Origin of the sequence: Micromonospora sp. NBC_01392, assembly GCF_045040125.1 — a bacterium.
In the GTDB taxonomy this organism is placed as follows: Bacteria; Actinomycetota; Actinomycetes; order Mycobacteriales; family Micromonosporaceae; genus Micromonospora.
Map to the genome: position 1 here is coordinate 2056336 of NZ_CP109549.1, position 56263 is coordinate 2112598.

The following is a 56263-nucleotide window of genomic DNA, read 5'->3' on the forward strand; positions in this document are numbered from 1 at the left end:
ACCTGACCGGCGGCTGGTACGACGCCGGCGACCACGTGAAGTTCGGCTTCCCGATGGCGTTCAGCGCCACCATGCTGGCCTGGGGCGCGGTCGAGTACCGGGACGGTTACGTCGCCTCCGGCCAACTCAGCTATCTGCTCAACAACCTGCGCTTCGTCAACGACTACTTCGTCAAGGCGCACCCCGCGCCGAACGTCCTCTACGGCCAGGTCGGCAAGGGCGACGACGACCACAAGTGGTGGGGTCCGGCCGAGGTGCTGCCGATGGCGCGGCCCGCGTACAAGATCGACGCGAGCTGTGGCGGTGCGGACCTGGCCGGCGAGACGGCGGCGGCGATGGCCGCGTCGTCGATGGTGTTCCGCCCCACCGACGCCGCCTACGCGGACAAGCTGCTGGGCCACGCCAAGCAGCTCTACACGTTCGCCGACACGGTGCGGAAGTCGTACAGCGAGTGCATCACCGACGCGGCGTCGTTCTACAAGTCCTGGAGCGGCTACCAGGACGAGCTGGTCTGGGGCGCGACCTGGCTGTACCGGGCCACCGGTGACGCGGCCTACCTGGCCAAGGCGGAGAGCGAGTACGACAAGCTCGGCACCGAGCCGCAGTCCACCACCCGCTCCTACAAGTGGACGCTGGCCTGGGACAACAAGCAGTTCGGCGCGTACGTGCTGCTGGCCAACCTGACCGGGAAGCAGAAGTACGTCGACGACGCGAACCGCTGGCTGGACTACTGGACGGTGGGCGTCAACGGGCAGAAGGTGCCCTACTCGCCGGGCGGGATGGCGGTGCTCGACTCGTGGGGCGCGCTGCGCTACGCCGCCAACACGTCGTTCGCCGCGCTCGTCTACAGCGACAAGACCACCGACGCGACCCGTAAGGCGCGCTACCACGACTTCGCCGTCCGGCAGGTCAACTACGCGCTCGGCGACAACCCGCGCAACTCCAGCTACCTGATCGGGTTCGGGACCAACTCCCCGAAGAACCCGCACCACCGCACCGCGCACGGTTCCTGGTGGGACAGCCAGACCGTGCCGGTCGAGACCCGGCACGTGCTCTACGGCGCGCTGGTCGGCGGCCCGTCGGCGGCCAACGACGCGTACACCGACAGCCGGTCCGACTACGTGATGAACGAGGTGGCCACCGACTACAACGCCGGCTTCACCTCCGCGCTGGCCCGGCTGACCGGCGAGTACGGCGGCAGCCCGCGCGCCGGCTTCCCGGCCGCCGAGACGCCGGACATGGACGAGCTGACCGTGGAGACCACGGTGATGCAGGCCGAACCGCGGGCCACCGGGCTCAAGGCGATCATCTACAACAAGTCGGCGTTCCCGGCCCGGGCGCTGACCACCGGAAAGTTCCGGTACTACTTCCGGCCCGACGGCACCGGCCCGGTGACGGTCACGCCCGGCTACACCCAGGGCTGCCCGTCGCCGTCGACGGCGAAGCAGTTCTCCGGCGACATCTGGTACGTCGAGGTCGACTGCACCGGCTACACCATCGCGCCAGCCGGGCAGTCGCAGCACCGGATGGAGGTGCAGTTCAAGATCGGCGTGCCGGAGGGCGGCACCTGGGACCCGACGAACGACCCGTCGTACCAGGCCACCGCCGGGCCGAACCGCAAGGTGCCGCTCTACTCCGGTGGCGTGCGGGTGTGGGGCGACGAGCCCGGCCCGACCACCCCGGACACCACCGCGCCGACCGCTCCCGGCACCCCGGTCGCCTCGGGCGTCACGGCCACCGGCCTGACGCTGACCTGGGCCGCCGCCACCGACACCGGCGGCAGCGGCCTGGCCGGCTACGAGGTGACCCAGGCGCAGACCGGCAGCGACGCGCTGGTGCTGCGCCCGGCCACCACGAACACGCTCGCGGTGACCGGGTTGACGCCGGAGCGGACGTACCAGTTCACCGTGCGCGCGGTCGACGGCGCCGGCAACCGGTCGGCGGCCTCGGCGGCGCTGGCCGTCACCACGCCGGCCGCCCCGGCGCCGGACACCACGCCGCCGACCGCGCCCGGCACGCCCACCGCGTCGGCGGTCGGCCCGACCGGGCTCACCCTGACCTGGGGTCCGGCCACCGACGCGGTCGGGGTGACCGGGTACCGCGTCTACCGGGGCGGGACCGTGCTGGTCGGCTCCACCACCGGCACCACGTTGGCGGTGACCGGGCTGACCGCCTCCACCGCGTACACGTTCACCGTGGTCGCGGTGGACGCGGCCGGCAACGTCTCGCCGGCCTCGCCCGGCGTCACGGTCACCACCACGGCCGCGCCGACCGGCGGCGGCTGCGCGGTGACCTGGACGGCGAACACCTGGGACACCGGGTTCACCGCGAACGTCACGGTCACCAACACCGGCACCAGCGCGATCAACGGTTGGACGCTCGCCTTCACGTTCCCGAGCGCCGGGCAGAAGGTCGGGCAGGGCTGGTCGGCGAACGTCACCCAGACCGGCACGGCGGTGACCGCCTCGAACCTCGCCTACAACGGGACGCTGGCGGCGGGGGCGTCGACGAGCTTCGGCTTCAACGGCACCCACACCGGCACGAACCCGAGGCCGACCGGCTTCACGCTCAACGGCTCGGCCTGCACCATCTCCTGACCGTCGCGTGCGGCGGGCGTGGCCGGTCACCGGATGCGGGTGACCGGCCACGCCGGGTAACCGGATGGGGAAATTAACTTCCGAAACTTTTCCGAAACTTGTTGTCCGGACGAACGGTCGATGAAAGCATCGATGTCGTTAAATCCCTCAACAGAGACGTCCGGTCGTCCCCGCCCAGACGACCCGGGTGTTGGCCCACCAAGGAGGCCAAGGTGACAGTGAGTCCATCCGTTCATCGTGGCGGGCACTCGCGGCGGCGATCGCCCGCCGTCCGAGCGTTGCTCGCCGGCGCGGTCAGCGTCGTGACAGTGGCCGCGGTCGCGGTGATGATGCCGTCGGCGAACGCCGCGGCGAGCACGCTGGGCGCGGCGGCCGCGCAGTCGGGCCGCTACTTCGGCACCGCCATCGCGGCGAGCCGGTTGAACGACTCGACGTACAGCACGATCGCGGCGCGTGAGTTCAACATGATCACGGCCGAGAACGAGATGAAGCCGGACGCCACCGAGCCGAACCAGAACCAGTTCAACTTCAACTCCGGTGACCAGATCTACAACTGGGCGACCCAGCGTGGCCTGAAGGTGCGCGGTCACACGCTGGCCTGGCACGCCCAGCAGCCCGGCTGGATGCAGAACATGCAGGGCAGCACGCTGCGTAACGCGATGATCAACCACATCAACGGTGTGATGGCCCACTACAAGGGCAAGCTCGCCGCGTGGGACGTGGTGAACGAGGCGTTCAACGAGGACGGCAGCCGCCGTAACTCGAACCTCCAGGGCACCGGCAACGACTGGATCGAGGTGGCGTTCCGCACCGCGCGGGCGGCCGACCCGTCGGTCAAGCTCTGCTACAACGACTACAACATCGAGAACTGGTCGTACGGCAAGACGCAGGGTGTCTACCGGATGATCCAGGACTTCAAGTCCCGGGGCGTGCCGATCGACTGCGTCGGTCTGCAGACCCACTTCACCGGCGGCAGCTCGCTGCCGAGCAACTTCCAGACCACGCTGTCCAGCTTCGCCGCGCTCGGCGTCGACGTGGCGCTCACCGAGGCCGACGTCACCAACGCCTCCACCAGCCAGTACGCCGGCCTGACCCAGGCCTGCATGAACGTGCCGCGCTGCATCGGCATCACCGTGTGGGGCGTGCGCGACAGCGACTCCTGGCGCTCCGGCGAGAACCCGCTGCTGTTCGACGGCGGCGGCAACAAGAAGGCCGCGTACACCTCGGTCCTCAACGCGCTCAACGCCGCCGCCCCGACCACCTCGCCGACCGCGACGCCGACCACCCCGCCGCCGTCCGGCGGCAGCGGCCGGATCGTCGGCGTGCAGTCGGGCCGGTGCGTCGACGTGCCCAACGCCACGCAGACCAACGGCACCCGGGTCCAGCTCTGGGACTGCAACGGCCAGTCGAACCAGCAGTGGACGTACACCAGCAACAAGCAGTTGATGGTGTACGGCAGCAAGTGCCTCGACGCGAACGGCGGGGGCACCGCCAACGGCACCGGCGTCATCATCTACGACTGCAACGGTCAGTCGAACCAGCAGTGGAACCTCAACTCCAACGGCACCATCAGCGGCGTGCAGTCCGGCCGGTGCCTGGACGTCTGGGGCACCGGCAACGGCCAGCAGATCCAGCTGTACGACTGCCACGGGCAGACCAACCAGCAGTGGCGGACCGACTTCGGCACCACCACGCCGCCGCCCACCACGCCGCCGCCCACGACCACGCCGCCGCCGAGCGGCTGCGCGCTGCCGTCGACCTACCGCTGGTCGTCGACCGGCGCGCTGACGAACCCGGCGAACGGCTGGGTCTCGGTCAAGGACTTCACCAACGTGGTCTACAACGGCAAGCACCTGGTCTACGCGTCGAACGTGAACAGCAGCGGACAGTACGGCTCGATGAACTTCGGCCTGTTCACGAACTGGTCCGACATGGCCTCGGCCAGCCAGACCGGGATGAGTCAGGGCACCGTGGCGCCCACGCTGCTGTACTTCGCCCCGAAGAACATCTGGGTGCTGGCGTACCAGTGGGGGCCGACGTCGTTCAGCTACAAGACGTCAAGTGACCCGACCAACGCCAACGGCTGGTCCGCGGCGCAGACGCTCTCCACCGCGACCCTCCCCGACGCCCCGTACGGCGTCATCGACCAGACGCTCATCGGCGACGACCAGAACATGTACCTCTTCTTCGCCGGGGACAACGGCAAGATCTACCGGTCGAGCATGCCGCTCGGGAACTTCCCGGGCAGCTTCGGCTCGAGCTACACGACGATCATGACCGACTCGACGAACAACCTGTTCGAGGGCGTCGAGGTCTACAAGGTGCAGGGCCAGAACCAGTACCTCATGCTCGTCGAGGCGATCGGGAGCCAGGGGCGGTACTTCCGCTCCTTCACCGCCACCAGCCTGGGCGGCACCTGGACCCCGAACGCGGCCACCGAGAGCAACCCCTTCGCGGGCAAGGCCAACAGCGGCGCGACGTGGACCAACGACATCAGCCATGGTGACCTGGTCCGCAACAACCCCGACCAGACCAAGACCGTCGACGCCTGCAACCTCCAGTTGCTGTACCAGGGCAAGAACCCCAGCGCGAGCGGTGACTACAACCTGCTGCCGTGGCGGCCGGGTGTGCTGACCCTGCAACGCTGACGGATCGCTGACCACCGGGGCGTGCCCGGCACCGTACGGTGCCGGGCACGCCCGTCGGTGTGGCGCCGCCGGCTCAGTCGGCCAGGTCGTCGGCGAGCAGGTCCATCAGCAGGGCGTCGTGCCAGCGCCCGTCGGCGCCCCGCTCGTAGCGCCGCATGATGCCCACCGGCCGGAAACCCACCTTCGCGTACGCCCGGATCGCGGCCGTGTTCGCCGCCGCCGGGTCGATGGTGAAGCGGTGGTGGCCGTACTCGTCGGCCAGGTGCCGGGCCAGCGTCCGGATCGCGTCCCCGCCCAGCCCGGCGCCGCGTACCTCCGGGTCGAGGAAGAGGTCCAGGCTGGCGTGGCGGTAGTCGGGGTCGGTCTCCGCGTACCACTGGATCGCGCCGACCAGCCGGCCCTCGTGCTCGATCACGAAGACGGCCAGCGAGTCGTCGGCCAGGTCGGCACGGACCGCCTCGGCCAGGTCGTCGCCGCCCCGCCACCAGCGGCGCACCTCCGGGGTGGCGCGGATCGCGGCCAGCGCGGCCACATCCGCGTCCGTCGCCGGCCGCAGCGTCACCGTCCGCCCGCGCAGCATCGCGTCAGCCCCGCCGCTCGCCGTGCTCGACACAGACCGCCGACCATCCGGCCGGCACGACCTGCACCTTCATCCGTCGGCGGCAGGACGCGCACCAGCGCGGCGGCTCCCACGCCCGCGCCGCCGCGCAGGCGGGGTGCGGGCCGGCGGCCACCGACTCGCCGCACCTGTCGCACCAGCGCGTCACCGCGCCGGCGTCGTCGGCCGTGCCGGCGCGGTGGGCCGCGTCGGCGGCACCGGCCGGCGCGTCGGGTCGGACCAGCTTCGTCACCGTCGCCTCACAGGGTCGCCGAGAGCGCCTTCACCGGCATCTTCAGGTCGGTCAGGAGTTGCAGGTCGTCGGTGGCCGGCCGACCCAGCGTGGTCAGGTAGTTGCCGACGATGACCGCGTTGATGCCGCCGAGCAGACCGTCGCGGGTGCCGAGGTCCCCCAGGGTGAGCTCGCGACCGCCCGCGTACCGGAGGATGGTGCGCGGCATGGCCAGCCGGAACGCGGCGATGGCCCGCAGCGCGTCCTTGCCCTCGACCACCGGCCGGTCACCCAGCGGCGTCCCGGGACGCGGGTTGAGGAAGTTCAGCGGCACCTCGTGCGGGTCCAGCTCGGCGAGCTGCGCGGCGAACTCGGCCCGCTGCTCCACCGTCTCGCCGAGCCCGAGGATGCCGCCGCAGCAGACCTCCATGCCGGACTCGCGGACCATCCGCAGCGTCTCCCAGCGCTCCTCCCAGGAGTGCGTGGTGACCACGTTCGGGAAGTAGGAGCGGCAGGTCTCCAGGTTGTGGTTGTACCGGTGCACGCCCATCGCGGCCAGCTCGTCGACCTGCTCCTGGGTGAGCATGCCGAGCGAGGCGGCGACCTGGATGTCGACCGCTTCGCGGATGGCGGCCACGCCGGCGCGCATCTGCGCCATCAGCCGGGCGTCCGGGCCGCGGACGGCGGCCACGATGCAGAACTCGGTGGCCCCGGTCGCGGCGGTCTGCTTCGCGGCCTCGACAAGCGCCGGGATGTCCAGCCAGACCGACCGGACCGGCGAGGTGAACAGGCCGGACTGGGAGCAGAAGTGGCAGTCCTCCGGGCAGCCGCCGGTCTTCAGCGAGACGATGCCCTCGACCTCGACCTCCGGACCGCACCACCGCATCCGGACCTCGTGGGCGAGTTGGAGCGCGGCCGGCAGGTGCTCGTCGGGCAGGTTCAGCACGGCGAGGATGCCGGCCTCGTCGAGGCCGACGCCGTTCTCCAGCACCCGGGTCCGGGCCTGGTCGAGGATCTCTGGCATGGCTCGTAACCTAACAGGCCGCCGGAAGCGCGGGAAACCGTCGTGAGCGGCCCGGCGAGCCGGGACCACGCCACGCCGGGGTCGCCCGCCCGGGTGGTAACTTCGCCCGGCGGAAGCGCCCGGCGGGGCGGGCGGTCGGCGGGAGGGGACGGTGCGGTGGCGGACTGGCTGGCGGCTCTCGACCGCGGCGCCGAACAGCGGGCCGCTGCGGGCCTGACCCGCACGCTGCGTCCACGCGCGGCCGACGACGACGTCGTCGACCTGGCCGGCAACGACTACCTCGGCCTGGCCACCCACCCGGAGGTCACCGCCGCCGCCGCGACGGCCCTCTCCCGGTACGGGCTGGGCGCCACCGGGTCACGACTGGTGCGCGGCTCCACCGACCTGCACCACGCGCTCGAGGACGACCTGGCCGCCTGGCTCGGCGTCGACCGGGCGCTTGTCTTCTCCTCCGGCTACCTGGCCAACCTCGCCGCCGTCCGGGGCCTGACCCAGCCGCGTACGCTGCTGGTCTCCGACGCGCACAACCACGCCTCGCTGATCGACGGCTGTCGGATCTCCCGCGCCGAGACGCTGGTGACGCCGCACCGGGACGTGGCCGCGGTGGCCGCCGCGCTGGCCGCCGCGCCGGGCCGGCCGGCCGTGGTGGTGACCGAGTCGGTCTTCTCCGTGGACGGCGACGTGGCGCCGCTCGCGGAGCTGCACGCGGTGGCCCGCCGGCACGGCGCGTTGCTGCTCGTCGACGACGCGCACGCGCTCGGCGTCACCGGCCCGGCCGGCGCCGGCGGGGTGGCCGCGGCCGGGCTGGCCGGCGCGCCCGACGTGGTGGTCACCGCGACCCTGTCCAAGGCGCTCGGTGGGGCCGGCGGCGTGGTCGCCGGGCCGGCGGAGTTCGTCCGCCACCTGGTGGAGACCGGCCGCACGTTCATCTTCGACACCGCGCCGCCACCGGCGGTGGTGGCCGGGGTGCGGGCCGCGGTGCGGCTGGCCCGGGACGGCGACGCGCTCCGCGCCGAGCTGACCGACCGGGTCGCGCTGGCGGTGCGCCGGCTGGGCGCGGCGGGGCTGCCGGTGTCCGCCCCCGACGCGGCGGTGGTCTCGGTGACCGCGCCCGGCCCGGAGGCGGCGACCGCCTGGGCGGCGGCCTGCCGTGACCGGGGTGTGGCGGTCGGCTGCTTCCGTCCGCCGTCCACGCCGGACAGCCGCTCCCGGCTGCGCCTGACCATCGGCGCCGGGGTGGACCGGGCGGACTTCGAACGGGCCCTGGACGTGATCGTGGCGTGCGCCCCGCAGTCGCGAACGGAGGACTCATGAGCGACGGCTGGACCGGCGCGGTGCTGGTGACCGGCACCGACACCGGGATCGGCAAGACCGTGGTGACCGCGGCCGTCACCGCCGCCGCCCAGGCGGCCGGGCTGCGGGTGGCGGTGGTCAAGCCCGGTCAGACCGGCACCGCCACCGGCGAGCCCGGCGACGTCGACTCGGTGACCCGGCTGGCCGCCCCGCTCACCGGCCGGACGCTGGCCAGCTACCCGGACCCGCTCGCCCCGCTGGCCGCGGCCCGGGTCGCCGAGCTGCCGCCACTGGAGCTGTACAACGCGGTCGACGCGGTCCGCGAGGAGGTCGACAAGCACGACCTGGTGCTGATCGAGGGAGCCGGCGGGCTGCTCGTACCGATGGGGGTGCGGCCGTCCGGCGAGCCCTGGACGGTGGCCGACCTTGCGGTGTCGCTGGGCGCGCCGGCGGTGGTGGTGGCGCGGGCCGGGCTCGGCACGCTCAACCACACCGCGCTGACGCTGGAGGCGTTGGAGCGGCGGGCCGTGCCGGCCGGCGTGGTGATCGGCGCCTGGCCGACCGAGCCGGAGCTGGTGCACTGGCTGAACCTGTCCGAGCTGGTGCCGAACCTGCTCGGCGCGGTGCCCGCCGGCGCCGGCGGGATGGACCCGGGCGTGTTCCGCCGGTCCGCGCCGGGTTGGCTCACGCCGGCGCTCTACGGTGTCCTCGACGACTGGCGGGCCTGGGCCGAGGAGAGCGGCTGAGCACCTGACCTTCGTCGGTGCCCGGGCCCGTCCGGCGTGGGTAGCGTGACCGCCGTGGACCTGTCCCCGTCGCCGTCGACGGCCCGTCGCCGGGCCGGTGACCTGCTGCTCTGGGCCATTCTCGGGGCCCCGGTGACGGCCGCCCGGATCAGCCCGCCGGGGCAGCCGTACGACGTGCCGCTGCTGGTCGGCGGGCTGGCGCTGCTCGCGGTGTCGGTCGCGGTGAGCCGCCGGTGGCCGCTCGTGGCGGTGCTGGCGGTGGTGGCCGGTTCGCTCGTCGACGGCAACGTGGTGTTCGCCATCCCGGTCTTCGGCTACCTGGCCGGGCTGCGCAGCGCCCGGGCCGCCCCGGCGGCGACCGTGTTCGCCGCCATCGCGGTGACCGGCACCGGGCTCAACCTCGGGCTGCTCGGCACCGAGCCGGCCGTCTGGTTCCAGCTCGCCTCGGTGCTGCTCTTCGCCGGCGTGTTCCCGTGGCTGCTGGGTCGGCTGCGGCGGCAGCACCGGGCGTTGGCGGCGGCCGGGCGGCGGCACGCCGAGCGGGAGCGGCGCGGCGCGGCGGAGCGGGTACGCCTGCGCGAGCGGGCCCGGATCGCCCAGGAGATGCACGACTCGCTCGGGCACGACCTGAGCCTGATCGCGTTGCGGGCCGGCGCGCTGGAGCTGGCCACCGGGCTGGCCCCGGCGCACCGGGCGGCGGCGGGGGAGTTGCGGGCCAGCGTCGCCGCCGCCACCGAGCGGCTGCACGAGGTGATCGGCGTGCTGCGCGAGGAGCGCACCCGGCGCCCGCCGGACGAGTCGGTCGCCGAGCTGGTCGACGGCGCCCGCGACGCCGGGATGGTGGTGCGCCTGCGGGAAGACGTGCCCGCCGGGAGCGCCGCCGCGAGCCTGCCGCCGCTTGTCGCGCACGCCGTGCACCGGGTGGTCCGGGAGGCGCTCACCAACGCGGCCCGCTACGCGCCGGACGCCCCGGTCACGGTGACCGTGGCACGCGCCGCCGACGCGGTCACGGTCGCGGTGGTCAACCCGCCGGCCCCGGCCGGTCCGCTGGCCGGGCCGGCGTCGCACGGCTCCGGCCTGCTGGCGCTGCGCGAGCGGGTACGCCTCGCCGGCGGCGCCCTGGACGCGGGCCCTCGCGACGGCGGTTGGGCGGTCACCGCCCGTGTCCCGTTGCCCGGCGCCGGTCGCGACGGGTCATCCGCCCGGTCCGGTGACCGCGCGCCGGACGCTGCCCACCCGGTCTTCGCCCCGCTGACCGTCGACGGTGTCGGCGAGCCGGACGAGGACCGGCCGCACGACGGTGACCCGCACGAGGGTGACCCGCACGACGGCGGGCGGTCCGGCGTGGAGGCCCGGCGGCTGCGCGAGGCCCGCCGACGGGTCCGCCGCAGCCTGCTCGTCGCGTTCGGCGCGCCGGCCGGGCTGGCGCTGGCGCTCGCGCTGGTCTACTACCCGCTCGCCACCGCCGGGGCGGTGCTCGACCGGCCCGGCTTCGACCGGCTGAGGCTGGGCGAGCAGCGGGACGCGCTCGGGCTGCCCCGGCGGCAGGCCGAGCCGCCCGCCACCGGCGCGGCCCCCGGCTGCGAGTTCTACACCGACGGCAACTTCCCGTTCGCGGAGCCGACCTGGCGGCTCTGCTTCAGCGACGGGAAGCTGATCAGCAAGGAGCGGATCGCGTCATGACCGACGACCACGGGCGGCCGTTGCGGGTGGTGCTCGCCGACGACGAGGCGATGGTGCGCGCCGGGGTGCGGGCGATCCTCGCCGCCGACCCGGGCGTCGAGGTGGTCGGCGAGGCGGGCGACGGCCACGCGGCGGTGGAGCTGGTGCGTGCGCACCGGCCCCGGGTGGCGCTGCTCGACATCCGGATGCCCCGCTGCGACGGGCTCGACGCGGCGGCGCAGATCCGCCGCCTGGTGCCGGAGACCGCGCCGGTCATGCTCACCACGTTCGGCGACGACGACCTGATCGCCCGCGCGCTCGGCCTCGGCGCCGCCGGCTTCCTGCTGAAGTCCGGCGACCCGAGGGAACTGCTGGCCGGGGTGCGCGCGGTGGCCGACGGCGGGGCGTACCTGTCGCCCCGGGTGGCCCGCCGGGTGATCGAGCTGAGTGGCGGGCGGCTCGCCCGTGGCCCGTCCGCGCGGGATCGGCTGGCCGGGCTGACCGACCGGGAGCGGGAGGTGCTCGCGCTGGTCGGGGCGGGGCTGTCCAACGCCGAGATCGCCCGCCGGCTGCACCTGGTCGAGGGCACCGTGAAGAGCTACCTGACCAGCGTCTTCACCCGACTCGACGTGCGTAACCGGGTGCAGGCGGCGATCCTCGCGTACGAGGCGGGGCTGGTCCCGCCCACCGGCTGACCAGCCCCGCCCGTGCCGGCGCGGTCAGGCGTCGCGCCGGGCCAGCGCCCACCGGCCGCCCGCCAGCGCGGCGGCGGCCCAGCCGGCGAGCAGCAGCAGCCCGACGGCCGCCGGGTACGGCTCGGTGTCACCGGCCAGGAAGTGGCTGCCGGCGACGCCGGGGAACGCGTCGGCGATCCGGGTGAGCACCGTGATGTCCGGCTCCTGCAACGACAGCGGCACGATGTACAGCAGCGCCAGGAGCACGGTCAGCGTCAGCACCGGGCCGCGCAGCGCCGCGGCGAGCCCGAGCGCCAGCACGCTCACCAGCGCCAGGTATCCGGCGCAGGCGACGATGTCGGCCACCGTGCCGCCCAGCGGCGCCCGCCCCCACTCGCCCAGCACCGGCCGGGCCACCGCCGCGCCGACGCCGCCGAGCAGCAGCCCGACGCCGAACGTCACCGCGCCGACCACGAGCGCCTTGGCCGCCAGCACCCGACCCCGGGACGGGGTGCAGCGCAGCGTGGTGCGGATGGTGCCGGTGGCGAACTCGCTGGTGATCGCGAACAGGCCGAGCGCCAGCACGACGAACTGGGTCAGCTCCAGCGAGCCGGCCACCACGTCCCCGACCGGCAGCACGCCGGGGTCCACGGTCGGGTCGTCGTCGGTGTTCGCGTTCACCACGTAGATGGCGAGCTGGGCGGCGGTGGCCGCCATGGTGACGAGCGCCGCGACCAGCGTCCACCAGGTGGAGCGGACCGACCAGAGCTTGGTCCACTCGGCGGCCACCGCGCCGACGAGCGGATGGCCGGCCGGGGTGGGCCGGGACGTCGGCCGGGTCTCCTCGAGCGTGGGCAGTGCGGTCATCGGGTTTCGCCTCCGGTCGGGCCGGCGACGTACTCGACGCTGGCGGCGGTCAGTTCCAGGAACGCCTCTTCCAGGGAGGGCGCGACGGCGGTCAGCTCGTGCAGCCGCACCCCCAGCTCGTACGCCAGGTCACCGACCCGGTCGGCGGTGCTGCCGGCGACGGAGAGGCCGCCGTGCCCGGCGGTGACGGTCGCGCCCTCGGCGGCCAGCCGGTCGCCGAGCGCGGCGAGCGCGGCCGGTTCCGGCCCGCGTACCCGGATCGAGGCGGCGGGCCGGGTGGCGATCAGCTCGGCCAGCGGCGCGTCGGCGACCAACCGGCCGCGGCCGAGCACCACCACCCGGTCGGCGGTCTGCTGCATCTCGCTCATCAGGTGGCTGGAGATCAGCACCGTGCGTCCCTCGTCGGCGAGTCGGCGGGTGAACCCGCGGATCCACCGCACCCCGTCCGGGTCGAGGCCGTTGACCGGCTCGTCGAGCAGCAGCACCGGCGGGTCACCGAGCAGCGCGCCGGCGATGCCGAGCCGCTGTCCCATCCCCAGCGACAACGCCCGGCCCGGCTTGCCGGCGGCCCGGGCGTCCAGACCGACCAGGTCGAGCACCTCGGCGACCCGCCGGGCCGGTACGCCGTTGCTGCGCGCCATCGCCCGCAGGTGCGCCACGCCGGAGCGGGCCGGGTGCACGCCGGTGGCGTCGAGCAGCGCGCCGACCTCGTACAACGGGTGCCGAAGGGTGCGGTACGCGCGCCCGTTGACCAGGGCCGCTCCGGCGGTGGGCCGGTCCAGGCCGAGCACCATCCGCATGGTGGTGGACTTGCCGGCGCCGTTCGGGCCGAGGAACCCGGTCACCTGACCGGGGCGGATCTCGACGGTCAGGTCGTCGACGGCGGTCACCCCGCCGAACCGTTTCGTCAACCCACGAAGTGTGATCATGCGCCGACGCTAGGCGCCGGCAGGCACCCCCCACCGCCACCGAACGCCACCCACCCACCCCCACTTTGGTAAGGCGGGGCCCCTTCTTAACGCCTCCGGTAGAGGCGGGGCCCCCGCTTAACGCCACGGCAGGCGTCAGCGGCGGGCGCCGGGTGGGTTCGGGTCCAGCTCCCACACGGTGGTGTGCTTGACCCGGACGCTCTCCAGCGCCTCGGACACCGGCACGTCGTACCCGGCCAACCGGTGGAAGCGCTCGCGGGGCAGGAACGCCCGGTCCGGGTCGCCCACCAGCACCCGCGCGCCGGACCGGGCGGCCCGGAGCAGGAAGCGCAGCATCCGCCGGGCCATCGCCTCGCTGTAGAACACGTCACCGGCCAGCACCACCTCGGCGTCCCCGGCGTCGGAGTCGAGCACGTCGCCCAACTCGGCGTCGACGCGTACCCCGTTGGCCTCGGCGTTGAGCGCGACGGCCGCGACGGCCCGCTCGTCCACCTCGACGGCCCGGACGGCGGCGGCGCCGGCCCGGGCGGCGGCGATGGCGACCAGGCCGGAGCCGGCGGCGAGGTCGAGCACCCGGCGGCCGGCGACCAGCTCCGGGTGGTCGGTCACGTACCGGGCGAGCGCCTGCCCGCCGGCCCAGGCGAAGGCCCAGAACGGCGGCGGTTGGCTGCTGCGGAACTCGCCCTCGGTCAGCTCCCAGAGGCCGATCGGCTCGTCAGCCTGGTGCAACCGCACCTCGGGGACGAAGGCGACCGGGGCGAGACGCGCGTGCAGCCGGACGAAGGCGGCGGACAGCTCGGACACCCGGAGATTGTGTCGCACGGCCGATCCCGGGCGTGTCGGCGGGCGGTCGTGACCGGTTCACCACTGTCGGTGAAACGACCCCCCGATGTTGACGTTGGGTGCGAACACGCCCGTCTACCGACCGGCCGGGACCGCTCCTAGCGTTGCGGGTGGACACGACCGACCGAGGTGAGGAGGCCTGGTGAGCGGGTGGCGGCACGCGCTGCGGATCGGGCTGGTGCTGACCTGCCTGGCGGGTTCCGGGTTCGCCGGGGCCGCGCCGGCCGGGGCGGCGGCGGCCTTCTCCACGGAGCTGAGCGGCCTGCCGGACGAGTTCACCGGCGGCAATCGGGTGGAGACGCTCTCGGCGGTGGTGTCCCGGTCCGACCGGGGGGCGCGCTCCGACTGCGTCAAGGTGCGCTGGTCGATGCTGCTCCAGGTGCAGGGCCTGCGGCTGGACCAGGTGAAGGTGGACCGGGTGGAGGAGACCGGCTCGTTCCCGCTGGAGATCCGCACCGAGGGGGACACCGCGCGACTGACCGACCGGGAGCTGGACCCGGGGGTGCTCTGCCCGGGGCGCACGGTGACCGCGCGCTACCGGGTGGCCTTCGCCGAGGACGTGGGGCGCGGCCGGGTGAGCATCGCCGCCGAGGCGTACGACCCGCAGTTGCGGCTGCTGGCCCGGCGGACCGCCTCGCGCCAGGTGGTGGGCGAGGCGGTCGAGCCGACGCCGGAGCCTTCGCCGACGAGCGCCGAGCCGACCGACCCGCCCCGCGAGGAGCCGCCCACCGAGGAGCCGACGGCGGACGAGCCGAGCGACGCGACGGTGGTCGAGCCGCCGCTGCCGGGCGCGGCCGGGCGGCCGGTCGCCGAGACCGGCGGCTTCGGGGTGGTGCAGGCCGCCTTCGGGCTCGGTGGTCTGCTGCTCTTCCTCGGGGCCGGGCTGTTGCTGCGGATGCGACGCCTGCTCCGCCCCGCCGGCGAGCCCACCGATGGTCCGGCCGGGGGCCCGGCGACGTCGTTCGAACGGCGACGGACCCCGCGACGGTGGCGGTGACGCCGGCGGTGACCGGCCTCAGCCGGCGGCTGCGGCCTGCGCGTACGCGGGCGCGGCGCCGGCGGACCGGGGGCGCAGCGACAGCACCGCGCCGAGGCCCGGCACGTCCTGCCGGTCGACGGTGAACTCGGCCGCCAGTGACCGGTGCAGGTACGCCAGCGACTCCGGGTCGACAGCGCACATCTCCGGCGCGTTCTCGTCGGTGGCGACCAGGTGCACCTCGCCGGCCAGCAGCAGCGACGAGTTGACGAACTGGCACAGCTCCGGCCAGAGCAGGTAGCGCCAGAAGTTCACGCTGACCACCGCGTCGAGGCTGCCCGGCGCCAGCGGCGGGGCGAGTCCGATCAGGTGGAAGTTGGTCGGCCCGACCGGCGCGGCGTGGTCGAACGTCAACGCCTCCGGGGGCAGCCCGGCGTCGGCGCTGCCGGTGCCCACCCAGAGCACCCGGGGCCCGGGCAGCCGGCCGGCGAGTCCTGTCACGGCGGGGCCGATGGCACACGTCGCGGCCGTGACGGACGCGCGGACCAGGGAACGGTAGAACAGGATCCGCTTGACCGCCTCCGGGCCCACGATGACGCTGAGGAACTCCCACTCCAGGCAGGGGTAGAGCGCCATGACCGATCGGGTGTTGGCCATCATCTCGGCCCAGTTGCGGCCCATGTTGCGGTGGTGCGGCAGGTGGACCACGCGGGCGTCGTCGTCGTACCCGAACGTCGCCCCGGCCTGGTCGACCCGGTAGAACAGCTCGATGTCCTCCATGCCGTAGCTGAGCGCGAACTCCTCGCGGAAGCCGCCGACCCGGTCGAACAGCTCGCGGGGCAGCGAGATGTTGTGCGTGTAGGCGACGGTCCAGCCGACCGCCAGCCAGTCCCGGCGCTCGTCCGGCACACCGTCGGGGGGAAAGCGCATGTCGCCGGCGTACGGCGAGAGGCGGGGGATCGCCGCCGGTTCGTCGCGCAGCACGGCGGGCAGGTGGGCCAGCCCGATGTCGTCCCGGCGGCCGATCAGCACCGGGGCGGCGCCCGGCGTGCGGTGGTGGGTCAGGTGCCGCTCCAGCAGGTCGGGCATCGACCAGGAGTCGGCGTCGAGGAAGACGATCAGGTCCGCGGCGGCGTGCCGTACGCCCTCGTTGCGCACGCCGGAGCGACCCCGGCGCTCGGCCAGCTCGATCAGCCGCAGGCGCAGGCCGGCGCCGGCGGCCAGCGCCTCCGGGTAGCCGTCGGACGATCCGCCGTCGCGCACCACGACGACCTCGAAGCGGTCCGGGGACAGCGTCTGGCGGGCCAGCGCCCGCAGGGTCAGTTCCAGGCAGTGCGGGTCCTGGTAGGTCGGCATCACCACGGTCAGCTCGGGGGAGCCGGGGGTCTGCGACGACATGCGCGTGATCTCCGTTCGTCGGTCCGTGGCGGACGTGCGCCACCGGGGCCACCGGCGCGGCGGGTTCGTTGCGGACCGCCGGCGCGGGCGTGCGGAAGGGGGCCGGCCGGGGGGTGGAGGGCCGGAGAACGCTGTGATGAGGATGATTCACGATAACCGTACGCATAGGTGGCAGTCACTGAAAGCAGGGGTTGGTAGGGGTGGCTCGCTTTACAAAAACTTTTCTCTTGTAAAACACGCTGGCGGCTGACACAGTCGGGTCAGGAGCAACCGATCGGAGTCCGACGATGCGTATCGACACCGTTCCGTGGCGGGACCCCCGCCGGCCGCTCTGGCCGCTCGCGCTGCTCGTGCCGGCGCTGCCGTTCCTGGCCTGGTCGCTCTGGCACGCCACCGGGTCCGGCTGGGCCTGGTGGCTCACCCCGGCGATGGTCTTCGGCGCCATCCCGCTCGTCGACCTGATGATCGGCGACGACCGGGCGAACCCGCCCGAGGCGGCGGTGCCGGCGTTGCAGGCCGACGGCTACTACCGCTGGCTCACCTACCTCTACCTGCCCGCCCAGTACGCGGCCCTGGTGCTGTGCTGCGCGGTGTGGGCCGGCGGCCGGCTCTCCTGGCCGGCCGCCGCCGGCCTGGTCGCCACCGTCGGGGTGGTCGACGGCATCGCCATCAACACCGCCCACGAGCTGGGGCACAAGCGGGAGCGGGCGGAACGCCGGCTGTCGAAGATCGCGCTGGCGCCGACCGGGTACGGGCACTTCCACGTCGAGCACAACCGGGGCCACCACACCCGGGTCGCCACGCCCGAGGACCCGGCCAGCTCGCGCCTCGGCGAGTCGTTCTGGGCGTTCTGGCCGCGTACCGTCGCCGGCAGCCTGCGCTCGGCCTGGCGGTTGGAGGCCGGCCGCTTCCGGCTGCGCGGGCGCAGCCCGTGGACCTGGCGCAACGACGTTCTCAACGCCTGGGCCCTGACCGTGCTGCTCTTCGCCGTGCTGGCGGCGGTGTTCGGGCCCGGCGTGCTGGTCTTCCTCGTGCTCCAGGCGGTGGTCGGCTTCTCCCTGCTGGAGGCCGTCAACTACCTGGAGCACTACGGCCTGGCGCGGCAGCGCACCGCCGCCGGCCGCTACGAGAAGGTCGACCCCCGGCACAGTTGGAACAGCGACCGGGTCGTCACCAACGTCTTCCTGTTCCAGCTCCAGCGGCACAGCGACCACCACGCCAATCCGCTGCGCCGCTACCAGGCGCTGCGCAGCTTCGACGCCTCGCCGCAACTGCCGGCCGGCTACGCCACCATGGTGGTCGCCGCGCTGCTGCCGCCGGTCTGGCGGCGCGTGATGGACCACCGCGTGCTGGCCCACTACCGGGGCGACCTGTCCGCCGCGAACGTCCACCCGCCGGCCCGGGACCGGGTGCGGGCCCGCCTGGCCCGGGCCGGCGCCGCGGAGCCGTCCGCCGGCTGAACTCCGGGCCCGGCCGTCCCGCACCCCCTGGTGGACGGCCGGGCCCGGCCGCCGCCACGGTCCAGCCGGCCGGGCCCGGTGCCGGCTCCCGTCCAGCCGGCCGGGCCTGGTGCCGGGGCTGGTGCCGGATCAGTCCAGTTGGCCGGGTTCCAGGCTCAGCTCGCGGGCGGCGACCAGGCGGATCCACTCGGCGATCTGCCGGCGGGTGATCACCCGTTCGTGCACCGAGAGCTGCACCGCCAGGCCGTCCATCACGGCACTGATCCGCCAGGCCGCGCCGGCCGGGTCGGGGCAGGTGAAGGTGCCGTCGGCGACCCCGTCGGCGATCACCGTCGCCAGGTCCTGCCGCCAGCGCAGGTCGAGGCGGCGGGAGAGCTTCTCCAACTCCGGCGTCCGCAGCGACTCGGACCAGCCGTCGATCCAGATCGACCAGGAGGCGGCGCGGCCGGTCGGCGCGTAGAGGCGCAGCATCCGGCGCAGCTTCGCCAGCGGCGGAGCGGCGGAGCGGAGCACCGCGTCCAGGCGGGCCAGATCCTGCTCGACCGCGTACGCGAACGCCTGCGCGAGCAGCCGGTCCTTGGTGGCGAAGTGGTAGAAGACCAGCGCCTGGCTGACCCCGGCGGCCTCCGCCACGTCGGCGGTACGCGTGTTGGCGAGCCCTCGTTCCGCGATCACCTCGCAGGCCGTACGCAGCAGCGCGTCCAGGCGGATCTCGGCGGCTCGTCTCGTCACGCCGTTACGGTAGCCCATCCGGATGACCACGAGGAGTTACCGGAGCGGCCGGTCGGCGATGGGACAGTCGGAAGGTAGACACTCCGTCGGTGGTCAGGATCCGCAGGTGGGCGCGCCTGTGATCGGCCCGCCGGCTCCCACCCAGGCTCCTAGGACGCCTGCCGGAGATGGCGCACCGCTCATCCCGGACGCGCCGGGAACGGGGATCCGATTTGGCAACGTTCCCTCGCTCGGCTAAAGTTCTCATCCGTCACCGGGAAACGCCGGGGGCGTGCGGACGTAGCGCAGCTGGTAGCGCATCACCTTGCCAAGGTGAGGGTCGCGGGTTCGAATCCCGTCGTCCGCTCGGAGAATGCCGCCACGCAGTTCGGGGGCAACCTCGGTGGAGTGGCCGAGAGGCGAGGCAACGGCCTGCAAAGCCGTGTACACGGGTTCAAATCCCGTCTCCACCTCGGCAGTTGACGAGGGCGATTGGCGCAGTGGGAGCGCGCTTCCTTGACACGGAAGAGGTCACTGGTTCAAACCCAGTATCGCCCACCATCGGAAAGGCCGTGTCGATCACTCGACACGGCCTTTCTCGTCGTGCGCAGGACCTCGTCGGGTGCGGGGCACCGGGAACGCCCCGCGTGGTCGAGACTGGCCCGGTGAACGAACAGCAGACCCGAGCCCAGCAATTCCGCAGCCTGCACGTGCCCGGTGAGCCGTTGGTCCTGGTCAACGCCTGGGACGCGGCAAGCGCCCGGATCGTGGCCGCGGCCGGCGCCCGCGCGGTCGCCACCACCAGCGCCGGCGTGGCGTGGAGCCGGGGCGCGCCGGACGGTGACGCGCTCACCCGTGAGACCGCCGTCGACGTGATCCACCGGGTCGCCGCCGCGGTGCCCCTGCCGGTCACCGCGGACATCGAATCCGGGTACGGCGACACCCCCGACGAGGTGGCCGAAACGGTGACCGCGGTGCTCGCGGCCGGCGCGGTGGGCGTGAACATCGAGGACGCCCGGTACGACGCGGGCCCGCCCCTGCGCCCGGTCGACGAGCAGTGCGCCCGCCTGGCCGCGGTCCGCGCCGCCGCCGACCGCGCCGACATCCCGCTCTACGTGAACGCGCGCGTCGACACGTTCCTGTGCGGGGTCGGCGGTGTGCCGGAGACGGTGGCGCGGGCCGAGGCGTACCTGGCCGCCGGCGCGGACGGCGTCTTCGTGCCGGGGACGGTCGACCCGGAGACCATCGCGGCGCTGGTGGCGGCGCTCCCCGCCCCGCTGAACGTGCTGGTCGGGCCGGGTGCCCCGGCGGTTGCCGAGCTGGCCCGGCTCGGGGTGGCCCGGATCAGCCTCGGGTCGACCGTCTTCGGGGCGGCGTACGCGGTGGCCCGGCGGGCGGCGACCGAGGCGCTCGACGCCGGGACGTACGACGCGCTGGCCGGCGGGCTCGACCACGGCACGCTCAACGCGCTGATGCGGGACTGACCCGGGGACGCGGACGGGGGCGCCCAGCGGCGCCCCCGTCCCGGCCCGGCCGGGGACCGATCAGCTCCGTCGGCCCCCGGGTGTGTGTGCGGTCGGATCACATCGGCGGGGCGACGTCCCGGCGCTCCTCGACCCGGCGGTACTCCACCGGCTGGTCGACGGTGGTGACCACCTGACGGCGGCGGCCCCAGACCAGCGTGGTCATGATCAGGCCGAGCACGCCGGCCGCCATCAGGATCCAGCCGACGACGTCGAGATCGACACCGCCGACGTTGGCGTTCAGCGCGAACGTGAGGATCGCGCCGACCGCGATCAGGAAGATGCTCGTACCGATACCCACGACAGCCTCCTTCAGGGGGATGATTGTGCTGTCGCCCGGCTCTGTACCCCGGCGGCGAGCAGCGCAACCACGGGTGCGCGGGGGGTCGCCGCGCGGCGATCTTGGCATCGGGTAGAGTTTCCCTCGTCGCCGACGCGAGCCGGCGGCGGTGCGGACGTAGCGCAGCTGGTAGCGCATCACCTTGCCAAGGTGAGGGTCGCGGGTTCGAATCCCGTCGTCCGCTCGCGAACTGCCCCGGGCGATTGGCGCAGTGGGAGCGCGCTTCCTTGACACGGAAGAGGTCACTGGTTCAAACCCAGTATCGCCCACCGAAGAATCACCCCTCTGCCGCCGGTTGACCGGCGGGCATCCCCCACCGGCGGCCGGCACCGGCCACATCGGTCACCCGTTCGCCCCGAGGGCCGGGTGAAGATCAACCGTGCGGGTTATGGGCCGCCGGCTCGACGCGTGTCAGGGTGAGGCCCGATACGCAGGGAGGCGGTCACATGCGGACGATCGGGCAGGGACGATGGCGGCGTACGGTCGCCCGGACGGGCGTGGCGGTGGTCGTCGCGGCGGCCGGGGTGACGGTGGGCGGCGCGCCCGCGCAGGCCACCGCGACCCGGACCGTGGCGTTCTGGAGCATGGACGAGCCGGCGGCGTCGACCGTGCTGACGGACAGCAGCGGCAGCGGCCGGCACGGCGCGGTCGGCGACGAGGTGGTCACCGGCGCGATCTATGCCGGGGCCACCGGTCACCGGTTCGCCACCCACCTGCCCACCGACCAGGAGTACGTGCCCGGCCACGTGGACCTGGTGCCGCACAGCACCGACCTCAACCCGGACGCCGGGGACTTCTCGGTGACCATCCGCTACCGCACGACGTACTCGTTCGGCAACATCCTCCAGAAGGGACAGGGGAACACCGCCGGCGGCTACTGGAAGTTCGAGGCGCCGGGCGGCAAGCCGAAGTGCCTGTTCCGCGGCGGCGACGGCGCCTCGCGCACCGGGTACACCGACGTGCCGATCGCCGACGGTCAGTGGCACACCGTCACCTGCAACCGCACCGCCGCGTACGTGGAGATGTACGTCGACGGCGTCCGCACCAGCCGGCTGTCCGGGCCGACCGGCACCATCGCGAACTCGTGGCAGCTCTCCGTCGGCGGCAAGAGCCAGTGCGACGGTACGAAGGTGACCTGCGACTACTTCGCCGGTGACATCGACTACGTGAAGATCCTGAAGGGTTCCGGCGGGCCGGCCAACCAGGCCCCGGTGGCCGCCGTGACGCCGTCCTGCGCCGGGCTGGTGTGCACGTTCTCCGGCGCCGGTTCCACCGACGCGGACGGCGCGATCCAGGACCACCGGTGGGCCTTCGGCGACGGGTCCGACGCCGACACCGTCTCCGTGCCGACCACGTCGCACACGTACGCCGCGGCCGGCACCTACCCGGTCACGCTGACGGTCACCGACGACCGGGGCGCCACCGGCACCACGACTGTCGACGTCACCGTCGCGCCGGTGCCGGAACGGATCTCGTTCGTCGGCCAGGCCACCGCGAACGCCAACTGGTCCAGCCACACGGTGACCGTCCCGTCCGGCGTGCAGCCCGGTGACACGCTGCTGCTCCTGCTCGGCCAGAACACCCACACCGGCACCGGCGAGCCGACCGGGGTGACCGGCTGGACGCGCCTCGACCGGTTCGACGGCGGCTACGCCACCACCACCGCCTGGTGGAAGACCGCGACCGCCGGGGACGCGGGCACGGCGGTGCGGGTGGCGCTGGACAGCCAGGCGAAGGGCAACCTGGTGGTGGCCGCGTACCGGGGGGTCGCGCCGGGCGCGCCGGTCTTCGCCCGGGCCACCGACCCGGCCAGCACCGCCACGCGGACCACCCCGCTCGCGCCGGTGACCGCCGCGCAGAGCTGGGCCGTGTCGTACTGGCTGCACGGCGACGCCACCTCCACCGCGCTCACCCCGCCGGCCGGCGTCGCGGTCCGCAGCAACAGCTCGCAGACCGGAGGTGGCCGGGTGACCGGCCTGCTGGCGGACTCGGCGAGCAGCGTCCCGGTCGGCAGCTACGGCGGGCTGGCCGCGACGGGCGCGGCGGCGAGCACGACCACCACCACCTGGACGTTCGTCCTCCCGCCGGCCTGACCCCGTTTTTCCGGTACGCACGCGAAGGCCGGCACCCCGTGCGGGGTGCCGGCCTTCTGCAGCATGTCTTAGCTGTTCCAGTGCTTGTTGACGAGGTCGGTGGCCTGCTTCTCCCACTGCGCGTACGCATCCGGGTAGGCGGACACCTGCACGGTCTGGGCGGCCTTGGTCAGCGGCATGTCCTGCCAGCCGTCGACCTGCTTCAACCCCTTCAGGAACGCCAGGGTCGAATACTCCGGGTCGGTGATCTGCTCCGGGGTGCCCCAACCCGAGGACGGGCGCTGCTGGAACAGACCCAACGAGTCGTGATCATTGCGGTCGCCGAGGTGGCCCAGGTTCTCCAGCTTCGACTCCTGCAACGCCGTAGCGATCGAGACCACCGCGGCCCGCTCCGGCAGCCCGGCCTTCTTCGTCGCGGCGACGATCGCCTTCACGTTGGCCGTCTGCTCATCATTCAGGCTGATCGTCGACTGCTCACCCTGCACGCTCGCGACCGCGACCGGCTTGCTGGCGGTGGCGGCGTGCGCGGACTCGACATGACCGGCGATCGGACCGGCGAACACACCACCGGTGAAAGCCAGACCAGCAATACCCAGAACGCTCTTACGCAGCATCGTGTTCATGAGGGGGCTCCATTCGGGGGTCAACGCACCGGGGGGGTGCGGGCACCGTCAGGCGCACAAGAAAAGTTCTGGCTGCTCGCGGGGGCGGGGGCCTCGACGCGGGCGCCGGAAGACTGTGCAACGACCGGGCGTCCACCGTCATTCCCAGAGGGCTGGCGGGCGCTTGCCTTCCTCGGCCGTGCACCGGGATACAACGCCGCGACCCCCCGACCCATTCCACCGCCAGCGTGCCGCCCACCACCCCCAAACCGGACAAACCGCCCCACACGAGAACGCCCCCGACCCCCCGACCGCCGATCTTGCAGTTACGGACCGCCCATTCGGTGCAAAACCCGACGTTCCAGGGGCACCAAGTGCAAGATCGGCGCACGGAAGGTCCAGGGGTGGGGTGGTGGCCTTGCTGCGCAGCGAGACCGCCCACTCCGCGCCCCGCCCGACGCTCCGACCGCTCACCCCGTTGACCATGAGGTTGGCGGTGACGAAACGGACATCGAGTGCCGCCAACTTCATGATCAACGCGGGGAGCGGGCCGGGGAGGGGCCAGGGAGCGGGAGGGTTCTGCCGTTGGCAGATCCGCTCACCGTGAACAGGTCCGCCCGGCCCGGGGTTCCGGGGGCAGGGTGGGGCGATGCGACTGTTGATGCTGGGTGGCACGGGTTTCGTCGGTGGGGCGGTGGTGGCCGAGGCGGTCCGCCGTGGCTGGGCGGTGACCGTCTTCAACCGGGGTGTGCACGGCGAGGTGCCGGCCGGCGTACACCGGTTGCGGGGTGACCGGGACGAGCCCGGCGGGTTGGCGGCGCTCGCCGGCGGCGAGTGGGACCTGGTGGTGGACACCTGGGACGGCGCGCCCCGGGCCGTGCGGGACGCGGCTCGGGCCCTGACCGGTGCGGTGCCGCACTACGTCTACGTCTCCAGCGGCTCGGTGTACGCGCCGACGGCCGGGCCGGGCACGGGGGAGGAGGCGCCGACCGTCGCGGCCGAGCCGGACGCGGACGACGGCGACTATCCGAGCAACAAGGCCGGCGGGGAGCGGGCCGCAGTGGAGGTGTTCGGCGAGCGGGCGTTGCTGGTGCGGGCGGGCCTGATCCTCGGGCCGGGGGAGGACATCGGGCGGCTGCCGTGGTGGTTGCACCGGGTCGCCCGGGGCGGGGACGTGCTGGCCCCCGGGCCGCCGGATCTCCCGGTGCAGTACGTGGACGTCCGCGACCTGGCGGGTTGGCTGCTGGACCGGGGCGTCGAGGGCGTCGGCGGGGCGTACAACGTGGTGAGTCGGAGCGGGCACACGACGATGGGTGAGTTGCTCGACGCGGTGGTGGCGGCGACCGGGTCGGCCGCGACGCTGCGGTGGACGCCGCCGGCGGCGATCCTCGCCGCCGGCGTGGAGCCGTGGAACGACCTGCCGATCTGGATTCCGCGCGGGCACGAGTACCGCTGGTTGCAGGAGCGCGACGTCGAGCGCGCGTACGCGGCGGGTCTGGTCTGCCGGCCGGTCGCCGAGACGGTCGCGGACACCTGGCGGTGGCTGCGGGCGGTGGGTGGGGTGCCGGCGCGGGCCGGCCGACCGGCGCGCGCCCCGGTGGGCCTGGCTCCGGAGCGGGAGGCGGCGCTGCTGGCCACCCTGCCGGCCTGATCCGCGACGCGGGCGGTCCTCCGGTCGCGGCGCACGGCCGGCCGACCCGCCGCCACCGCCGGCACCGGCCCGACAGACAACGGGGGCGGGCCGGTGCCGGCGCAGGCCGGCGACATCGGGGGGCGGCGCGGACGACAACGGGGCCAGCCGGACGGCGACGGGGGCGGTGCGGCGGGGCCGGGTCCCGGCGGCCCCGCCGCTTCCCCGCGCGCCGCCGTCGCACCCGGCGGCGCGCCCGGTCCGGCACTCAGGGGTGGGTGCCGACCTGGCTGGCCTCGGTCTCCCAGATGCCGTACTGCCGCTCGGCCGGGGGCAGGCCGTAGAAGCAGACGCTGTCGACCTGCCCGGCCGTCTCGTTCGCCACCGACGAGCCGAAGCTGACGTAGCGGTAGCCGCGGTCGGACTTCGCGCCGTCGATCCCGGCCTCGGTGATCTTCATGCTGAGGCCCGGGTTCCAGCCCCGCACGTAGTCGATCATCTTGTACGGGTTGCGTTCGCCGCCGCCGTCCGCGCCGCGCGTCAGATAGCTGGAGCTGTAGCAGTGCACGGTGGCGACGTCCGGCCGGTACGGGCCGGTGAGCATCGCGCCCAGCCCGTCGCCGGTGTCCCGGACGAAGGCGTCGAACCACTGCCCGGAGTTGCCGAACGTGAACCCGGAGCCGTCGCCGTTCCAGCGGCCGGCCGGCATGTTGATCGCCCAGAGCAGGTTGCCCCGGTCCTGGGCCGGCTTGTTGTCGCGGATGGTGGCCAGTCGGTTCCACCGGGCCAGCCACGGGTTGTTCGGCTGGTGCCAGTCGGGTTCGTTGCCGATCTCCCAGACGAAGAGCGTGTTCGGGTGCGCGTCGACGTACGGCAGCAGTTGGTCGAGTTGTCGGCGGGCCAGGGCCGGGTCCGGGTCCTCCGAGGACTGGATGATCATCTCGGTGAGTCCGGTGCCGCGCAGCTCGTCGAGCTGCCCGTCGCTGAACTGCCGTCGGTTCGGGTCGCCCCAGAACATCGAGATGCGGGCGGTCTGCGGACGCATCCGGCGCAGCAGGTCCACCTTGCGGGCGAAGTCGATGTTGTTGGTGGCGCTGCCGGGCGAGACCACCGCGCCCCACTTCATGTAGTACGCGGCGGACGCCGGCGCGGGAACGCCGAGCACGCCGCCCGCGCCCAGCACGGCGGCGGACGCGCCGACGCCGCCGAGGAACCGGCGTCGGGACAGGCCGGGTCCGCCGGTCGTCGGCGGGACGGTGGTGCGGTCGGTCATCGGGAGCCTCCCCTGGTCCGATGGGTTCGGCCCCCACCGTGCCGTCCGCCGGCCGTCCCGTCCTCTCAGCTCGCTCTCACCTCGCTCGCGGCGCGCGCCCGCGCCTCGCCGAGCAGCCGCAGCGCCCGCTCACGTTCCTGCTCCTCGCCGTGCACGCGGCACAGCGCCAGGCAGCCGCGCAACGCGGACCGGGCCGCCGGGAGCCGACCCAGGGCGAGATGGGCGGCGCCGAGACGACGCAACGCGATCAGCTCACCGATGCCGTCGCCGACCTCCCGGCTGCCGGCGACCGCCTCGGTCAGCTCCGCCACCGCCCGCTCGTACTCGCCGGTGCGCAGGTGCAGGTCGCCGAGGTGACCCCGGCTGATGGCGGCGCCCCGCCGGTAGCCCAGCTCCTCGCAGAGCGCCAACGCGCGGCGCAGCAACCGGCCGGCGTCCGCCTCCGCGCCGTCGCGCCCCAGCACCAGGGCCAGGCTGGTCGAGGTGTACGCCTCGCCGAACCGGTCGTCGAGCTGCCGGAACAGCGCCAACGCCGCCCGGAAGGCGGTCTCCGCCGCGTCGGTGCGCCCGGCCACCCGGTGCGCCGCGCCGAGCCCGAACAGCACCTGCGCCTGCCCGGTGGGGTCGCCCAGCTCGACGGTGAGCGCCTCGGCCCGCCCCAGCGCGGTCATCGCGGCGGCGTCGTCGCGGCGCAGCCGGTACACGGTGCCGGCGGCCCGCAGCGTCAGCGCCTGCCCGGCGCGGTCGCCGAGCCGCTCGAACCGGGCCAGTGCGGCGTCGAGGCAGCGCCGCGCGTCGTCCAGCCGGTCCAGGTTGAGGTACCGCTCGCCGCGGGCCCGCAGCAGCCACGCCTGCCCGGTCTCGTTGCCGGCCGCCTCGCACGCGGCCAGCGCCTGCCCGATGGTGGCGTCCCAGTCGTCGAGGTGCTCGCGCAGCTCGAAGAAGCGGCCGAGCGAGTTCGCCAGGTTCCAGGCCGCCTCGTCGAGCCCGGCCGACGCGGCCCGCCGGACCGCGCCGGTGAGCGGGCCGCGGGCCGCCTCGAACCACGACACCGGGTCGGCGAGCACCACGTCCAGCTCGGCCGCCGTCCACCGGGACCAGCGCGGCGCCGCGCCGGCCGGGCCGCGCCTGAAACCACCGGGGGTACGCCGGTAGGCCTCGTCGGTCAGCGTCAGCCAGCCGCCGACCAGCCGGGTCAGCGCCGCCCGTCCGACGCCGGCCGGTTCCTCGGCCGCGCCGCGCTCCCCGGCGTACGCCCGGACCAGGTCGTGCAGCCGGTAACCGGCCGGGTCGACGTCCACCAGCCGGGCCTCGACCAGCCGTTCGGTGAGTTCCTCGGCGGCGGCCAGCGGCACGTCGAGCAGCGCCGCGGCGGCCCAGGACGGCACCCGGGGCAGGTCCACCGCACCGAGCAGCCGCAGCAGGCGGCGTTCCGCGCCGGTCAGCTCCTGGTAGCTGGTCGCCAGGCTGGAGCGGACCGCCAGGTCGCCGGTGCGCAGCACGTCCAGTCGGGCGCGCTCGTCGGCGAGCTGGTCGGCGAGCCGCCGTACCGGCCAGTGCGGGCGGGCGGCGAGCCGGGCGGCGGCGATGCGGATGGCCAGCGGCAGGTGCCCGCAGCGTTCGGCCACCCGGCGGCAGTCGGCGTGTTCGGCGGTGACGCGGGCCGGCCCGAGCGCGTGGCGGAGCAGGTCGACGGCCTGCTCGGCGGTGAAGACGCCGAGGTCGACGTGGGCCGCCCCGGGCAGGGCGGTGAGCCGCCGCCGCGCGGTGACCAGCACCGCGCATCCCGGCTCGGCGGGCAGCAACGGGCGGACCTGGTTCTCGCCGGCCGCGTTGTCCAGCACGACCAGCAGCCGCCGGCCGGCGGTGCGGGCCCGGAACAGGGCGGCCCGTTCGTCCGTCCCGGCGGGCACCGCGCGCGGGTCCTCGCCGAGGGCCTGGAGGAACCGGCCCAGCACCGCGCCCGGGTCGAGCGGCTCGCCGCCGCCGCGCAGGTCGACGAAGAGCTGCCCGTCGGGAAAGGACGCCCGGACCAGGTGTCCGACGTGGACGGCGAGGGTGGTCTTGCCACCGCCGGCCACGCCGGAGACGGCGACGACCCGTGGCGTGGTGGCGGTGGCGGCGGTGAGCCGGGCCACCAGGTCGGCGGCGACGGCGTCCCGGCCGACGAAGTCGGGGGCGTCCATCGGCAGTTGCGCGGCGGCCGGCGCGGGCACCCCGTCGGGGGCGTCGTCGAGCAGCGGATCACCGGCCAGGATGCGCCCGTGCAGGGCCTGGAGCGCCGGGCCGGGTTCCAGGCCCAGCTCGGCGACGCCGGCGGCCCGGCCCTGCCGGTAGACCTCCAGCGCCTCGGCCCGCCGGCCGGCCCGGTGCAGCGCCCGCATCAGCCGCTCGCGCAGTTCCTCCCGCAGCGGCTCGTCCCGCACCATCCGGTGCAGCCGGGGAATCAGCTCGGCGTGCCGGCCGAGGCCGAACTCGACGTCGATCCGGTCCCGTTCGGCGGCGAGGCGCTGCTCGGTCAGCTCGGCGACGGCGGCGTGGAACCCAGCGGCGCCCGGGTCGCCGGGCAGCCGCACGTCGGCCAGCACCGGCCCGCGCCAGGCGGCGAGCGCGTCGCCGTAGCGGCGGGACGCCTCGGTCAGCCGCCCGGCGGCGGCCAACTCGGCGGCCTCGGCGGTGGTGGCGGCGAAGACGGTGGCGTCGAGCGCGTCGGGGGCGACGACGAGCCGGTACCCGCCGGGGCGGGTGGCGATGGCGTCGCCGAGCACACCGCGCAGCCGCCAGATCAGCGTCTGCACCTGACCGACGGCCGTGTCCGGCGGTGCGTCGCCCCAGAGCGCGGCGAGCAGCAGGTCCAGCGAGACGACCCGGCCGGCGTGCACCAGCAGGACGGCCAGCACCGCCCGCTGCTTGGGGCTGCGCAGCGGGACCGGCTGCCCGGCCCGGATCACCTCGAGTGGGCCCAGGATCCGATAACTGACCATGCGGGCGACACCGTACCACCGGATCGACCGCTGTCGCTCCGGTCGCGGTGCCGGCGGTCAGGCCCGCGCGACCGGCAGGTCGAGCACCTCGTCGACCGGGCGGCGCGGGGTGGCGCGGCCCGGTTGGCCGTACCCGACCCGCATCACCATCTGCGGCGTGCCGAACCGGCCCAGGGACAGCCGCAGCGCCTCCCGCGCGGCCGGCACCTCGATCGGCTGGGAGAGCATCGACACGGCGAGCCCGGCGTCGGTGGCGGTGAGCAGCACCCGTTGCAGGGCCTGCCCGGCGACGACCTGGTCGGTGCCGGTGTTGCCGGGGGTGCCGAGCACGGCGACCAGCGGCTCCGGTTCGAAGTCCCGGCCGGGCGCCCGGTTGCGTCCGCCGAAGCCACGCTGCGGCAGCAGGTCCTGCGGTTCGGTCTGCGGGCCGCCGGCGGCGGCCGGCACGCCGTCCGGGGCCGGCTCGGAGCGGATCCACGCCAGCCGCTCGGCCACGTACGCGGGGTCGCGTTCCAGCACCCGGTGGGCGCTGCGGGCGACCTCGGCGAACGCGTTGACCGCGCTGGTGCCGATGACCAGTTCCAGCCAGCACTGCTCGGCGCGGGCCGCCTCGCCGAGCCGCCAGCGGGCCTCGGCCGGCACCGGGTCCGGCCAGAACGGCGCCCGGTTGCTGAACCGGCGGCCGATCGCCCCGTACAGGCTCTGCTCGGTCGGGGTGGGCCGGCGCGGCACGTCCGGCGTCAGCCGGGCCACCACGTCCGGTTCGGCGGGGTACGGGCGCAGCCGGACCGTCGCCGGGGTGCCCGCCACGGCCAGCGCCAGCCGCAGGTTGAACAGCGCCGCCCCGCACGCGATCCGCGCGCCCCAGCCGGTCGGGTCGGTGGCCGGCAGGCCGCGCAGCGGGTCGACGGCGACCTCGATGCCGCCGTCGTGCAGTCGGAACCGCCACGGCTGGGTGTTGTGCAGCGACGGCGCGCGTACCGCGTCGGTGACCGCGGCCCGCAGCTGCCCGACGGTGTATTCGGTCGTCATGGTCGTGCTCCCTCCGTACGGCGTCGGGCTTCCGGTTCCTACGGTGCGTCACCGGAAGCGGCCCTGATCAGGGCCGGAGGTCCCCACCTGGGCGGGTCCGACCGGCCCGGGGCGGCGCGTCGACGACGGGACCTTCGGCCCGTGCGGGGGTGGCGGGCAGCGGGTAGAAAGGACTGATGATCCGGGTGTTCCTGCTCGACGACCACGAGGTCGTCCGTCGTGGCCTGGCCGATCTGCTGACCAGCAGCGGCGACATCGAGGTCGTCGGCGAGTCCGGCCTGGCCCAGGAGGCGACGCGGCGGATTCCCGCGCTCCGCCCCGACGTGGCGATCCTCGACGCCCGGCTGCCCGACGGCAACGGCATCGACGTGTGCCGGGACGTGCGCGCCGTGGACTCGTCCATCAAGGGCTTGATCCTCACCTCGTACGAGGACGACGAGGCGCTGTTCGCGGCGATCATGGCCGGTGCGGCCGGCTACGTGCTGAAGCAGATCCGCGGCACCGACCTGGTGGACGCGGTCCGCCGGGTGGCGGCCGGGCAGTCCCTGCTCGACCCGGCGATCACCACCCGGGTGCTGGAGCGCATCCGCAGCGGCGTGGAACAGCCGCGGGAGCTGAAGTCGCTCACCGAGCAGGAACGGCGGATCCTGGAGTATGTCGCCGAGGGGCTCACCAACCGTGAGATCGCCGGCAAGATGTTCCTGGCGGAGAAGACGGTGAAGAACTACGTCTCCAGCGTGCTGGCGAAGCTGGGTCTGGAGCGGCGCACCCAGGCGGCGGTGCTGGCCACCCGGCTGCTCGGCAAGACCCACTGACCCCCGGCCGGGTCAGTCGAGCGGGACGCCCCAGCGCAGCTCGGTGCCGTGCGGCTCGACCCGGCGCAGGGTGAACTCCCCGCCGAGCCGTTCGGCCCGCTCCCGCAGGTTGACCAGGCCGCTGCGGGCCGCCGTCGGGTCGCAGCCGATCCCGTCGTCGGTGACCGTGATCTCGACCCGGCCGGCGTGCACCGCGACCCGCACCGACACCCGGTCGGCCTGCGCGTGGCGGACCGCGTTGGACAGCGCCTCGCGCAGCACGGCCACCAGCTCGGGACGCAGCTCGTCCGGGACGGCGCTGTCGATCGGGCCGACCAGGTCCAGGTCAGGCCGGTGCCCCAGCGTCTCGGCGGCCACCTCGATCGCCTCGCGGATCTCGGTGCGCAGCGCCGCGCTCATCGGGGTGCGCAGCTCGAAGATGGTGCGGCGGATGTCGCGGATGGTGGCGTCCAGGTCGTCGACCGCCTGGTTGATGCGCTTCGCCACCTCGGGTCGGGCGTTCATCGCCCCGCTCTGGAGTTGCAGGCCGGTGGCGAAGAGCCGCTGGATCACCACGTCGTGCAGGTCGCGGGCGATCCGTTCGCGGTCCTCCAGCACCACCAGCAGTTCCCGTTCCTCCTGGCCGCGTGCCCGCTCCATGGCCAGCGCGGCCTGCCCGGCGAAGCTGGCCAGCAACGCGAGGTCGTCGTCGCCGGCCGGGCCGTGGTCGGGCCGGTGCGCGATCACCAGGACGCCGTGCAGCGTGTCGGCGGCGGCGAGCGGGGACACCACCGCCGGGCCGGCGACCACCGGCTGGGGCCAGGGCGCCGCCGCGGCCAGGTCGTCGACCTGTTCGTGCCGGCGCTCGGTGGCCGAGCCGGCGAAGCTGGTCTCGCCGGCCGGCAGCACCGCACCGACCAGTTCCCGGGCGATCGGGTCCGCGCCGTCGACCACCTCGACGGTGAACTGCGCCTCGTCCTCGTCGTAGAGCAGCACCAGCGCCAGCTCCGCCTCGGCGACCTCGCGGGCGCGACGCGCGACGAGCGACAGCGCGTCGGTGCGGCGCACCTCGCCCAGCAGCACGGAGGTGATCTCCGCGGCGGCGGCGAGCCAGCGTTCCCGCCGGTGTGCCAGCGCGTAGAGGCGGGCGTTCTCGATCGCCACGCCGGCCGCGGCGGCGAGCGCGGACACGATCTCCTCGTCGTCCTCGGTGAACTCGGCGGCGCCCTGCTTCTCGGCCAGGTAGAGGTTGCCCCACACCTGGTCGCGGATGCGCACCGGCACGCCCAGGAAGCTGTGCATCGGCGGGTGGTGCGGCGGGAAGCCGTACGACCGGGGGTGCCGGGTGATGTCCGGCATGCGCAGCGGCTTCGGCTCGTCGATGAGCAGGCCGAGCACGCCCCGCCCGTGCGGCAACTCGCCGATGCGCGCGTGCAGCTCGGCGTCGATGCCGTGGACGATGAAGTCGTGCAGCATGCGGTCCGGCCCGATCACCCCGAGCGCGCCGTAGCGGGCGCCGGCCAGCTCGCACGCCGACCGCACGATCCGCTGCAACGTGCTGCGCAGGTCCAGGTCGGAGCCGATGCCGACCACCGCGTCGAGCAGCGCGCGCAGCCGTTCCCGGCTGGTGACCACCTCCCCGACCCGGTCGAGCATCTCCTGGAGCAACTCGTCGAGACGGACCCGGGACAGCGGGGACAACCCGAGCGACGGCGTGACGGGCTCGTGCCGGGGGTTCGGTGCGGCGGCCACCGGGCGATGCTATCGCCCGGTGGCCGCCGTCGACCCGTCAGGACGGCTGGTCGCGGACCGCCGAGGTGTCGACGGTCTGCGCGGCGTCCAGCCGCGGGGTGTGCGGCGGGCCGGCGTGCTCCGGGTCGGCCAGACCGAGCCGCATGCTCAGGTAGGGGTGGCCCAGGCCGGCCAGCGTCTGCCGGAGCACCTCGCGGGTGCCGTCGACCTCGACCACGCCGGAGAGCGGCACCAACGACACCCCGTGCCGGGTGGCTTCGAGCCAGGCGGCGGAGAGCGCCTCACCGGCGCGCAGCCAGCTCAGCGGCTCGTCCTCGGCGCCCCAGAGGATGGCGTAGACGGCGGCCTTGTCGTGGCCGGGGCCGATCGGCAGCGAGCCGGGGGTGCCGAAGTCGCGGCCCGGCACGGTGGTCTGCGCCGCCTGGTCGGGCAGCACCTCCGGCGGCAGGCCGGTGCCGGTGCCGGCCCGGGTGGTCCAGTACGCCAGCTCCTCGCGCAGCTCCGGGCTGTCCGCCTCGACGGCGGCGGCCTGCTGGGCGGCGCCGGCCAGCTCGATCTTCTGCATGTCGTCGAGGATCTGCAGGTTGACGCCCTCCCGGGTGGCGGCCCGGTCGATGTCGCCCAGCACGGCGGCGGGGATCGGCTCGTCGCTGACCGGACGCCGGTCGGTGTGCCGTACCCGCATGCACTGCACCAGGCGCATCGCGTCCGGGTCGGCGCCGGTGTGCCGCAGCCCGGTGAGCCGGGCCATCAGGTCGGGCTGGTGCGGGTCGGGCAGGCGCTCCACCACCGGCGTCCAGCCCTCGGCGGCCAGCGCCATCCGGGCGTGGTGCAGCGCCGCGCCGCAGCTCACCACCAGCAGCCGGCCCTCCGGATCCATGGCGCTGAGGTGCCGCTCCCGGACCACCCGCAGCTCCAGCGCGTCGGGCAGCACCGTCCAGTGCCAGGGCTGGGTGTTGTGCACCGACGGGGCGTGGCCGGCCGTTCCGGCGGCCTCCGCGAGCGCGGTGGTCAGCGGGCGATCGGTAGCCGGCGTCTCGTGGCTCATCGTCACGACCTTTCCTGTTTCTCCCCATCGTGCCCCACGCCCGGGAGGCTCGGGTGGGGTTGCCGCTCCATCCTCGGGCATGTCGGATCGGGTCGCACGGGGTCCTTCGGCCCCTCGGATTACCCGCGTTCGCCCTACCTGCCCCGCTTCGGCACTGAGACGATCCGCACGTGGGGACCGAACCGCGCGAATGCGTACCCGAACGGCCAGCCCGCCCTCGACGGGCCGCGACCGCCGAGTGGGCCCCGTTGGCGCTGCTCACGCTCGCCGTGCTGGGCGGCGCCGCGGCCTGGTTCGCGGGCGCGCGGGCCGCCGCCGACCTGGTCTGGGCCGCGGTCACCGTGGTGGCGCTCGCGCCGGCCGCCTGGACCATGCTGCGCCAACTGTGGCGCCGGCAGTTCGGGGTGGACGTCATCGCGGTGCTGGCGCTGCTCGGCGCGTTGCTGGTGCGGGAGTACCTGGCCGGCGCCGTGATCGCGGTGATGGTGGCCACCGGGCGGGCGCTGGAGGAGTACGCCCGGCGCCGGGCCACCCGCGACCTGCGGGCGCTGCTGGAACGCGCGCCCCGGCAGGCGCGGCGGCGCACCGCGGACGGCGGGATCGAGGTGGTGCCGCTGGACCGGGTGGTCGCCGGTGACCGGCTGGTGGTCGGCCCCGGTGACGTGGTGCCGGTGGACGGCACGGTCGAGGAGGCGGCCACGCTCGACGAGTCGGTGGTGACCGGCGAGTCCCGGCTGGTCGGCCGCGCCGTGGGGGAGCAGGTGGCCAGCGGCGTGGTCAACGCCGGTGCCGGCTTCGGGCTGCGGGCCGACCGCAACGCGGCGGAGAGCACGTACGCCGGCATCGTCCGGCTGGCCGGGGAGGCCACCGCGCGCAAGGCCCCGATGGTGCGGCTGGCCGACCGGTACGCGGCCGGGTTCGTGCCGTTCACGCTGCTGCTCGCCGGCCTGGCGTGGCTGCTGTCCGGCGAGTTCGTGCGGGCGGTGGCGGTGCTGGTGGTGGCCACCCCGTGCCCGCTGCTGCTGGCCACCCCGATCGCGGTGGTCTCCGGGCTGTCCCGGGTGGCCCGCCGGGGCGTGCTGGTGCGCGACGGCGGCTCGCTGGAGCAGCTCGGTCGCGCCCGTACCCTGCTGCTGGACAAGACCGGCACGCTCACCGCCGGCCGGCCCCGGGCCGCGGAGACCGTGGTCGCGCCGGGCGGCGACCGGGACGAGGTGCTGCGGCTGGCCGCGTCCGTCGAGCAGCTCTCGCCGCACGTGCTGGCCGCCGCGCTGGTCCGGCAGGCCCGCGAGCAGGGGTTGCCGCTGGCCGGGCCGACCGACGTGACCGAGGAGCCGGGGCGCGGCGTGACCGGCCGGGTCGACGGCCGGACGGTGCGGGTCGGCCAGCTCGACGGCGAGCCGCCGGCGTGGGCGGACCGGGTCCGGGACCGGGCCGAGCGGTCCGGCCGGTCCACGGTCTGGGTCAGCGACGAGCACGGGCCGCTGGGCGCGATCCTGCTGGAGGACCCGGTCCGCCCGGACGCCCGGCGGACCGTGCGGCGGCTGCGCGAGGCGGGGCTGACCCGGCTGGTGATGGTGACCGGCGACCGTCCGCGTACGGCCCGGCAGGTCGCCCAGGTGGTCGGCGTGGACGACGTGATCGCGCGCTGCGCGCCGGCGGAGAAGGCCGACCGGGTACGCGCGGAGTCGGCGCGGGCGGTGACCGTGATGGTCGGCGACGGCGTCAACGACGCCCCGGCGTTGGCCGAGGCGCACGTCGGGGTGGCGATGGGCGCCACCGGGGCGACCGCCTCCGCCGACGTGGCCGACGCGGTGCTCACCGTGGACCGGCTGGACCGGCTCGCCGACGCCGTCGAGATCGCCCGGTACGCCCGCCGCATCGCGGTGCAGAGCGCCACCGTCGGCATGGGCCTGGCGGTGTTGGCGATGCTGGTGGCCGCCGCCGGCCGGCTGCCCCCGGTCGCCGGCGCGTTCCTCCAGGAGGGCATCGACGTGCTGGTGATCCTCAACGCGCTGCGGGCGCTCGGCGGTGGGCTGCGGCAGCGGGAGGTGCCCGCGCACACCCGGGAGTTGCTCGACCGGTACGAGCGCGAGCACGGCGGCGTCCGGGACGTGCTGGCCCGGTTGCGGGACACCGCCGACCTGGTGGCGACCCGCCCGGACGACCCGGGGTGCGTGCCGGCGGTGCGGGACGTGCACCGGCGCCTGGTCGACGAGGTGCTGCCGCACGAGGCGGCCGAGGAACGGCAGCTCTACCCGGCGCTGGCCGGCCCGCTCGGCAGCGACGAGGCGACCTCGACGATGAGCCGGGCGCACGTGGAGATCGTCCGGCTGGTGGAGCGGATCGGCGGGCACCTGGCGGCGTTGGACGGCGGACTGCCCGCCGAGGAGGTGCCCGACCTGCTCGCCGCGCTGTACGGCCTGGACGCGGTGCTGCGCCTGCACCTGGCCCAGGAGGAGGAGGACTACTTCTCGCTCAACCCGTCCGACGGGCCGGCCGGGCGTTAACAGGGGCCCCCTGCTCTGCCGAAAGCGTTAACAGGGGGCCCGGCCTTTCACTCGCGCACGACGGCGACGGGGCAGTGCGCGTGTTGGATGAGCTGCTGGCTGACCGAGCCGAGCAGCATGCCGCGCAGCCCGCCCCGGCCCCGGCTGCCGACCACCACGAGCTGCGCCGCCCGGCTCGCCTCCACCAGCAGCGACGCCGCGCTGCCGGGCACCGCCGAGATCTCCACCGGCACGTCCGGGAAGGTCTCCCGCCACGGCGCCAGCTCCGCCTCGGCGGCGGTCCGCTCGCCGGCGGCGACGTCCTCCGGGTCGAAGTCCGGCGGCGCCCACCGGTCACCCGGCGGCTCCCAGACCCGCAGCACCCGCAGCGGCACGTCCCGCTGGGCGGCCCGCTCCACGGCGAAGTCGAGCGCCCGCAGCGCCGAGGGGGAGCCGTCCGAGCCGACCACCACCGGCCCGGACGTGGCGGCCTGGCCGTCGCGGACCACCACCACCGGGCAGTGGGCGTGCGCGCTGACCGAGACCGCGGTGGAGCCGGCGAGCAGGCCGCCGAAGCCGCCGTGCCCCCGGCTGCCGAGCACCAGCATCCCGGCCCCGGTGGAGCGTTCCTGCAACACCAGCGCGGGCGGGCCGTCGAACACCTCGCCGTGCACGGTGATGCCGGGCCGCTCGGCGGCGGCGTCCGCCGCCGCCTTGCGGACCAGTTCCTCGACCTGCCGGCGGGCGTTCTCGTCCGGCCAGATGCCCGGGGCCACGCCGGGGCCGATCCAGCCGGCCACCGTCAACCACTCGAAGACGTACGCCAGCCGCACCGGCCGGCCCGACCGGCCCGCCTCGTCCAGCGCCCAGTTCAGGGCCACCGACGCGTCGGTCGAGCCGTCGTAGCCGACCACGATCTCCTCGTTGCTCATGCGTCACCCTTCACGGCCGGGTCGGTCTCGCGGATCCAGCGCCACTCGGCGACCCGGGGGTCGTCCTCGCCGTACTCGCGGGTGTGGTCGCGGCAGGCCTGGCGCGCGTCCACCATCTCCTGGCGCAGGTGCGCGGCGCGCGAGCGCAGCCCCGGCACCCGGTCGATGGTGTCGATGACCAGGTGGAAGCGGTCCAGGTCGTTGAGCATCACCATGTCGAACGGCGTGGTGGTGGTGCCCTCCTCCTTGTAGCCGCGCACGTGCAGGTTCTCGTGGTTGGCCCGGCGGTAGGTGAGCCGGTGGATCAGCCACGGGTAGCCGTGGTAGGCGAAGATGACCGGCTTGTCGCGGGTGAAGATGGTGTCGAACTCGTTGTCCGGCAGGCCGTGCGGGTGCTCCGAGGGCGGTTGCAGGCGCATCAGGTCGACCACGTTGACCACCCGCACCTTCAGGTCGGGCAGGTGCCGGCGCAGCAGGTCGGCGGCGGCGAGCGTCTCCAGCGTCGGCACGTCGCCGGCGCAGGCGAGCACCACGTCCGGCTCGGCGTCGTCGTCGGTGCTGGCCCAGTCCCAGATGCCCAGGCCGCGGCGGCAGTGCTGGACCGCCTCCTCCATGGTCAGCCAGGTCGGCGCCGGCTGCTTCCCGGCCACCACCACGTTGATGTAGTGCCGGCTGCGCAGGCAGTGGTCCATGGTGGAGAGCAGCGTGTTGGCGTCCGGCGGCAGGTAGACGCGGACCACCTCGGCCTTCTTGTTGACCACGTGGTCGATGAAGCCGGGGTCCTGGTGCGAGAAGCCGTTGTGGTCCTGCCGCCAGACGTGGCTGGAGAGCAGGTAGTTCAGCGAGGCGATCGGTTCCCGCCAGGGGATGTGCCGGGTCACCTTGAGCCACTTGGCGTGCTGGTTGACCATCGAGTCGACGATGTGGATGAACGCCTCGTAGCTGGTGAAGATGCCGTGCCGGCCGGTCAGCAGGTAGCCCTCCAGCCAGCCCTCGCAGAGGTGCTCGGAGAGCACCTCCATCACCCGACCGTCGGGGGAGAGGTGGTCGTCGCCGGGCTCCCGGCGGCCGACGAACGCCCGGTCGGTGACCTCGAACGCCGCGCCGAGCCGGTTCGAGGCGACCTCGTCCGGGCCGAACAGGCGGAACGTCTGCGGGTTGCGGGCGATCACGTCGCGTACCCAGGGGCCGAGTGTGCCGGCCGCCCCGGCCACCGTGCCGCCGGGCTCCTCGACGTCGACGCCGTAGTCACGGAAGTCCGGCAGCTCCAGGTTGCGCAGCAGCTTGCCGCCGTTGGCCACCGGGTTGGCGCTCATCCGCCGGTCGCCGGTGGGCGGCAGCGCGGTCAGTTCGGCGACCGGGCCGCCGGTGGCGTCGAACAGCTCCTCCGGCCGGTAGCTGCGCAGCCAGCGCTCCAGCTCGGCCAGGTGCGCCGGGTTGTCGCGTACCTCGGCGATCGGCACCTGGTGGGCGCGGAACGTGCCCTCGACCTGCTTGCCGTCCACCTCCGCCGGCCCGGTCCAGCCCTTCGGCGTGCGCAGGACGATCATCGGCCAGCGGGGACGCTCGACCTCGCCGCCGGAGCGGGCCCGGCGCTGGATCTCGGCGATCTCGTCGACCGCCCGGTCCAGCGTCGCGGCGAGCAGTTGGTGCACCGCCGCCGGGTCGTCGCCCTCGACCAGGTACGGCTGGTAGCCGTAGCCGCGCATCAGGTCGCGCAGGTCGTCGGCGGGGATCCGGTCCAGCACCGTCGGGTTGGCGATCTTGTAGCCGTTGAGGTGCAGGATCGGCAGCACCGCCCCGTCCCGCGCCGGGTTCAGGAACACATTGGACAGCCAGCTCCCGGCCAGCGGGCCGGTCTCCGCCTCGCCGTCGCCGATCACGCAGGCGACCAGCAGGTCCGGGTTGTCGAACGCGGCCCCGTACGCGTGGCTCAGCGCGTACCCCAGCTCGCCGCCCTCGTGGATCGAGCCCGGCACCTCCGGCGCCACGTGGCTGGGGATGCCGCCGGGGAACGAGAACTGGCGGAACAGCCGCTGCATGCCGGCCTCGTCGCGCGGGATGTGGTGGTACAGCTCGCTGTAGGTGCCCTCCAGCCAGGTGTTGGCGACCAGCGCGGGGCCGCCGTGGCCGGGGCCGGTGACGAAGATGGCGGACAGGTCCCGGTCGACGATGACGCGGTTGAGGTGCGCGTAGAGCAGGTTGAGGCCGGGGCTGGTGCCCCAGTGGCCGAGCAGGCGGGGCTTGACGTGCTCGGGCCGGAGCGGCTCGCGGAGCAGCGGGTTGTCGAGCAGGTAGATCTGCCCCACGGTCAGGTAGTTCGCGGCCCGCCAGTAGGCGTCCAGCCGGCGCAGCTCGTCGTCGGTCAGGGGGCTGTGCAGGTCCAGCGCGGTGTCCATGCTGCGTTAGCCTCTCGTGGCTCGGGGTCGGCTGCCACCCGGGGAGGAGACGTCCGTCCCCGGCGCGTCCACCCTCGCCCCCGGGCGGGGGTGTCGGTCAGGGCCGTAGGTCCCGGGTCGGGCGGGCGTCATGCCCCCTCCCGGGCGCCCGGGTCGAGCCCCCGGACGACGATCAGCGGGGCCGGCGAGTGGTAGAGCAGGGCCTGGCTGACCTCGCCCAGACTGGACCGCACCGGCCCGTCGCCGCGCGCGCCGACCACCGCGAGCTGCGCCGACCGGGAGCGGTCGAGCAGGACGTCGGCGGGTACGCCGCGGACGGTCTGGCAGTCGGCGGCCACCCGGGGATGCCGCACGGCGTGCCGGTTGACCGCCGCTTCCAGCAGGCCGTCGTCGGGGTCGCGGCGATCCGGTTCGACCACCCGGACGGCGAGCAGTCGAGCGCCCCGGCGTTCGGCGCAGTCGAAGGCGTACCCGAGCGTGTGGCGGGCGCCCGGCGAGCCGTCGTAGCCGACCAGCAGCGGCCCGGGCGGGGCCGGCTCGGACCGGCCGACCAGGACCGGACAGCCGGCGCGGGCGGCCAGCTCGACCGCGGGCGCGTCGGCCGGTACGCAGGCCGGGCAGGTGGAGCTGCCGCCGTCACCGAGCGCGACCAGGAAGGCGGTGCCGGCGGCCCGTAGCAGCGCCTCGACCGGCGAGCCCTCGACGATCTCGCCGCTCACCGGCACCCCCGGCGCGGCGTCGGCGGCGAGCTGGCCGGCCCGTTCCAGCAGTCGCTCGGCGTCGATGCGGGTGCCGCCGGCCGGGGCGGGGCCGCCGGTCGCGGCCCAGTTGAACGCGTGCATCAGGTGCAGCGGCCGGTCGTGGGCGGCGGCCTCGCCGGCGGCCGTGCGGACCACCGTCAGGCCCTCCGCCGACCGGCCGACGCCGACCACCACCGCGTAGCTGGGTGCGGCCATTCCGGCTCACCTCCCGACCGCGTTCTTCACCCACGGTAGTCGGGTGGCCGGTCGGCCGGACCGGGTCAGCGGAACTGGAGGCGGTTGACCGCGTCGAAGAACCGGGCGCCGAACAGCCGGCGGGTGTGCACCATCGCCCAGGCGGCGGTGGTGACCAGGTAGCGGGTGCGGGGGCGACGGGCCAGCACGGCCCGCTCGATCACCCGGGCCACCGCCTCCGGCGGGGCGGCGAGCGCCGGGTTCCGGTAGGACTTCGCCATCGACGCGTCGACCGCGGCCACCATTCGGCGGTACGGCCCGGTCGGCTCGGTGCCGGCGCCGAGCGAGGACGCGGCGACCGCGCCGAAGCCGGTGCGGATCAGGCCCGGCTCGATCACCGCCACGTCCACCCCGAACGGCCGCACCTCCTGGCGCAGCGCGTCGGAGATCGCCTCCACCGCGTACTTGCTGGCGTGGTAGTAGCCGCCGCCGGGGAAGACCAGCCGGCCACCCATCGAGCTGACGTTGACGATCCGGCCCCGGCCGGCCCGGCGCATGCCGGGCAGCACGAGCTGGGTGAGCCGGGCGAGCCCGAAGACGTTGGTCTCGAACTGGGCCCGCACCCGGTCCATCGGGGCCTCCTCGATCGGGCCGTACTCACCGTAACCGGCGTTGTTGATCAGCACGTCGACCTGGCCGTGTGCGGCTTCCACCGCGGCGACGGCGGCGCGCATGGACGCCTCGTCGGTCACGTCGAGGGCGAGCAGCCGGGCGCCGGTGTCGGCCAGGTCGGCGATCGCGTCGACCTTGCGGGCGGTGGCGTACACGGTGAGGTCGGGGCGGCGGGCGAGCCGCGCGACGGTGGCCCGGCCGATGCCGGAGGAGGTGCCGGTGATCAGGACGGTGGTCATGCGTGGTCTCCCGGAGAGGTCAGGCCGGCGACGAGCAGCGCGACGCCGTCGCGCAGCCGCTGCCGGGGCAGGTCGGGGTCGGTGAGGTCGGCCTCCAGGCCGCGGGTGAGCGCGACGAGCACGTCGGCCACCGCGCGGGCCCGGGGCCCGGCGGCGTCCGCCAGCGTGCCGGCCACCAGGTCGGTCATCTCGGCGGTGTACGCCTCGACGAGATCGCCTGTGAGCTTGCCGCTGGCGTCGAGCAGCTCGGTGGCGTGTGGGCTGTCCCGGTGCAGCGTGAGCGTGAGTTCCAGCTTGGCGGCGAGCACGTCGTGCAGCCGGTCGGCCAGCTCGCCGCCTCCGGTGGCGGCGGCCTGCCGGGCCCGGTCGAGCGTCTCGGCGAAGAGCCGCTCGGCCAGTCGCCGGTAGGCGTCGTTCTTGTTGCGCACGTACTGGTAGACCGCCGGCCGGGACATGCCGGCGGCGGCGGCGATGTCGTCCATGGTGGTGCGCCGCATCCCGTGCCGGGTGAAGCACGCGTACGCGGCGGCCAGGATCGTCTCCAACCGGTCGTTCGACATGCTGACAAGTTTTGCACAAAACGTCAGGACGTCAACCGTGTCGCCGGTCACGCCCGGGCGGGGTGGTCAGCGGGGGGCGGGCAGGGCGGGGTGCACGCGTACCACGACGGCGGTGGCGTTGTCCGCGCCGCCGGCCGCCAGGCTGGCGTCCAGCAGTGCCCGGACCGTCCGCGCCGGCTCCTGGCGGGCGGCCAGCAGGTCCCGCAGCCGGTGGTAGCCGAGCTGGTCGCTGACCCCGTCGGTGCAGAGCAGCCAGGTGTCCCCGCTACGCAGCCGGGCGGCGAGCAGGTCCGGTTCCGGCTGGTCCGGGTGCCCGACGTAGCGCAGCAGTTGGTAGCGGGCCCGGGCCGCCTCCGGGGAGTCGGCCGGCCACCAGCCGTGCAGCAGCCCCAGCCAGGCCATGGTGTGGTCCACGGTGACCAGCTCCAGCAGCCCGTCGCGCAGCCGGTACGCCCGCGAGTCGCCGAGGTGCACGAGCCAGCCCCGCTCGCCGTCCGGCTCGACCACCAGTGCGGTGAGCGTGCACCCGGTCAGCCCGGCGTGCGGGGCGCCGGCCCGGCGGACCCGGCGCTGGGTCTCGGCGGCGGCGGCGTGCAGCCCGGCGGCGTCGACGACCGGCCACCCGGCGCGGACCCGCCCGACGAACGTCTGCGTCGCGGTCGCGCCGGCCGCCCGGCTGCCCTCGCCCTCGCCCATGCCGTCGCAGACCACGGCCAGCGGCAGTTCCTCGTCGACGTGCAGCACGTCGTAGTTCGCCGGGTAGCGGTGTCCGACCACGCTGCCGCCGGCGACCTCCAGCGTGAGCCGCCCGGCGGTCAGCCGGCGGGTGGCCTCGACCGGCCGGTCCGGTGGGCGGCGCTGGAACACCAGCGGACCGTAGCACCGGCACGGGCGGCGAACGGGCAGGTCGGGGCGTGTCTCGTGTCAACCGGGGTTGACGCCATGGCGCTGTCAACCTACATTGACAGCATGAGTCAGGCAACGGAACTCGCGGCGGCCGCCGGCAGCACCGACCCGAAGGTCGGCCTGCGGGCCGTGCTCGCCCTGCGCCGGCTGCTCGAACGGCTCGAGGTGGTCCAGGTGGACAACGCCCGGCGACAGGGCTGGTCCTGGCAGGAGATCGCCGACGCGCTCGAGGTCAGCCGACAGGCGGTCCACAAGAAGCACGCCGGACGGCCGGCGGTGCGCGAAAGCTGGGAGGCGTGATGTTCGAACGATTCACCGACCGGGCCCGGGCCGTGGTGCACCACGCGCTCGTCGAGGCACAGGCCGAGGGCCGGCGGCCGGTCGGCACCGAGCACCTGCTGCTCGGCGTGCTCGCCGACCGCGACAACCTGGCGGTACGGCTGCTGTCGGCCGACGGCGTCGACGCCGACGCCCTGCGCGCGGCGGTGGCCCGCCACACCGCGCAGGGCGTCGACGGGCTCGGCGCGGCGGACGCGGCGGCGCTGCGCGAGATCGGCATCGACCTGGCCGCCATCGTGGCCCGGATCGAGGAGTCGTTCGGCCCGGACGCGCTCCGCGAGGCGACACCGCGCCCGCGCCGGTGGTGGCGTCGCCGGCCCGACAGCGGCCGGTTCTCGCCCCGGGCCAAGAAGGTGCTGGAGCTGTCGCTGCGCGAGGCGCTCCGACTGCGCCACCGGCACATCGGCACCGAGCACATCCTGCTCGGCCTGCTCCGGGAGGGCGACGGCCTGGCCGCGCAGGTGCTCACCGAGGCCGGCGTCGACGTCGACGACCTGCGGCGACGGGTCGACGCGGCGCTGCGCGAAGCGGCCTGACCCCCCGCCGGAATCCAAACCTGATTGCGGTCCTCGTAACGACCCCGCCCGCCGGGTCGCCGCCGCGCCCGGTGTCCTGCACACTGACGCCGTGGACGGTGCAGACGACAAGCTTCCGGTGACCGCCGAGAACCCGACCCCGCGCTCGGCCGTGGTGGTGAACCCGGTGAAGGTGGCCGACCTCGACGAGTTCCGCCGGATCGTGGACGGCGCGCTCGACGCGGCCGGCTGGCCGGCCCCGACCTGGTACGAGACCACGGTCGAGGACCCGGGCCGCGGCCAGGCGGAGGAGGCGGTGAAGGCCGGCGCCGAGGTGGTCTTCGCCTGCGGCGGCGACGGCACCGTGATGGCCTGCGTGACCGCGCTGGCCGGCACCGACGTGGCGCTGGCCGTGCTGCCCCAGGGCACCGGCAACCTGCTCGCCGCCAACCTCGGCCTCTCCGGCGACCTGGCGGCCGGGCTGGAGGTCGCCGTGGAGCGCGGAATGCGCCGGCTCGACGTCGGCGTGGTCGACGACCAGTGTTTCGCGGTGATGGCCGGGATGGGCTTCGACGCCCAGATGCTCGACTCCACCTCCGAGACCACCAAGAAGCGGATCGGCTGGCCGGCCTACCTGGTCGGCGCCGCCCGCCACCTGCGGGACCGGCCGATGCGGGTCTCGGTCCGCATCGACGACCGGCCGCCGCTGCGCCGCCGCGCCCGCTCGGTCCTGGTGGCCAACGTCGGCCGCCTCCAGGGCGGGGTGCGCCTGCTCACCGACGCCGAGCCGGACGACGGCTGGCTCGACGTGGCGGTGCTGACCCCGCGCACGCTCGGCCACTGGGTCGCCATGGGCTGGGCGCTGGTCCGCCGCACCGGCAGCGTGCCCCGGATGGAGGTGTTCCGGGCCCGCACCGTCGAGATCGCCAGCAACCGGGCCCAGCCCCGGCAGCTCGACGGCGACCTGATCGAGCCGGGCCGCTCGCTCACCGCCACCATCCGGCCCGAGTCGCTCTGGCTCTGCGTGCCACGCCCGGCGGACCACCCCGACCTGGCGGAGGACGCCCAGGCCGCCGCCGAGCGCGGCGAGCGTCTGATCGACGAGGCGCGCCGTGAGTAGCACCAAGCTCGTCCCCGAGACCCGGTTGATGGCCGAGAACGAGCTGTCCGCCGACGACGCCTGGCGCACCCTGCGCCGGCACGGCGGCTGGTGCCTGCTGCGCGACGCGTTCATCCGGTTCCGCTACGGCGACGGCTTCAGCCACTCCCGGGCCCTGGCGTTGCAGCTCTGCCTCGCCGTGGTGCCGTTCCTGATCGCGCTCACCGGCCTGATCACCGACCTCGGCGCGGACGAGGGCGGCAAGGTCGTCGCCGACACGGTGCTGGCGATCACGCCGGGCCAGAGCGAGACGGTGGTGCAGGAGCTGCTCTCCGACACCGACCGCACCGAGGACGCCGGCGAACTGGCGCTGACCCTCGGTCTGATCACCGGGCTGGTGGCGCTGACCACCACGATGGCGCAGATCGAGCGCGGCGCCAACCGGATCTACGGCGTGGAGCGGGACCGCCCGGCGTTTCCCAAGTACGTCCGCGCCGCCGTTCTCGCGGTGGTCGCCGGCGTGCCCGCGCTGACCGGGTTCCTGATCCTGGTCGGCGGCGGCGCGCTGGGCGACTCGGTGCGCCGGCACTACGAGTGGGGCGACGTCGCCACCGTCGTCTGGGACGTGGTCCGCTGGCCGCTGAGTCTCGGCCTGACCGTGCTCGCCGTGGCGGTGCTGTTCCGGCACGCGCCCCGACGCAAGCAACCCGGCCTGTCCTGGCTCTTCTTCGGCGCCGGCATCGCCATCGCGCTGTGGTGGCTGGCCAGCCTGCTGCTCGCCGCGTACGTCAAGTACAGCGGCGGTTTCGGCCAGACCTACGGCGCGTTGACCGGCATGATGGCGCTGCTGCTCTGGGCCAACCTCACCGGCATGGCGCTCTTCGGCGGGCTGGCCTTCGCCGCCCAGTTGGAGGCCATGCGGATCGGGGTGGAGGAGCCGGCCCAGCCGGATCTGTGGGAGCCGGAGGCGCAGCGCGAGGAACTGTTCGACACCGGGGAGATGACCGCGCTCTGACGCCGCGCCGACGCGGCGTGTGAGAGCCGCGCCGATCGGGTACAGCGCGCCTCGCAGAAGAAAAGGGAGGTGCGGTGTGACCGCGGTCAAGGAAGCCGGGCGCCGGCCGCTCGGCCACTTCGCCGAGCGGAGCCTCGTCGGGCTGCTCGCGGTGGCCGGCGCGGGCGTCGCCTTCGGCGTGCTGCTCATGCTCGTCCGGTTCCGCTGGAGCCCGCTCCAGGACGCCGACCACGCGGCGGCCGAGTGGTTCAACAACCTCGTGGCCCCGCACCACCCGCTGGTCACCGTGCTCCAGGCGATCACCGACCTGGGCGGTCGACCGGTGCTGATCTGGCTGATCACCATCGCGGTGGTGGGCCTGCTGATCCGCCGCCAGTCCCGGCTGGCGGTCTACCTGATCGTCACCGGCGTGGGCGGGCTGATCCTCGACCCGTCGCTCAAGGCGCTGGTGGGGCGGCTGCGCCCGGTGGTGGACGTGCCGATCGCCAGCGCCCCCGGCAACAGCTTCCCCAGCGGCCACGCGCTCGGTTCGTTCGTCGCGTACGGCGCGCTGCTGCTGGTGTTCCTGCCGGCCATGGCGCCCCGCTGGCGCAAGCCGGCCATCGCCATCGCCGCCGTGCTGGTCTTCCTGGTCGGGCTGACCCGGATCGCGCTGGGCGTGCACTTCGTGTCGGACGTGCTCGGCGGCTGGCTGCTCGGCGCGGCCTGGCTCGGCGTCACCGCGTACGCGTTCCGGCTGTGGCGACGCGAGCGCGGCCGGCCGGTGCCGCCGCTGAGCGAGGGCCTGGAGCCGGAGGCGGGCAAGGAGATCTCACCCGCCCCGGCCGAGGAGAAGGTGCTGGAGCACCCCCGCTCCGCGGTGGCCGAGCTGCTGGTCGGCTGGGTGATCGTCTTCGGCGTGCTGTACGCCTTCGGCATGTACGTCAGCTACCACGCCAAGGGCACGTTCTTCGACACGCTCGACACCGAGGTCCCGCGCTGGTTCGCCGCCCGGCACACCGACGCGCTCACGGACCTGAGCTGGTGGTGGAGCAAGTTCGGCGACACGCACGCCATCCTGCTGGTCTCGCTGGTGTTCTGCCCGATCGTGCTGGCCCTGTGGCGCCGCTGGCGGCCGGTGCTGTTCGTGGTGCTGGCCATGTTCGGCGAGCTGAGCCTGTTCCTGTCCAGCGCCCGGGTGGTGGAGCGGCCCCGCCCGCCGGTGGAGAACCTGGACGGCCAGATGCCCACCTCGTCGTTCCCGTCCGGGCACATCGCGGCGACCATCTGCCTCTGGGTCGCCATGGCGATCATCGTGTTCCCGCGTACCGACCGCTGGTGGCGGTGGCTGTTCGTGGCGATGGCGGTGATCATGCCGGTCGGCGTGGCGACCTCCCGGATGTACCGGGGCATGCACCACCCGACCGACTTCATGGGCGCGATCCTGCTCGGCACGCTCTGGCTGTCGCTGCTCTGGTGGGTGATCCGGCCCAACGCCGACGTCGCCCAGGGCAACCAGCCGGCGATCGAGTCCGAGCAGGTGGACGAGCTGGACGACGAGCTGGCCAAGGCCGGTCGGCCGGACTGACGACGACGATGCTGCGGGTGATGACCTGGAACATCCGCACCGGAGGTCGGGACCGTGACGGCACCGACCGCCGGGACCGGATCGTCTCGGTCGTCACCGCGCAGCGCCCGGACGTGCTGGCCCTCCAGGAGCTGCGCGGGCTGGACCGCACGCTGGGCGGGTTGGCGGAGCGGACGGGTCTGGTGCCGTACCTGGCCCGGTCCTGCTTCGGCCAGCCGGTGGCGGTGCTGGTCCGCCCGCCGCTGTGGGTGCTGTCCTCCGGGCGGGTCCGCCGGCCGTTCCACCACGCCGCCGCCGTGGTGCGGGTGGCCACCGGAGCGGGACCGTTGACCGTGTTCAGCACCCACCTGAACCCCTGGTCGGGCGGGCGGCGGCGGATGGAGGCGGGCTGGCTGTCGGCGGCCGTACGGCGGGCCGGGGGAGAGCTGGCCCTGCTCGCCGGGGACCTGAACACGCTGGAGCCGGCCGTCGACCACACTGCCCGGCTGGCCGGGCTCGCCGCCGCGTACCGGCGTCGGCACCTGCGCCGCGACGGCCGTACCGTGGACACCCGCGCGGTGGCCCGGCTGCTCGACGGCGGCCTGGTCGACCTGTGGCCGCGGGCCGGTGGTGACGGGCCGGGCGGGCTGACGGTGCCGACCGGCCACGGCGGCGCGGAGTTCGCCGGGATGCGGCTGGACTACCTGCTCGCCACGCCGCCCCTGGCCGACCGGTTGGTCGCGGTCCGGGTGATCCGCGATGCGGAGGCCGACACCGCCTCCGACCACTACCCCGTCCTGGCCGAGCTGGACCTCACGCCCGCCTAGACCAGGTCGGACAGGATGATGGCTACGAAGATTGCGATGACCAGCTCGCTGATGATCCAGGAGTGGGCGTTGGACCAGTCGCGGATCTTCGGCAGCAGCCGCCCGGCGCGTGCGCCCAGCAGCACGAGCCCGAGCAGCGGCAGCGCCAGCAGCAGCACGGTGAGGACCAGGAACGGCAGCAGGTGCCACCACGGCTTGTCGTGCCCGGCCAGGCTGCCGGCGACCGACGCCATGGTGACCTCGTCGCTGGGCATGGCGAGGAACAGCAGCAGGCCCAGGCCGAACGCGAACGCGGGCTTCGGGTCCTCCAGCCTGCGCATCCAACCCGGAGGCTGGTTCCGCTTCCGGCGCAGGAACGTGACCACCATGAGCACGAGCAGCAGCGCCAGCACGATCCAGTCGATCAGGTGCCGGCTGCCGCTGTCCTTCGTGCCGTTGCCGGCGGAGTGCCGGACCAGCCGGAACACGGCGTACCAGATCGTCAGCGGCACCAGCGTGCCCAGCGCCGCGCCCGCCAGGTAGGCCACCGAGCTGCGTCGCGGGTCGCGGCTGGCGGCCAGGAAGATCGCGCTGATGAGCTGCGGCCCGGCGACCATCACGAACGCCAGCGGCAGCACGGTCAGCAGGTTCATGCCCTCATTCTGTTGCCGCCCGATCGGGGTCGCGGCCGGTTCTAGAGGATCAGGTTGAGCAGCACGGTCAGCACCACCGAGGCCACGATCGAGAAGAGGATCATCAGGAGACAGCCGAACCCGCCGCCGGCGGGCCGGATCTCGGTGTTTCCGATGCGCATCACGTCACCTCCTCGGAACGACGGCCGGGCGGTGCCGCGGCCTGCGGCACCGCCGGGCCGGTCACAGCTCGCGCAGCCGGGGCAGCAGCTCCTCCTGGGCCCAGTCGAGGAACATCGGCTGGCGGTCGCCGCCGACCTGGACCAGCGCCACGTGGGTGAAGCCGGCGTCGACGAACTTCTTGAACGCCTCGACGTGCCGTTCGACGTCCGGGCCGCAGGAGATGCCCTCGGCCACGTCCTCCTCGCGGACGAACTGGGTGGCGGCGTCGAACGCGTCCGGGTTGGGCAGGTCCGCGTTGACCTTCCAGCCCATGCCGAACCAGCGGAACTGGTCGTGGACGATCTTGCGGCACTCGTCCTCGTCGGGGCCGTAGCAGATGGCCACCTGGCCGTAGCGGGGGCGACCCGCGCCGCCGGCCTCCTCGTACATGTCGACGAGGTGGGACAGCGGGTCGGTGGCGATCATCGCGTCCGCGTACTCGGCGGCGAGCGTGGCGGACTGCCGGCCGGACGCCGCCACCGCCATTGGCACCGGCCGTTCGGGCCGGTCCCAGACGTACGCGTCGGGCACGTCGAAGTGGTTGCCGGAGAACGTCAGCGTCTCGCCGTTGAGCAGCGGCCGGATGATCTGCAACGCCTCCTCGAACATCTCGTGCCGCTGCTGCACGTGCGGCCAACCGCCGACCACGTGTTCGTTGAGGTTCTCCCCGGCGCCGAGGCCGAGCGTGAACCGCCCGTCCGACAGCACTCCGATGGTGCTGGCCTTCTGTGCCACCACCGCCGGGTGGTAGCGGCGGATCGGGCAGGTGACGAACGACAGCAGCTCCGGCCGGGTGGTGGCGTGGGCGACCGCGCCGAGCACCGACCAGGCGTACGGCGAGTGGCCCTGCGACTCCAGCCACGGGTAGTAGTGGTCGGACATGACCAGGTGGTCGAACCCGGCGGCTTCGGCGCGCACCGCGTGGTCGACCAACTCCTTCGGACCGGCCTGCTCGCACATCAGGGTGTAGCCGACGTTGACCATGGCACCTCTCCTCCCGGGTGGATCGTCCCCGGATACCCCACCGGGCGCGCGTCAACCTTGACGCGTGGTTTGATGCTGCCTACAGTCCGCTTAACCGGTTCAGACCGGAGAGGCGCACCATCCTGTGGTGGGGATGACCGCCCCTGTGGCGGCCCGTGACGACGCGGGCCGCCACAGGACTTAACCGGTTGCCTTAAGAGGTTCATCGGCCTACGCTGATGCCGGCGTCCGGGACCGTCATCACCATCACCGCACCCCCACACGGGCACGGGGGAGATCTCCCTTCAGAGGACAGCCATGAAGAAAATGCTCTCCGCCGCGGGCGTCGCCCTGCTGACGGCGCTCACCGCCGTCTTCGCCTTCGGGCAGCCGGCGCAGGCCGCGACCGGGTTCTCCGTCTCGAACGGTCGGCTCTACGACGCCAACGGCACCGAGTTCGTGATGCGCGGCGTCAACCACGCGCACACCTGGTACCCGCAGCAGACCAGCTCGTTCGCCAACATCAAGGCCCTCGGCGCCAACACCGTCCGGGTGGTGCTGGCCAGCGGTGACCGCTGGACGAAGAACAGCGCCGCCGACGTGGCCAACGTGATCTCACTGTGCAAGGCCAACCGGCTCATCTGCGTGCTGGAGGTGCACGACACCACCGGTTACGGCGAGGACGGCGCCGCCACCACGCTGGCCAAGGCGACCGACTACTGGCTGAGCATCGCCGACGTGCTCAAGGGTCAGGAGAAGTACGTCATCGTCAACATCGGCAACGAGCCGTTCGGCAACCAGGGCTACAGCGCCTGGACCACCGACACCTCGAACGCGATCAAGCGGCTGCGCGCCGGCGGCCTCACCCACACCATCATGGTGGACGCGCCGAACTGGGGCCAGGACTGGTCGTTCACCATGCGCGACAACGCCGGCACCGTCTTCAACGCCGACCCGCAGCGCAACACCGTCTTCTCCATCCACATGTACGGCGTGTTCGACACCGCCGCCGAGATCAGCGACTACCTGGGCCGGTTCCGCACCGCCGGGCTGCCCATCGTGGTCGGTGAGTTCGGCTTCAACCACTCCGACGGCAACCCCGACGAGGACGCCATCATGTCCTACGCCCAGACCAACCGGATCGGCTACCTCGGCTGGTCCTGGAGCGGCAACGGCGGCGGCGTGGAATACCTGGACATGACCACCGGCTTCAACCCGGCCCAGCTCACCAGTTGGGGCCAGCGCATCTTCAACGGCGCCAACGGCATCGCCGCCACCTCGCGGGAGGCCTCGGTCTACGCCGGCAGCTCGCCGAGCCCGACCACCAGCCCGAGCCCGACGACGAGCCCCAGCCCCACCACCAGCCCGACCCCGACCCCGCCGCCGACCACCACGCCCCCGCCGGCCGGTGGCTGCACCGCCACCCTCACCGTCGTCAACTCGTGGCAGGGCGGCTTCCAGGGCGACGTCAAGGTGACCGCCGGTTCCGCCGCGATCAGCGGCTGGACCGCGACGTGGACGTTCGCCAACGGCCAGACCGTCAGCCAGGCGTGGAATGCCACGGTCAGCGGCAGCGGGTCGGCGTGGACCGCCCGCAACGTCGACTACAACGGCCGGCTCGGCGCCGGCGCCAGCACCACGTTCGGCTTCATCGGCAACGGCAGCGCCGCCACCCCGGCGGTGACCTGCTCCGCGAGCTGACCGACCGCGCATCGGGTGGCCGGGTCCGCACGGACCCGGCCACCTTTCTTCGCGTACGCCCGCAGCCCTTGCCTCTCGGTCGTCGCGGCCCGCACACCGCCTACAAACTTGATGGCGCAGGCGAGTCACCTCCGCTGACCCGTTCACGCCCTCAGGTTCGTAGGCCCACGCACCCTCCTGAGCGGCCAGGGCGGCGTGCACCCGCTCCACCTCCGTGACAAGCCGGTGAGGCGTCCTGAGCCGAGTCGTAGGCACCCGATGACGATGTTCAGGAACGGCGCCGATCCAGCTCCGTGACCACGGGGCGAGGTGTGGGTGGGCTGGTCGGCCTGCCGTACGATCTGGCGCGCGTCGGGCCGACCGGGCGGCGCGCGATCGTCGGGAGGGGACGCGATGAGCACGCCGGGGACCAGGGGACGACCGTCGGGACTGGTGATCGGCTCGCTGGTGGCGATCTCGTTCGGGACCGTGTTCGTCATGGTGAACAGCGGCGGCCTGCCCGCGCCCTGGCCGCTGGTGCTGCGGATCGCCGGCCTGCTGGTGGCCGCGCTGCTCCTGGTCGGTCTGTTCCGGGTGGCCCGGCAGGCCCCGCCCGGCGCGCAGGGACCGGAGGCGGCGGGGTTCATGGACCGCCGCTACTGGATCGTGGTGGCGTTGGAGGCGGTCGCGCTCTTCGGCGGCCTCGCCGTGATCAACGGCGTGTTCGACCGGCCTGCCGTGTCGGTCGCCTGGGTCGCGGTGGTGGTGGGCGTGCACTTCTTCGGCCTGGCGGCCGTCTGGCGGATGCCGCGCTACCACTGGCTCGGCGCGGTGATGACCGCACTCGGCGTGGCCGGCTTCCTCACCCACGCGCTGGGCGGTGACGCGGGAGCCGTCGGCCTGGTCTCTGGCGTCGGCTGCGGCGCGGCCCTGTTCGCCACCGTCGCCCTGGCCCTCCGCGACACCACCACCCGCCTCCCGGCCACCCACTGACCTCCGCCCCCTGAGCGCGTGATCACGGGGTTCGCGTCGGCGGCCGGCGTGGCTGATGACGCGAACTCCTTGATCACCGGGAACCGGGCGGGGTCAACCGGACGGTGAGGTGGCCAGGCGGGCGGCTCGGGTCAGCAGGTACTCCTGTTCGGGGCGGCTGGTGGTCCGGGCGGCGGCGGCGCGGTAGTGCGTCGCCGCGGCGTCGTGGTCGCCGGCCATCTCGTGCAGGTGGGCGCGGGCCGCGTCGAGCCGGTGCGAGCCGGCCAGCCGGGGATCGCCGGCCAGCCCGGCGAGCGCGTCCAGCCCGGCGGCCGGGCCGTGCACCATGGCGCTCGCCACCGCGCGGTTCAACGCCACCACCGGGCTGCCGGTGAGCCGCTCCAGCACTTCGTACAACGCGAGGATCTGCGGCCAGTCGGTGGCCGCCGCGGTCGGCGCCTCGTCGTGCAGCGCGGCGACGGCGGCCTGGAGTTGGTACGGCCCGACCGGCCCCCGGGTCATCGCGTCGGTGACCAGCGCGGTGCCCTCGGCGATGGCGGCGGCGTCCCAGCGGGACCGGTCCTGTTCGGCCAGCGGGATCAGCTCCCCGGACGGGCCGCTCCGGGCGGCGGCGCGGGCGTCGGTGAGCAGCATCAGGGCGAGCAGCCCGGCCACCTCGCTGTCGCCGGGCAGCAGCCGGCGCATCTCGCGGGCCAGCCGGATCGCCTCGTCGGAGAGGTCGACCCGCCGCAGGTCGTCGCCGAGGCTCGCGGTGTGCCCCTCGGTGAAGATCAGGTAGAGCACGTGCAGCACGGCGGCGAGCCGGGCCTGCCGATCGGCCGGCTCGGGCAGCCGGAACGGCAGGCCGGAGTCGCGGATGCGCTGCTTGGCCCGGCTGATCCGCTGCGCCATGGTGGCCTCGGGCACCAGGAACGCGCGGGCGATCTCGGCGGTGCTCAGCCCACCGACCGCCCGTAGCGTCAGCGCGATCGCGGACGGCGTGGTCAGCGACGGGTGGCAGCAGAGGAAGAGCAGCACCAGCGTGTCGTCCCGGTCGCCGGTCAGCGGTTCGTCGGCGGCCGGCGCGGTCCGCCGGTCGTCACCGGAGCGCCGGGCCGCGCGGTCCTCCCGGTCCCGTCGGGCCGTCTCGGCCCGCACCAGCTCGATCATCCGCCGGTACGCGACCTGCGTGAGCCAGCCACGCGGATGCGCCGGCAGCCCGTCGACCGGCCACTGCCGGCTGGCCGCGAGCAGCGCCTCCTGCACCGCGTCCTCGGCGGTGGCGAAGTCACCGAAGCGGCGGGCGAGCACGCCGAGGACCTGCGGCGCCAACTCGCGCAGCAGGTCCTCGGCGGCGTGCTCGGCCAGGGTCACATCTCCTGCGGCGGGCCGGACATCACCGGGTGCACCTCGATCGGCATGCGCAGCGGCCGGCCGCCCGGACCGGGTGCGGTGGAGATGAACGCGGCGATCTCGGCCGCCCGCTGCGGCGTCTCGCAGTCGACGATCCAGAAGCCGGCCAGGAACTCCTTGGTCTCCGCGAACGGCCCCTCGGTGACCACCGGCGCGCCGCCGGCGCCGGCCCGCACGATCCGCGCCTGCTGTGGGCCGCCCAGCCCCTCACCCTGCACGAACTCGCCGTCGGCCATGAGCTTCGCGTTGACCTCGCCCATGAAGTCGATGTGCGCCCGGAACTCCGCCGGCGTCCAGGTGTCGATCGGCGGGAAGTCGGTCCCGGCGGCGCTGAACTGCATCAGCAGCATGTACTTCATGATTCGCTCCTCACGCCGAGCACCGATTGTCGGTGCTTCCACGCTCGGGTAGAAGCCACCACCCCGGTTCTCGACATCCGTCGCCGGCCTCGGGAGAAGAGTTTCACCGCGCGACCGCGGTCGTCTCCAGTTCGACGAGCACGTCGGGCTCGAAGAGGTGGTCCACCCCGATCAGCGACGCCGGCGGCAGGGGGCGGGGCAGGCCGAGTTCCTCGGCGACCGACTCGATCCCGGCCATGAACGGGCCGATCAGCTCGGGCTGCCATCCGGTGACGTAGAAGGTCAACCGGACCACGTCGTCGAACGAGGCGTCGGCTCCGGTGAGGGCGCGGCCGGTGTTCCGCAGCACCTGCGCGACCTGCCCGCTGAGGTCGCCGGGTGCGACAGGCGTGCCGTCGCCCAGTCGGGCGATCTGCCCGCTGACGTGGATGTGCCGTGCCCCGGTGGCCACCGCCACGTGGTGGTAGGGCGTGTGCGGCTGAAGGCCGTCGGGGCTGAAGCGGGTGACAGACATGGTTGCTCCTCGGTGACGAGAACTCCGGTTTACTATTGATACCTAGTTGACGGAGGACACTTCAAGGAGACCTGGTTTCATGCGCGACACCACCACCCCGCAGACCGGTGAGCTGCGGATCGACGCGCCGCACCGCGACCTGCTCGACCAGGTGCTGGACAAGTGGTCGCTCAGCGTCCTCAACGAGCTGTGCGAACGGCCGTGCCGCTTCAACGAGCTGCGCCGGGCGATCCCGGCGGTGACGCAGAAGTCGCTGACGGCGACGCTGCGACGGCTGGAACGCAACGGCATCGTCGAACGCCACGTCGTGGCGACCCGCCCGGTCGCGGTGGAGTACCGGATCACCCCGCTGGGCAAGACGTTGCGCGCGCCGATCGACGTCCTGCTCGACTGGGCGGACGCGCACATGCCGCGGATCGAGCAGGCCCGGCGGGCGTTCGACACCGCGGTGGAGTGACACTCAGGCGGCGGTGACCTCCAGCAGCAGCGCCTGCTCCGGGTGCAGCGCGGGCAGTTGCAGGCCGACCGTGCCGAGCACCGATCCGGGCAGCGTCACCCCGGCGCCGGACGCCAGCCAACCCGGCGGGGTCAGCTCCAACAGCGCCGGCTCCGGCACCCCGGCCGGCAGGCGCACCAGATAGCGCCGCGTCGGGTCCAGCCCCGGCAGCCGCACCGCGCCGGGCACCTGGGCGACGGAGGTGGCGACACGGCTGACCGCGTACACCGCCCGGGAGCGGTCGTGGGCGACCACGCCGTGCGCCTGCACGGCCGGGTCCGGGTGGTCGACCCGGACCACCCGACCGCCGTGCAGCAGCGGGCGCAGCCGCTTGTGCAGTGCCACCCAGGCGGCCAGTTCGGCCCGGCTGGACGCGTCGATCGCGGTGATGTCCCACTCGATGCCGTGGTGGCCGAAGAGCGCGGTGACCGCCCGGAAGCCCAGGTCGTGCACGCGATGCGTGGTGTGCGAGCGGTCCGGCCCGATGTGCGTGCCGATCAGCTCCGGCGGCAGGAGCAGCCCGGTCCAGCGCTGCACGGCCAGTCGTTCCAGCGCGTCGTTGCAGTCGCTGGCCCAGACCCGGTCGGTGTGGCGCAGGATCTCCAGGTCGACCCGGGCGCCGCCGGACGAGCAGCTCTCGATCTCCAGGCCGGGGTGCCGGGCGCGCAGCTCGTCCAGCAGGCGGTAGGCCGCCACGGTCTGCCCGTGCACGCCGGGCCGGCCGGCGTGCCCGGCCTCGGTGAGGTCGCGGTTGTGGTCCCACTTGAGGTACGCGATCCCGTCGTGCTCGCGCAGCACCGCGTCGATCCGGTCGCGCAGGTACGCGTACGC

General features: G+C 74.1%; 50 protein-coding genes and 5 tRNA genes (2 of these 55 running past the window's edge). 27 read left to right on the plus strand and 28 right to left on the minus strand.

Going from position 1 to position 56263, the window contains the following annotated elements:
* Window positions 1-2597: the 3' portion of a glycoside hydrolase family 9 protein gene (locus OG767_RS09610; RefSeq protein ID WP_405093076.1), read on the plus strand. It extends 289 nt beyond the left edge of the window; 2597 of the gene's 2886 nt are visible here — the last part of the coding sequence; its start codon lies off the left edge, out of view; its stop codon occupies window positions 2595-2597.
* A gap of 212 nt (window positions 2598-2809) precedes the next feature.
* Window positions 2810-5245: a non-reducing end alpha-L-arabinofuranosidase family hydrolase gene (locus OG767_RS09615; RefSeq protein ID WP_405093077.1), complete on the plus strand. Its 2436-nt coding sequence runs from the start codon at window positions 2810-2812 to the stop codon at window positions 5243-5245.
* A gap of 73 nt (window positions 5246-5318) precedes the next feature.
* Here OG767_RS09615 and OG767_RS09620 read toward each other — a convergent pair whose 3' ends face one another.
* The 3 genes from OG767_RS09620 to bioB form a co-directional block, all read right to left on the minus strand.
* Window positions 5319-5825 (minus strand): GNAT family N-acetyltransferase, encoded by a 507-nt coding sequence (locus tag OG767_RS09620; RefSeq protein ID WP_405094174.1) that lies wholly within the window; start codon window positions 5823-5825, stop codon window positions 5319-5321.
* Between the two features lie 4 nt (window positions 5826-5829).
* The gene (locus OG767_RS09625) at window positions 5830-6012 is read right to left on the minus strand and encodes a hypothetical protein (RefSeq protein WP_281936254.1); all 183 of its coding nucleotides are present in this window, start codon (window positions 6010-6012) and stop codon (window positions 5830-5832) included.
* A 91-nt stretch (window positions 6013-6103) separates the two neighbouring features.
* Window positions 6104-7099: a biotin synthase BioB gene (gene bioB / locus OG767_RS09630; RefSeq protein WP_281935182.1), complete on the minus strand. Its 996-nt coding sequence runs from the start codon at window positions 7097-7099 to the stop codon at window positions 6104-6106.
* Window positions 7100-7255: 156 nt separating this feature from the next.
* Here bioB and OG767_RS09635 point away from each other — a divergent pair, with 156 nt between their 5' ends.
* From OG767_RS09635 to OG767_RS09650, 4 genes are read left to right on the plus strand one after another with little or no spacing between them, the layout of a single operon-like run.
* Complete coding sequence (locus OG767_RS09635) at window positions 7256-8413, plus strand: 8-amino-7-oxononanoate synthase (RefSeq protein WP_405093078.1); 1158 nt, start codon at window positions 7256-7258, stop codon at window positions 8411-8413.
* Window positions 8410-9138 (plus strand): dethiobiotin synthase, encoded by a 729-nt coding sequence (gene bioD, locus OG767_RS09640; RefSeq protein WP_405093079.1) that lies wholly within the window; start codon window positions 8410-8412, stop codon window positions 9136-9138. Before OG767_RS09635 ends, bioD begins: the two co-directional genes overlap by 4 nt.
* Before the next feature lie 54 nt (window positions 9139-9192).
* On the plus strand, window positions 9193-10821 hold the full coding sequence (locus tag OG767_RS09645) for a sensor histidine kinase (protein WP_405093080.1): 1629 nt from the start codon (window positions 9193-9195) through the stop codon (window positions 10819-10821).
* The gene (locus tag OG767_RS09650; protein ID WP_281935174.1) at window positions 10818-11495 is read left to right on the plus strand and encodes a response regulator transcription factor; all 678 of its coding nucleotides are present in this window, start codon (window positions 10818-10820) and stop codon (window positions 11493-11495) included. The genes OG767_RS09645 and OG767_RS09650 overlap by 4 nt, the downstream gene beginning before the upstream one ends.
* Window positions 11496-11519: 24 nt before the next feature.
* On the opposite strand, the gene OG767_RS09655 is transcribed toward OG767_RS09650, so the two are convergent.
* The 3 genes from OG767_RS09655 to OG767_RS09665 form a co-directional block, all read right to left on the minus strand.
* Window positions 11520-12341, minus strand: a complete 822-nt coding sequence (locus OG767_RS09655; RefSeq protein ID WP_405093081.1) for an ABC transporter permease — start codon at window positions 12339-12341, stop codon at window positions 11520-11522.
* Window positions 12338-13270, minus strand: a complete 933-nt coding sequence (locus OG767_RS09660; RefSeq protein WP_405093082.1) for an ABC transporter ATP-binding protein — start codon at window positions 13268-13270, stop codon at window positions 12338-12340. The genes OG767_RS09655 and OG767_RS09660 overlap by 4 nt, the downstream gene beginning before the upstream one ends.
* Window positions 13271-13405: 135 nt before the next feature.
* Window positions 13406-14074, minus strand: coding sequence for a methyltransferase (locus OG767_RS09665; protein ID WP_107159434.1), 669 nt, complete (start codon window positions 14072-14074; stop codon window positions 13406-13408).
* Window positions 14075-14255: 181 nt separating this feature from the next.
* Between OG767_RS09665 and OG767_RS09670 the strand changes: the two genes are divergently transcribed.
* Window positions 14256-15110, plus strand: a complete 855-nt coding sequence (locus OG767_RS09670; protein WP_405093083.1) for a hypothetical protein — start codon at window positions 14256-14258, stop codon at window positions 15108-15110.
* 18 nt (window positions 15111-15128) lie between these two features.
* Here the strand turns inward: OG767_RS09670 and OG767_RS09675 are convergent, their stop codons facing one another.
* Entirely contained in the window at window positions 15129-16487 is a 1359-nt protein-coding gene (locus OG767_RS09675; protein WP_405093084.1) for a glycosyltransferase family 2 protein, read from the minus strand.
* A 287-nt stretch (window positions 16488-16774) separates the two neighbouring features.
* Here OG767_RS09675 and OG767_RS09680 point away from each other — a divergent pair, with 287 nt between their 5' ends.
* Window positions 16775-17947 (plus strand): alkane 1-monooxygenase, encoded by a 1173-nt coding sequence (locus tag OG767_RS09680; RefSeq protein WP_405093085.1) that lies wholly within the window; start codon window positions 16775-16777, stop codon window positions 17945-17947.
* Between the two features lie 129 nt (window positions 17948-18076).
* Here OG767_RS09680 and OG767_RS09685 read toward each other — a convergent pair whose 3' ends face one another.
* Complete coding sequence (locus tag OG767_RS09685; RefSeq protein WP_199199863.1) at window positions 18077-18679, minus strand: TetR/AcrR family transcriptional regulator; 603 nt, start codon at window positions 18677-18679, stop codon at window positions 18077-18079.
* A gap of 273 nt (window positions 18680-18952) precedes the next feature.
* Between OG767_RS09685 and OG767_RS09690 the strand changes: the two genes are divergently transcribed.
* The 4 genes from OG767_RS09690 to OG767_RS09705 all read left to right on the plus strand — a co-directional run bounded on the left by OG767_RS09690 (window position 18953) and on the right by OG767_RS09705 (window position 20142).
* Window positions 18953-19025 (plus strand) — tRNA-Gly (locus OG767_RS09690).
* A 35-nt stretch (window positions 19026-19060) separates the two neighbouring features.
* Window positions 19061-19131: transfer RNA gene (locus OG767_RS09695), tRNA-Cys, on the plus strand.
* A 13-nt stretch (window positions 19132-19144) separates the two neighbouring features.
* Window positions 19145-19219, plus strand: a tRNA-Val gene (locus OG767_RS09700).
* 104 nt (window positions 19220-19323) lie between these two features.
* Window positions 19324-20142 (plus strand): isocitrate lyase/phosphoenolpyruvate mutase family protein, encoded by an 819-nt coding sequence (locus OG767_RS09705; protein WP_405093086.1) that lies wholly within the window; start codon window positions 19324-19326, stop codon window positions 20140-20142.
* A gap of 97 nt (window positions 20143-20239) precedes the next feature.
* On the opposite strand, the gene OG767_RS09710 is transcribed toward OG767_RS09705, so the two are convergent.
* Window positions 20240-20482 carry a DUF6458 family protein gene (locus tag OG767_RS09710; RefSeq protein ID WP_107159425.1) on the minus strand — a complete coding sequence of 81 codons (243 nt, stop codon included), beginning with the start codon at window positions 20480-20482 and terminating at the stop codon, window positions 20240-20242.
* Between the two features lie 150 nt (window positions 20483-20632).
* Here OG767_RS09710 and OG767_RS09715 point away from each other — a divergent pair.
* From OG767_RS09715 to OG767_RS09725, 3 genes are all read left to right on the plus strand, one after another.
* Window positions 20633-20705, plus strand: a tRNA-Gly gene (locus OG767_RS09715).
* Between the two features lie 13 nt (window positions 20706-20718).
* Window positions 20719-20790 (plus strand) — tRNA-Val (locus OG767_RS09720).
* A 177-nt stretch (window positions 20791-20967) separates the two neighbouring features.
* Window positions 20968-22614, plus strand: a complete 1647-nt coding sequence (locus OG767_RS09725; protein ID WP_405093087.1) for a PKD domain-containing protein — start codon at window positions 20968-20970, stop codon at window positions 22612-22614.
* Between the two features lie 68 nt (window positions 22615-22682).
* Here OG767_RS09725 and OG767_RS09730 read toward each other — a convergent pair whose 3' ends face one another.
* Window positions 22683-23237: a hypothetical protein gene (locus tag OG767_RS09730; protein WP_405093088.1), complete on the minus strand. Its 555-nt coding sequence runs from the start codon at window positions 23235-23237 to the stop codon at window positions 22683-22685.
* 628 nt (window positions 23238-23865) lie between these two features.
* Here OG767_RS09730 and OG767_RS09735 point away from each other — a divergent pair.
* Complete coding sequence (locus OG767_RS09735; protein ID WP_405093089.1) at window positions 23866-24867, plus strand: NAD-dependent epimerase/dehydratase family protein; 1002 nt, start codon at window positions 23866-23868, stop codon at window positions 24865-24867.
* Window positions 24868-25114: 247 nt separating this feature from the next.
* Here the strand turns inward: OG767_RS09735 and OG767_RS09740 are convergent, their stop codons facing one another.
* The 3 genes from OG767_RS09740 to OG767_RS09750 form a co-directional block, all read right to left on the minus strand.
* Entirely contained in the window at window positions 25115-26119 is a 1005-nt protein-coding gene (locus OG767_RS09740) for a twin-arginine translocation signal domain-containing protein (RefSeq protein WP_107159417.1), read from the minus strand.
* Between the two features lie 65 nt (window positions 26120-26184).
* Window positions 26185-29103: a BTAD domain-containing putative transcriptional regulator gene (locus OG767_RS09745; protein ID WP_405093090.1), complete on the minus strand. Its 2919-nt coding sequence runs from the start codon at window positions 29101-29103 to the stop codon at window positions 26185-26187.
* Between the two features lie 57 nt (window positions 29104-29160).
* Complete coding sequence (locus OG767_RS09750) at window positions 29161-30135, minus strand: Acg family FMN-binding oxidoreductase (protein ID WP_405093091.1); 975 nt, start codon at window positions 30133-30135, stop codon at window positions 29161-29163.
* Window positions 30136-30311: 176 nt separating this feature from the next.
* Here OG767_RS09750 and OG767_RS09755 point away from each other — a divergent pair, with 176 nt between their 5' ends.
* Window positions 30312-30950, plus strand: a complete 639-nt coding sequence (locus tag OG767_RS09755; RefSeq protein WP_181572435.1) for a response regulator transcription factor — start codon at window positions 30312-30314, stop codon at window positions 30948-30950.
* Between the two features lie 12 nt (window positions 30951-30962).
* On the opposite strand, the gene OG767_RS09760 is transcribed toward OG767_RS09755, so the two are convergent.
* Window positions 30963-32630, minus strand: coding sequence for a GAF domain-containing protein (locus OG767_RS09760; RefSeq protein ID WP_405094175.1), 1668 nt, complete (start codon window positions 32628-32630; stop codon window positions 30963-30965).
* An 88-nt stretch (window positions 32631-32718) separates the two neighbouring features.
* On the minus strand, window positions 32719-33729 hold the full coding sequence (locus tag OG767_RS09765) for an Acg family FMN-binding oxidoreductase (RefSeq protein WP_405093092.1): 1011 nt from the start codon (window positions 33727-33729) through the stop codon (window positions 32719-32721).
* Between the two features lie 170 nt (window positions 33730-33899).
* Here OG767_RS09765 and OG767_RS09770 point away from each other — a divergent pair, with 170 nt between their 5' ends.
* Window positions 33900-36239, plus strand: coding sequence for a heavy metal translocating P-type ATPase (locus tag OG767_RS09770; protein ID WP_405093093.1), 2340 nt, complete (start codon window positions 33900-33902; stop codon window positions 36237-36239).
* Window positions 36240-36286: 47 nt separating this feature from the next.
* On the opposite strand, the gene OG767_RS09775 is transcribed toward OG767_RS09770, so the two are convergent.
* The 6 genes from OG767_RS09775 to OG767_RS09800 all read right to left on the minus strand — a co-directional run bounded on the left by OG767_RS09775 (window position 36287) and on the right by OG767_RS09800 (window position 42822).
* Window positions 36287-37150 (minus strand): universal stress protein, encoded by an 864-nt coding sequence (locus OG767_RS09775; protein ID WP_405093094.1) that lies wholly within the window; start codon window positions 37148-37150, stop codon window positions 36287-36289.
* Window positions 37147-39549 carry a phosphoketolase gene (locus OG767_RS09780; protein ID WP_405093095.1) on the minus strand — a complete coding sequence of 801 codons (2403 nt, stop codon included), beginning with the start codon at window positions 39547-39549 and terminating at the stop codon, window positions 37147-37149. Before OG767_RS09780 ends, OG767_RS09775 begins: the two co-directional genes overlap by 4 nt.
* A gap of 128 nt (window positions 39550-39677) precedes the next feature.
* Window positions 39678-40505 carry a universal stress protein gene (locus tag OG767_RS09785; RefSeq protein WP_405093096.1) on the minus strand — a complete coding sequence of 276 codons (828 nt, stop codon included), beginning with the start codon at window positions 40503-40505 and terminating at the stop codon, window positions 39678-39680.
* A 65-nt stretch (window positions 40506-40570) separates the two neighbouring features.
* Window positions 40571-41395: an oxidoreductase gene (locus OG767_RS09790; RefSeq protein ID WP_405093097.1), complete on the minus strand. Its 825-nt coding sequence runs from the start codon at window positions 41393-41395 to the stop codon at window positions 40571-40573.
* The gene (locus OG767_RS09795; RefSeq protein WP_405093098.1) at window positions 41392-41955 is read right to left on the minus strand and encodes a TetR/AcrR family transcriptional regulator; all 564 of its coding nucleotides are present in this window, start codon (window positions 41953-41955) and stop codon (window positions 41392-41394) included. The genes OG767_RS09790 and OG767_RS09795 overlap by 4 nt, the downstream gene beginning before the upstream one ends.
* A 66-nt stretch (window positions 41956-42021) precedes the next feature.
* On the minus strand, window positions 42022-42822 hold the full coding sequence (locus OG767_RS09800) for a PP2C family protein-serine/threonine phosphatase (RefSeq protein WP_405093099.1): 801 nt from the start codon (window positions 42820-42822) through the stop codon (window positions 42022-42024).
* 102 nt (window positions 42823-42924) lie between these two features.
* Between OG767_RS09800 and OG767_RS09805 the strand changes: the two genes are divergently transcribed.
* The 6 genes from OG767_RS09805 (at window position 42925) to OG767_RS09830 (ending at window position 48202) form a co-directional block, all read left to right on the plus strand.
* Window positions 42925-43161: an HTH domain-containing protein gene (locus OG767_RS09805; protein ID WP_107159391.1), complete on the plus strand. Its 237-nt coding sequence runs from the start codon at window positions 42925-42927 to the stop codon at window positions 43159-43161.
* Complete coding sequence (locus OG767_RS09810) at window positions 43161-43736, plus strand: Clp protease N-terminal domain-containing protein (RefSeq protein WP_405094176.1); 576 nt, start codon at window positions 43161-43163, stop codon at window positions 43734-43736. The genes OG767_RS09805 and OG767_RS09810 overlap by 1 nt, the downstream gene beginning before the upstream one ends.
* Window positions 43737-43827: 91 nt before the next feature.
* Entirely contained in the window at window positions 43828-44835 is a 1008-nt protein-coding gene (locus tag OG767_RS09815; RefSeq protein ID WP_405093100.1) for a diacylglycerol/lipid kinase family protein, read from the plus strand.
* Complete coding sequence (locus tag OG767_RS09820; protein WP_405093101.1) at window positions 44828-45829, plus strand: YihY/virulence factor BrkB family protein; 1002 nt, start codon at window positions 44828-44830, stop codon at window positions 45827-45829. The genes OG767_RS09815 and OG767_RS09820 overlap by 8 nt, the downstream gene beginning before the upstream one ends.
* A 76-nt stretch (window positions 45830-45905) precedes the next feature.
* On the plus strand, window positions 45906-47396 hold the full coding sequence (locus OG767_RS09825) for a phosphatase PAP2 family protein (protein ID WP_405093102.1): 1491 nt from the start codon (window positions 45906-45908) through the stop codon (window positions 47394-47396).
* Between the two features lie 8 nt (window positions 47397-47404).
* A complete protein-coding gene (locus OG767_RS09830) occupies window positions 47405-48202 on the plus strand; it encodes an endonuclease/exonuclease/phosphatase family protein (protein WP_405093103.1) in 798 nt (265 codons plus the stop codon).
* Here OG767_RS09830 and OG767_RS09835 read toward each other — a convergent pair.
* The 3 genes from OG767_RS09835 to OG767_RS09845 are packed head-to-tail and all read right to left on the minus strand — an operon-like array spanning window position 48199 to window position 50019.
* Entirely contained in the window at window positions 48199-48834 is a 636-nt protein-coding gene (locus OG767_RS09835) for a GAP family protein (protein WP_405093104.1), read from the minus strand. The two genes, OG767_RS09830 and OG767_RS09835, sit on opposite strands and share 4 nt — an antisense overlap.
* Window positions 48835-48875: 41 nt before the next feature.
* Entirely contained in the window at window positions 48876-48998 is a 123-nt protein-coding gene (locus tag OG767_RS09840; RefSeq protein WP_405094371.1) for a hypothetical protein, read from the minus strand.
* Window positions 48999-49056: 58 nt separating this feature from the next.
* Window positions 49057-50019: a TIGR03557 family F420-dependent LLM class oxidoreductase gene (locus OG767_RS09845; protein WP_281935123.1), complete on the minus strand. Its 963-nt coding sequence runs from the start codon at window positions 50017-50019 to the stop codon at window positions 49057-49059.
* A 297-nt stretch (window positions 50020-50316) separates the two neighbouring features.
* Here OG767_RS09845 and OG767_RS09850 point away from each other — a divergent pair, with 297 nt between their 5' ends.
* Both OG767_RS09850 and OG767_RS09855 read left to right on the plus strand, forming a co-directional pair.
* The gene (locus tag OG767_RS09850) at window positions 50317-51699 is read left to right on the plus strand and encodes a cellulase family glycosylhydrolase (protein WP_405093105.1); all 1383 of its coding nucleotides are present in this window, start codon (window positions 50317-50319) and stop codon (window positions 51697-51699) included.
* Between the two features lie 393 nt (window positions 51700-52092).
* Entirely contained in the window at window positions 52093-52671 is a 579-nt protein-coding gene (locus tag OG767_RS09855) for a hypothetical protein (protein WP_405093106.1), read from the plus strand.
* Window positions 52672-52764: 93 nt separating this feature from the next.
* Here OG767_RS09855 and OG767_RS09860 read toward each other — a convergent pair whose 3' ends face one another.
* From OG767_RS09860 to OG767_RS09870, 3 genes are all read right to left on the minus strand, one after another.
* Window positions 52765-54018: an RNA polymerase sigma factor gene (locus OG767_RS09860; protein ID WP_405094177.1), complete on the minus strand. Its 1254-nt coding sequence runs from the start codon at window positions 54016-54018 to the stop codon at window positions 52765-52767.
* A 2-nt stretch (window positions 54019-54020) separates the two neighbouring features.
* Window positions 54021-54422, minus strand: a complete 402-nt coding sequence (locus OG767_RS09865; protein WP_405093107.1) for a YciI family protein — start codon at window positions 54420-54422, stop codon at window positions 54021-54023.
* Window positions 54423-54525: 103 nt separating this feature from the next.
* Window positions 54526-54936, minus strand: a complete 411-nt coding sequence (locus OG767_RS09870) for a RidA family protein (protein ID WP_405093108.1) — start codon at window positions 54934-54936, stop codon at window positions 54526-54528.
* A 79-nt stretch (window positions 54937-55015) separates the two neighbouring features.
* On the opposite strand from OG767_RS09870, the gene OG767_RS09875 reads away from it, so the two are divergent.
* On the plus strand, window positions 55016-55393 hold the full coding sequence (locus OG767_RS09875; RefSeq protein WP_405093109.1) for a winged helix-turn-helix transcriptional regulator: 378 nt from the start codon (window positions 55016-55018) through the stop codon (window positions 55391-55393).
* A 3-nt stretch (window positions 55394-55396) separates the two neighbouring features.
* Here OG767_RS09875 and OG767_RS09880 read toward each other — a convergent pair whose 3' ends face one another.
* Window positions 55397-56263 carry the end of an alpha-galactosidase gene (locus tag OG767_RS09880; protein ID WP_405093110.1) on the minus strand. The gene runs 1386 nt beyond the window's last position, so 867 of the gene's 2253 nt are visible here — the last part of the coding sequence; the start codon falls outside the window, past its right edge — the gene reads right to left on this strand; the stop codon is at window positions 55397-55399.

What these genes read in the sequence shown, in the direction of transcription:
- OG767_RS09725 (WP_405093087.1), top strand. Translation starts at nt 20,968, where the DNA reads ATGCGGACGATCGGGCAGGGACGATGGCGGCGTACGGTCGCCCGGACG.
- OG767_RS09775 (WP_405093094.1), bottom strand. Translation starts at nt 37,150, where the DNA reads ATGAGCAACGAGGAGATCGTGGTCGGCTACGACGGCTCGACCGACGCG.
- OG767_RS09675 (WP_405093084.1), bottom strand. Translation starts at nt 16,487, where the DNA reads ATGTCGTCGCAGACCCCCGGCTCCCCCGAGCTGACCGTGGTGATGCCG.
- OG767_RS09785 (WP_405093096.1), bottom strand. Translation starts at nt 40,505, where the DNA reads ATGGCCGCACCCAGCTACGCGGTGGTGGTCGGCGTCGGCCGGTCGGCG.
- OG767_RS09790 (WP_405093097.1), bottom strand. Translation starts at nt 41,395, where the DNA reads ATGACCACCGTCCTGATCACCGGCACCTCCTCCGGCATCGGCCGGGCC.
- OG767_RS09835 (WP_405093104.1), bottom strand. Translation starts at nt 48,834, where the DNA reads ATGAACCTGCTGACCGTGCTGCCGCTGGCGTTCGTGATGGTCGCCGGG.
- OG767_RS09875 (WP_405093109.1), top strand. Translation starts at nt 55,016, where the DNA reads ATGCGCGACACCACCACCCCGCAGACCGGTGAGCTGCGGATCGACGCG.
- OG767_RS09765 (WP_405093092.1), bottom strand. Translation starts at nt 33,729, where the DNA reads ATGAGCCACGAGACGCCGGCTACCGATCGCCCGCTGACCACCGCGCTC.
- OG767_RS09830 (WP_405093103.1), top strand. Translation starts at nt 47,405, where the DNA reads ATGCTGCGGGTGATGACCTGGAACATCCGCACCGGAGGTCGGGACCGT.
- OG767_RS09740 (WP_107159417.1), bottom strand. Translation starts at nt 26,119, where the DNA reads ATGACCGACCGCACCACCGTCCCGCCGACGACCGGCGGACCCGGCCTG.
- OG767_RS09620 (WP_405094174.1), bottom strand. Translation starts at nt 5,825, where the DNA reads ATGCTGCGCGGGCGGACGGTGACGCTGCGGCCGGCGACGGACGCGGAT.
- OG767_RS09795 (WP_405093098.1), bottom strand. Translation starts at nt 41,955, where the DNA reads ATGTCGAACGACCGGTTGGAGACGATCCTGGCCGCCGCGTACGCGTGC.
- OG767_RS09870 (WP_405093108.1), bottom strand. Translation starts at nt 54,936, where the DNA reads ATGTCTGTCACCCGCTTCAGCCCCGACGGCCTTCAGCCGCACACGCCC.
- OG767_RS09845 (WP_281935123.1), bottom strand. Translation starts at nt 50,019, where the DNA reads ATGGTCAACGTCGGCTACACCCTGATGTGCGAGCAGGCCGGTCCGAAG.
- OG767_RS09680 (WP_405093085.1), top strand. Translation starts at nt 16,775, where the DNA reads ATGCGTATCGACACCGTTCCGTGGCGGGACCCCCGCCGGCCGCTCTGG.
- OG767_RS09655 (WP_405093081.1), bottom strand. Translation starts at nt 12,341, where the DNA reads ATGACCGCACTGCCCACGCTCGAGGAGACCCGGCCGACGTCCCGGCCC.
- bioD (WP_405093079.1), top strand. Translation starts at nt 8,410, where the DNA reads ATGAGCGACGGCTGGACCGGCGCGGTGCTGGTGACCGGCACCGACACC.
- OG767_RS09755 (WP_181572435.1), top strand. Translation starts at nt 30,312, where the DNA reads ATGATCCGGGTGTTCCTGCTCGACGACCACGAGGTCGTCCGTCGTGGC.
- OG767_RS09780 (WP_405093095.1), bottom strand. Translation starts at nt 39,549, where the DNA reads ATGGACACCGCGCTGGACCTGCACAGCCCCCTGACCGACGACGAGCTG.
- OG767_RS09850 (WP_405093105.1), top strand. Translation starts at nt 50,317, where the DNA reads ATGAAGAAAATGCTCTCCGCCGCGGGCGTCGCCCTGCTGACGGCGCTC.
- OG767_RS09660 (WP_405093082.1), bottom strand. Translation starts at nt 13,270, where the DNA reads ATGATCACACTTCGTGGGTTGACGAAACGGTTCGGCGGGGTGACCGCC.
- OG767_RS09735 (WP_405093089.1), top strand. Translation starts at nt 23,866, where the DNA reads ATGCGACTGTTGATGCTGGGTGGCACGGGTTTCGTCGGTGGGGCGGTG.
- OG767_RS09810 (WP_405094176.1), top strand. Translation starts at nt 43,161, where the DNA reads ATGTTCGAACGATTCACCGACCGGGCCCGGGCCGTGGTGCACCACGCG.
- OG767_RS09750 (WP_405093091.1), bottom strand. Translation starts at nt 30,135, where the DNA reads ATGACGACCGAATACACCGTCGGGCAGCTGCGGGCCGCGGTCACCGAC.
- OG767_RS09865 (WP_405093107.1), bottom strand. Translation starts at nt 54,422, where the DNA reads ATGAAGTACATGCTGCTGATGCAGTTCAGCGCCGCCGGGACCGACTTC.
- OG767_RS09650 (WP_281935174.1), top strand. Translation starts at nt 10,818, where the DNA reads ATGACCGACGACCACGGGCGGCCGTTGCGGGTGGTGCTCGCCGACGAC.
- OG767_RS09730 (WP_405093088.1), bottom strand. Translation starts at nt 23,237, where the DNA reads ATGAACACGATGCTGCGTAAGAGCGTTCTGGGTATTGCTGGTCTGGCT.
- OG767_RS09855 (WP_405093106.1), top strand. Translation starts at nt 52,093, where the DNA reads ATGAGCACGCCGGGGACCAGGGGACGACCGTCGGGACTGGTGATCGGC.
- OG767_RS09745 (WP_405093090.1), bottom strand. Translation starts at nt 29,103, where the DNA reads ATGGTCAGTTATCGGATCCTGGGCCCACTCGAGGTGATCCGGGCCGGG.
- bioB (WP_281935182.1), bottom strand. Translation starts at nt 7,099, where the DNA reads ATGCCAGAGATCCTCGACCAGGCCCGGACCCGGGTGCTGGAGAACGGC.
- OG767_RS09805 (WP_107159391.1), top strand. Translation starts at nt 42,925, where the DNA reads ATGAGTCAGGCAACGGAACTCGCGGCGGCCGCCGGCAGCACCGACCCG.